Genomic DNA, 43,529 nt, shown 5'->3' with positions numbered 1-43,529 from the left:
GTTTTTGTCGTACACGCCGTTCTCGCCCAGGGGAAAGCTGAGCACGTCGGTGGGCATGTCCTTGCCCCGGTACTGGGCGTTCAGCTCCTTGATGGCTGCATTGTCCACAAAGGTGACGCTGATCTCAGCGGGGCCTTCGAACTTCTCGTATTCCAGCACCGCATTGCAGCTGCGGCGAATCAGGATACGCAGCCCGGAAGGGATCTTTACGGCTTTTTGATGATTGGTGATGTAAACTTTGTTCGACATAGCTTCTCTCCTCGCTGTTCTATGGGGTAAACTTACCCGTTCCTGCGGGACCGCGCGGCGGCGGCCCGGTCATATGCTTTTACGATCTGCTGCACCAGACGGTGGCGGACCACATCCTTCTCACTGAAATACACCCGTCCGATGCCTTCCACGTTTTTCAACACGCTCAGCGCATCCACCAGACCGCTGCGGGCCTTGTCCGGCAGGTCAATCTGGGTCACGTCGCCGGTGACCACCACCTTGCTGCCCACGCCCATGCGGGTGAGGAACATCTTCATCTGCTCAGGGCTGGTGTTCTGGGCCTCGTCCAGAATGATGAAGGCATCGTCCAGCGTGCGGCCGCGCATGTAGGCCAGCGGGGCCACCTCGATGCTCTGCTTTTCCTGCAGCTTCTGGAAGGTCTCGGGGCCCAGCATGTCATACAAGCCATCGTACAGCGGGCGCAGGTAGGGGTCCACCTTGTTCTGCAGGTCGCCGGGCAGAAAGCCCAGCTTCTCGCCCGCTTCCACCGCCGGGCGGGTGAGAATGATGCGGGTGACCTCCTTGCTCTTGAAGGCCTTCACCGCCATGGCCACCGCCAGATAGGTCTTGCCGGTACCGGCGGGCCCCACACCGAAGGTGATGGCGTTCTTGCGGATGGAATTCAGGTATTCCTTCTGGCCCAGGGTCTTGGGGCGCACCGGACGGCCCTTGGCCGTGATGGCCACAAAGTCCTCGGTGAGCTCCTGCACCCGGCTCTCCTCCCCTGCACCGGCCAGGCTGATGCAGTAGCGCACCGTCTGTTCCTCCAGGGGGGTATGATTTTCCAGCAGCGTGAGCATCGCGTCCACCGCACGGCCTGCGGCGGCCACACCCTCCGGCTCGCCGGTGAACTTGATCTGGGTGCCGCGGCACACCGCGGTGATCCCGAATTCGCCCTCCAGCAAACGGATGTTTTCGTCGCAGCTGCCAAAGATGGCAAGCGCTGTGTCCACACTGTTCAGTTCAATCAGTTTTTCGGCCATTGTACACCTGCTCTTTTGTTTGTTTTTTGCTGTATTTTTGCCCAAATTCTGCGATTTAACAGATTTGTGCATAGTATTTCATCAGTAATTATATCACAAAATTTTTACAATGGAACTGTTAAAAACCAACAAAATTTTTCGTATGTCCTTTCACATCTGCTCTGCCGCCGCGATGTTGGCCTCCACCTGCAAAATCACCGTGACCGTAACGCTGTTTTCATCGGCCGAAACCTCCTCGGTCTGGCGCAGGATGCGTGCGTCCGGGAAGTCCCGGAACAGCTGGCGCAGGCAGGCAAGGCGGGCTTTGTCCCGGGCCTGGTCCTCGCTCAGCCGCACCGTCTCGCTCTGCTGCTCCATCACCAGCTGCTCCTCCACCGTAACCGGCAGCGCAAAGCCCAATAGGGTGAGCGGCCGGTGGGTGGTGATGCAGCGGTCCAGCTCACCGGCCTGCCGGGCGGGCAGAACGAGGCTTTGATCCGCCGCCCGCAGACTGAAGCAGCTCCACACCCGGCCGGTGGGCAGCCGGCTCTGGTATTCCATCGGCTGGGTGCACTGGTAGCTGCGGGCAAAGCGGGCCTGCACCGTTCCCTTGGCATGCACCGGAATCAGAACGCCGTCATAATCCTTTTTCCCTGCGGTGACCAGCACCTCCCCCGCTGCCACCGTCTGGCCCGGCTGCTTTGCCGCAAAGCCCTCCTGCACATTCATTTCCAGAATCAGCCCGTCGGTAAGAGCGGTCAGATTGGTATAGGCATTATCCTCCACCGCGGGCTGGGGCTGGGCAGCGGCGGCCTCCACCACCAGCCGCCCGCCGGAAAAGTTCAGCGAGACCCAGGCCAGGCCGTCGTTCTGGTTCAGCAGCTGTTTTTCCGCCTGGCGCAGCCGGGTCTGGTTTAAAAAGGCCCCCTCGTAAATATCCATGGAGTAGAGCGCCTGCCGGACGCCGGAGCGCTGTGCCGGGGTGAGTGCCGCATCGTATCGGATGGACCAGACCATCTGCTGCATCAGCACAAACACCGCCGCAAAGGCCAGCGGCCCCAGCAAAAGCCCCCAGCGGCCCTGGTAGCGCCGCAGCCGGAACCAGAGCCCCTGACGGTGCCTGACCCGAAGCCGAGTGCGGCAGGGACGTGCCTGCGCCGCCGCCTGTTTATAATAGCGGGCCGGCATCACACCGCACACTCCGCCCGGCACCGGCCGCAGCCGGGACAGCGGAATGCCCGCCTGTGCACACCGGCTCACAAAACGCTCGTAGCGCCCGCCCAGCGCCACAAACCGCACCCGGGCAAACAGCCCGCTCCACAGCTTTGCCATCTCATTGCCCCTCCTTGTAGGAAAATTCCGTGCGCAGCACCCGGCCCCGCAACAGCAGCTGACCCCGGCTGGCGGCGCAGAGCTCCAGCCCGTCGCCATACAGGGTCACCTCCCAACGGCCCATGTCCAGCCGGATCTGGCTGCTGTCGTACAGCAGGATCTCCCGACAGTTCTCCACCTGCACCTGTCCGTAGCAGTTGATGTGCAGCATCGGCTGCGCGTAAAAATCCGCCGCCGGCTGACGGAACAGATCCCGCAGAATCCGGCCCGCCGGTTCTTTTATCTGTTTTGGTTTGCGCTTCACCGCAGCCCGCCCCCTTTTCAGCCCGTTACACGCATATATACGACGAGGGAGGAACATGTTATGAAGAAATTTGACGGCAAGGGCCTTGCCCTGGCTGCGGCGGCATTGGGCATTCTCTGCCTGCTGGCCTGCCTGCCGGGCCCCAGCGCACAGGGCGTGCTGGAGGGGCTGAAAAGCTGCGCCTTTCAGGTGATTCCGGCTCTGTTTCCCTTTTTTGTGGTCACCGGTCTGATTCTGGAAAGCCCCCTGGCCGAATGGCTGGGCCTTGCCCTCTGCCCGGTGACCCGGCTGGGCCTGGGCATCCGGCAACGGCGGGCCGCCACGGTTCTGCTGCTGTGCTGGCTGGGCGGCTTTGCGGTGGCCGCGTCAGCCATTTCCCGGGCCTTTCGTCAGGGCGTGCTGGACCGCAGACAGGCCATGCTGCTGCTGGTGGGCGGAGTGGGCTCCGGCCCGGCTTTTGTGGTGAACACCGTGGGGCTTCTGATGCTGGACAGCGCGCCGCTGGGCATCTGCCTGCTGGGGGCCATGCTGACGGCCAACGTGTGCACCGCGCTGGTGTTCCGGCTTGTGCTGGCGCTGTTTTCCCGGAAGACTTCGCGTTCTTCGTCCTGCACAATTGAACCCGCTCCGGTTGGTGAACCCGCCGGGCTGGTGGGGGCGATTCAAAGCGCGGTGCATTCCATGCTGGTCGTGTGCGGCTTTGTGGTGTTTTTCCGCTTTCTGTGCGAAGCCGCCGCACAGGCCCTTTCGCTGGATGCGGCGGGCTTTTATGCCCTCTGCGCCGGGCTGGAGGTGACCAGCGGCTGTGCGGCAGGGGCAGCGCTGTCCAGCTGTGCTGCCATGGCCTGCTGCGCCGCACTGAGCGTGCAGAGCCTTTCGGTGTTTTTGCAGGTGCGGGCGCTGCTCTGCCCGGAGCTGCCCCTCTGGCCGCTTGCCGCGGCACGCCCGCTGCATCTGGGGCTTTCGCTTTGCTTTTTCCGGCTGCTTCTTCGCTGGCTTCCCGGCGTGGCCGACGTGGTCAGCACCCTCGCGCCCCGGGTAATCTGCCGCACCCGCACCGCGCCGGACGCCGCACTGGTACTGTTTGCCTTCTGCTGCCTGGTGCTGTTCCGGCTGGAACGGAGCACCCGCCGGATAGGGCGGGGTATGAGGCACGGAACCCGTCGGGACTGATCCGATTCTATTCGAAACTGAGAGGGAGAAAAAAGCCTCCCCCGACCGCATAAGGGTCGAGGGAGGCTTTCTGCGGCGCAGCGGCTGCGGACATCTTGTCCCATTCGCCTGCTCTGCCGATACGATTATTCTTTTTTCTCCACCGGAATCCAGACCTCGCAGTAGTATTCCTGGTCCTGCGTGCCCTGTTCAAACTTGCTGGCATCGCTGTACATCTCCACGTTGATGCCGGCGGCAATCTTGTAGTCGGGGTTCTCGGGCAGCCACTGGGAGAAAATCTGCTGGTTCAGCCCCTGCAGCGCCTGAGTCATCCGTCCGGTGCAGGGGAACACCGCCCAGGTGTAGGCCGGAATGGTGCGGGTGGTGAAGCCATCGGGAACTTCCCCGGTGGGGTCGTAGTTGTCGGCAATGAGATATTCAAACTCGTTTTCGCCCATGCTCTCATCCAGATTGATGCCGTACATGCCGCATACCACCTGGCCACCGCCCGCAGCAAAATGCTCGGCCCAGAACCGGGGCACCGCATCAGCAGCATCCTCATATTTAAATGTTTTCGCCCGGCAGAGAACAGTGAACGCCTCTTTTTTCATAATCTTGCAATCCATGCTTTGACCACCTTCCAATGTCACTTTGATCCGAAGCGGAGCAAAGGAGCGAACCGCGCCTCCGCTTTTTCGCAGTGCGGCGGGCGTGAGGCCATGGAAGCGGGCAAAGGCCTTGGTAAAGCTGTCCGGCGAATCGTAGCCGAATTCCAGTGCAATATCGATGATCTTCCGGTCCGTCGTGAGGCCTCCAGCCCGGCGGCGGAAAGCCGGCGCTGGCGGATATAGTCGCCCACCGTCATGCCGCACAGCATGGCAAAGCCCTTTTGAAAATAAAAGGGGGACAATGCCGCCCGCTGCGCGATATCCCGAATGGTCAACTCCTCCCGGAGATGCTGCTCAATATAGCGGATTGCCTGATGAATGCCTGTTACCCAATCCATTGGTCACACCTTCCTTCTGGATTCAGCATACCGGAAAGCGATCTTCTCTGCCCGATTTTTCATGCTCATCTTTGTCCGGCAGCAGGGCGCTTCAAAACAAATTCCTGCACCGGGCAGCCGAATTCTTCGCCCAGCCTGCCCTCGGAAAAGCCCAGATGTTTATAAAATGCGCGGGCGGCGGCTCCATTGGGATCGCCCTCCCGGTAGGTGGTAACGGTAATGTCTTTCTCCTCTTCCATTTGCGTCAGCATAAAAGACACCAGCTTTTGCGCAATATGCTGCCTTCGGCAGGCCGGGTCCACCGCCAGAAAACAGAGCATGCTGTTTTCTTTTGAAAATAGCAGCGCCCCCAGAATGCGCTCTCCGTCTGCCGCACAGACCGCGGCAGAGTTTCTCATAAAATCCAGAACGGTGGCTCGGTGCTCCGCCATCGCCTCGCTGGTTTCCAGACCGGGAAACGCATCCCGCACCTGTTCCACCAGCGCCATCCAGGTGTCGATATCCTGTGCGCTTGCAAGGCTGAGTTCCATAACGGGATCAACCTTTCTTCGATTTTTTGTTCAGCTTCAGGCTGATGCCCTGGCGATCTGCTGCCTCCCGGAGCAGCTCAGCGGCAGCGACTGCCCGCTCCTTGATGGGCTGGCCGGCCAATTCCGGCTGACTGTTCAGGGCAGTCATCACGGCACGCAAATCCTCCATCGGCAGCAGATACACTGCCGTGGTGAAAAGAGTTTTGCGGCGGCCGTCATTGTAATCCGCCAGCAGCGCGTCTAAAATAGTTCGCTTTTCCTCCAGTTGTGCAAGATATACTTCCAGTCCCAAATCCCGGGCGCTGGCAATGTCCTGCTTGCGGCTGCGATGCGGAACAAAGGAATCGCCATCATCAAAGCCTTCATAGCGGGAGCAGGGATATTCCGGGCACTCCCAACAGAATTGGATGCCACCATGCTCCAGTGAACATTTCGCGATTGCGCAGCTCTGGTTCCCTGCCCCACCGCCGCAGCCGGGGCAATACCCGCCCAGCTGCATGGAACACAGGGCGCAGTTGAGACCGCACAGGGAGAAACGGGTTTCCGCACGGGTAAAGCCTTTCATGTTACTGCCTCCCAAGTAATCAAACAAAACGTTTCGGCCGCTCCGGCCTTTTCTTTGTGTGTATTATAGCACAAGGACCCGACGGTTGTCCGTCGGGGTCCTGATTCTTGTGATTTCAGCATGGCTTGGGTACAATAAGCAAAAAGGAGCGTGTACAGATGGGAAAGATCGTTTTATATCTTGCTGTGAGCGTGGATGGTTATATTGCCGACGAACAGGGTGGCGTGGATTGGCTGGGCGGTGATGGCAGCCAGCCGGATGCCCCCGGCAGTTATCCGGATTTTTATAAAACCGTGGATGCTATTGTTATGGGCTGGTCCACGTATCACCAAATCGTTACTCAGCTTTCTCCAGGCAGCTGGCCCTACGAGGGGCGACCCTGCTATGTGGTGACCCATCGGCAGCAAGCAAATCAGGAAGGCATCTGCTTTTGGAACGGTGAACTCACCGCACTGATGGACAAACTGAAAGCGGAATATACGGGCAACATCTGGATCTGCGGCGGCGCGTCGGTGGCCGGGCAGCTGCTGAAGGAAAACCGCATTCATCGGCTTTGGCTCTCCGTCATTCCTGTGGTACTGGGGAAAGGCGTCCGGCTATTTCCCGACGAGCTACCCCAGTCGCTGCCGCTGAAGCTGGTGGATACACAGCAATCCAACGGCATCGTGGATCTTATCTATGAAAAGCGGTAACTGCAAATATATTTATAGCTCTCCGGAAACTTAAAAACTCTTAAGGTTACCTTCATTTTCAATACACTTTTATTTGTTATACAAAAGAAGACATCTTATTGGAGGGTAAACGAAAATGAAAACCTATTGCAAAGCCGCAATTCTGAGCTGCCTGGCAGCCGGAGCCGGTATTGCTGCTTACAGGCGCTGGACGATTCGAATGCCTTTTAAAGAGTTCACCAGATATGCATTGTATATGGCCGTCATGGACGATGAAATTTGCCGACATGAATTGGAAGGCAACCGAATTGGCGAGGAGATCATCAAATTTCCACCCAAGCCGGAAACGCTGCAAGAGCGGTATCATTTCTATCTGCAAGTGAACCGAAAGAGGAGTCGCCGCCAAATCCAGGATGAAATCTCATCCTTGGAACAGCGGCTTCAAGAATCCCGGCAGTACATCGGCCAGTCAAAACAGCGGCTGGATGTTCAGTTCACATGATGGAATGAATGGTCCTCTGTACAAAAAAAGCCCAGCCAAACGGCTGGGCTTTTTCTGGAGCTGGAGATCGGACTTGAACCGACGACCTGCTGATTACGAATCAGCTGCTCTACCGACTGAGCCACTCCAGCAAATCGCTCAGTCATCGTGACTGAGCAACAATAAATATGATACCGAAATTTTAGTATTTCGTCAAGAGGAAATCATGCAAAACAATCGGGATGTGTTAAAATAAAGCTGTGCTGTTTTCGCGGAAACTTTATGTTCCGTTTTCTATTCTTTGCCGGAAAGGAGAGGCCCATGCTGCTGAGCGTCAGCCGTCGCACCGATATTCCCGCCTGGTATGCGGACTGGTTTTTCCGCCGCCTTGCAGAGGGGTTTGTGCTTGTTCCCTCTCCTCGCGCGCCGCACCGCCTGCACCAGATCCCCCTGAATCCGGATGTTGTGGATGGCATCGTTTTCTGGACAAAGAATCCCCTGCCCATGCTGCCCCGGTTAAGCGAGCTAAAAAATCATCTCACGGTGTTTCAGTTCACCCTCACCGGTTACGGAACGGAGGCCGAACCCGCTTTGCCGGATAAAGATGCGATCCTCATTCCGGCCTTTCAGCAGCTTGCCCGAAAGCTGGGACCCCGCCGGGTGATCTGGCGGTACGACCCTATCTTTTTCACCCAAAAATATACAGAGAAGTGGCATCTGGAGCAATTCGAACAAATCGCTCTCCGTCTGCAAGGCTACACCGATACCTGCGTAATCAGCTTTCTGGACGAATATCAGGGAACCCGGGCCCGGATGCGGCCGCTCGTTCCCGCCGCCTTTGATCCTCAGTCCGCCGCCCGCCTGGCCCGGGGCCTTTCCGAAATCGCCTCCGACTGCAGTATACGCGTGCAGAGCTGTGCCGAGGCGCTGGACCTTGGGGCGGCAGGCATTGCCCACGGAAGGTGCATCGATGGGGCGCTGTTCGAATCACTGCTGGGGCAGCCGCTGCACTGGACCCCCGCCAAAGGGCAGCGGCCGGAATGCGGCTGCGCGGCCAGTGTGGACATTGGCACCTATAACACCTGCCCGGGCGGCTGCCGATACTGCTACGCCAATTTTTCACCCGGTCAGATCACGGCCAACCGTGCCGCGCACGACCCCCGTTCTCCTCTTCTGATTGGCTGGCCCGGCTTGCAGGATCAGATCATCCATTCTTCCTTTTCCTCCCTGCGGGGCGGTCAGCTGCGCATGGACGGATTTTAGATCACGACGCAACTGAATTTCCCCAATAAAAAAGGCAGCTGCTTTTGCGCGTGACGCATGCAAACGCAGCTGCCTTTTTTCAAATTTTCGCCATGGAAGCGGTTCTCTTACAAAATCCCCAAGGTTTTACACCACCCGAACAGGCTTGGTACCAGCCACACGCAACCCCAGCACACCGCGAAAGTTCCATAGGCCCACAGCCACAGGGGCTGTGGATTCACGGGTCGGTGGTCCAGACGGTCGGCCAGGCAGCTGCCGCGCAGGGGCAGTTTGCCCACAAGCCCGGCCAGCAGCGGAGCCGCAAAGGCAACCGGTGCCAGCTGGGACAGATAGGGCACCAGATCAAAATAAATGGTGTTGATGCGCAGCTGCTCACTGCCGGATATCCGCAGCCCGGTAAGTTGGCCCAGCAGGCCGAAATCCAGCAGATTTCCCTCGATCTGGCCGGCAAAGGAATAAGCCGTCAGCAAAAAATAACCCCCAAAGCAGATGCCGGAAAGCAGCAGCCAGGGCATCTGTTTTTTTGTTTGCCAGGTGGTAAGCAGCAAAAAGGGCGACAGCAGAATGATCCATTGCGGGTGCCACTGCACCAGCAAAAACAGTAGGCTGAACACCGTGAGGCAGACATATACCGCCTTTTGCGCCAAGGACTCTTCGCTGCCCGGCTGCCACAGCCAGCACAGCAGATACAGCCCCGCCAGCAGCACCAGCAGCAGCGAAGGCTGCCCCACCGTGGGCAGTACCGTGGCAAACAGCCGCTGGGCAATCAGGCTGTTGAAAAATCCGGCGTCGCCATTGCGCCCCGCAAACAGCAGGCTGCCGGGCAGATAGAGCCACAGGCTCAGAGCCAGCCAGCCCGCGATCCGCAGGATTCGCTTTTCCCGCAACAGCAGCAGCGGGATCAGGATAAAGATGGCGAACATCTTGAACACCAGCGCCGTGCCCATGGTAAGCACAAAAGGCAGCATCCGGCCATCCAGATAAAAGAGCAGCCCCAGCAGCAAAAACAATAAGCACAGGCTGTCGTACTGACCCATGCAGAGCGCCGAGAAAAAGCCCACCGGGCAGAGCCAGAAGAACCAGGGTGTCCAGGCGATCTGTTCCCGGCCTGCTCCCAGCTTTTCTGCCAGCCGCCGCAGCACAAAACCGCAGGCCACAAAGGCAGTTGCTCCCAGTGCTTTGGTCCAAAGCGTGAAGGCCAGTTCTCCCACCGGAATCAGCTTGCCGATCAGGTAAAGCGGCAGGTCCCAAAGCCCGCAAAGCAGATAAAACCAGATGTGATAGTGGGCAGCATTCTCATACCCCAGGGTGGCCCTGGCATCCATGGTGTCCTGATAAAACGCGAAAAATCGCCCGCTGAACACATCATCCAGCAGGATGCGGGTGTGCTGGGCGGTTTCGATGATATCCGGATGATTCCACAGAAAAAAAGCCGCCAGCCCCAGCGCTGTCGCAAGAAATACATCCGACTTCTGTGGCATCCGGTTGAGCTGCAGGCGGTTGGATTGAATCGGTTGCATGTCGTTCCCCTTTCGCCGCACCGGGCGGCGTAATTTTCCCTTTTGGGTTATTATACCATGAAGCCGCACCGAGGGGCAGCCTTCACCGTCTTTTTCTTGTTCCGAAAACAAAAAGAATCTCTTGGCCCCGTGTTTGTGCATACAAAAGCCTGCCCCGGTTTAAGCCGGAGCAGGCTTTTCATGCTTTTGAAATTTTATCGCTGTTCCATGGCGGCCCGGTATTCCTGCGGGCCGGTCTGGTACAGGTTATTGCCCAGAGAATCGATCACCACCGTGAGGGGCATCTCCTCCACCTCCAGGCGGCGGATGGCTTCGCTGCCCAGATCCTCATAGCAGACCAGCTGGGCGGTTTTCACCCGGGAGGCCATAAGCGCACCCGCCCCGCCGATGGCGGCCAGGTAAACGGCACCGGTCTCCTTCATGGCATCCACCACCTGGTCGCTGCGCTTGCCCTTGCCGATCATGGCCTTCAGGCCCAGATACAGCAGCCGGGGAGCGTAGGCATCCATCCGGTAGCTGGTGGTGGGACCGCAGGCACCAATGGCCTGACCCGGCCGGGCGGGGGTGGGGCCCGCGTAATAGATGGCTGCGTCCTTCACGTCGATGGGCAGCTCCTCGCCCCGGTCCAGACATTCGCACAGCCGCTTGTGAGCCGCATCCCGGGCAGTGTAGATCACGCCGGACAGCAGCACTGTGTCCCCTGCCCGCAGCTTGCGGGTCACCTCTTCGGTGAGCGGCGTTGTGAGCTTGTATTCCATTACAGTACCGCCTCCTTGTGCCGGGTCACGTGGCAGTTGATGTTCACCGCCACCGGCATACCCGCAATGTGGGTGGGGTAGGTTTCGATCTGCACGCCCAGTGCGGTGGTCTCGCCGCCGAAGCCCTGGGGGCCGATGCCCAGCTGATTGATCTTTTCCAGCAGCTCCTGCTCCATCTCCGCGTAGTAGGGGTCGGGATGATGGCTGCCCACCGGGCGCAGCAGGGCCTGCTTGGCCAGCATGGCGGCCTTTTCAAAGGTGCCGCCCACGCCCACGCCCACCACGATGGGCGGGCAGGGATTGGGTCCCGCCAGCTTTACGGTTTCCAGCACGAAGTCCTTCACGCCCTGCTCCCCGTCCGAGGGCTTGAGCATCCCCAGACGGCTCATGTTCTCGCTGCCGAAGCCCTTGGGGGCCACGGTGATCTTCAGCTTGTCGCCGGGCACCAGGCGGGTATGGATGACCGCCGGGGTATTGTCGCCGGTGTTGCCACGGCGGATGGGGTCCTTCACCACGGATTTGCGCAGAAAGCCCTCGGTGTAGCCCTTGGCCACACCCGCATGGATGGCGGCTTCAAAATCCCCGTTAATGTGCACCTCCTGGCCGATCTCACAGAATACGCAGGCCATGCCGGTATCCTGACAGATGGGCAGACCGGTATCCCGGGCGGCGTCCAGATTGTCGCACAGGGTCTTTAAGGTGGTTTTGGCGATGGGCCATTGCTCCCGCTCAAAGGCGGAGCGCACCGCGTCTTCCATATCCGGAGAAAGACGGCTGTTAGCTTCAATGCAGAGGCGGGCCACCGTTTCGGTGATGGCCTGGGCGCTGATCTCTCTCACAGCCGGGCCACCCCCGTTTCCCGGGCGGCTTTGGCCACCGCATCCGCCACGGCCTGGGCCACGCGGGGATCGAACGCGCCGGGGATGATGTAGTCCTCATTGCGCTCCTCGTCGCTCACCAGGTCGGCAATGGCATGAGCCGCCGCCACCTTCATGGCGGTGTTGATGTCCCGCGCGCGCACGCTCAGCGCGCCCTTGAACACGCCGGGGAAGGCCAGCACGTTGTTGATCTGGTTGGCGAAGTCGCTGCGGCCGGTGCCGATGACCCGCACGCCGGCGGCCTTGGCCTCGCCCGGCAGAATTTCCGGGGTGGGATTGGCCATGGCGAACACGATGGCGTCCTTGGCCATGGTCTTTGCCATTTCCGGCTTCAGAGCGCCCGCCACCGATACACCGATGAACACATCCGCGCCCTTGATGGCATCCGACAGATCGCCCCGCAGATCCTCCTTGTTGGTGATCTCGCAGAGCATCTTCTTGTGGTCCTGGATGCCCACGCCCCGGTCCTTATAAAGGATGCCGTTTTCATCGCAGGCGATCACGTTCTTCACGCCGGCGGCCAGCAGCATCTTGATGATAGCGGTGCCTGCGGCGCCGGGGCCGTTCACCACCACCTTGATGGAACCGATATCCTTTTTCACCACCCGCAGTGCGCCCAGCAGCGCGGCGGTGACCACGATGGCGGTGCCGTGCTGGTCGTCGTGGAAGACGGGGATGTCCAGCTCCTTTTCCAGAACCTCTTCAATGTAGAAGCAGTTGGGGGAGGAGATATCCTCCAGATTGATGCCGCCGAAGACCGGGGCCATCAGGCGTACCGCCTCGATGACCTTCTCCGGGTCCTCGGCATCCAGGCAGATGGGGAAAGCATCCACACCGCCGAACTCCTTGAACAGGATGGCCTTGCCCTCCATCACCGGCTGGGAAGCTGCCGCACCGATGTTGCCCAGGCCCAGCACCGCTGTTCCGTTGCTCACCACTGCCACCAGGTTGCCCTTGGCGGTGTAGGTGTAGGCCGCCGCCGGGTCCTTTGCGATCTCGCGGCAGGGCTCGGCCACGCCGGGGGTATAGGCGGTGGACAGGTCCTCACGGGTCTTCACCGGGACCTTGCTCACCACTTCGATCTTGCCTTTGTGCTCCTCGTGCATTTCCAGCGCTTTTTTATAATAATCCATCAGGGTTTCGCCATCCTTTTCTTATGGCAATACCGCGTAATTCACGCCTCTCGGCTCAGGCGGCGTATCGCGCCAAAATTTTCCGGGCGCGCTCCGCCACCTGGAATTGTGCGGTATCGCTGTAGTTTTTTCCTGTTCCAGTATACAAAAGTTTCGCAGGCTTGTACAGTCTGCCGGGCATAAGTCGCACTACTGTTTCGCTGCCCCGGTGCATACCATTTTATCAAAAGCGCTCACAGATTTTACAAAAGCAGGCTATCGCCCCGGCCGTCCGGTCTGGTACACTGAAGCCAGGTTCACAAAAGCGGCACGCCTTATGGGCGGCTGCGTTGCCCTGAAAGGAGTTGCATCGTTATGATTCCCTGCCGTTCCTCCTGCCCTCACTATGCCGAGGGCTGCCACAAAACCTGCGCCTACTGGAAAAACTACAAGCGGGAGCTGCAGGACCAGCAGCGCAAAAAAATGCAGTGGCTCAAGGCCCAGAACGAGGTATGCACCACCGTTCTGCGGCAGTATCTGGCCATGAGTACGGTGCGCCCCACATATTTTTGATTGGTTTCCTCCTTTTGCAAAAGGGCCGGGCCCCAGACCGCTTGTATGCGGCTGAGAGCCCGGCCCTGATTCATTTTTCCTGCAAGATCCATCGGTCAATGGCATAGGCTACCCCGCTGTGCCGGTTGGTCCGGCTCACCTGGCTGGCCTGTGCCTTGAGCGGCTCCACTGCGTTGCCCATGGCAATGCGCAGCCCTGCTGCCTCGAACATGGGCAAATCGTTCTCGCCGTCACCGATGCAGGCGATCTGCTCCTTTGGAATGTTCAGCCGGGCAGCCAGTGCGGCCAGCGCGGCGCCCTTGGAGGCATTGCGGGAGAACACCTCCACATACTGGTCAGTAAAAGCCCAGCGGCAGTCCGGCGCATAACGCTCCAGCATGCAGCGCAGCCTTTGGCCGGTCCGCTTGGTAAAGAAATAAAACTGCAGCTCCTCCACATCGCTGGAACGCAGCCGCAACTGCCGGTTCATCTTGTTTACGCACAGGCTTGCGGCGGCATCCGGACCAAAGGCCAGCCGCCCCAGCAGCCAGAAGGCGCGGCCGCGCACCAGATATTCCTGCTCCACATGGGCGGTGATGCTCACCGGCAGGCTCTGGGCCAGCTGAACCAGGCGCATGGCCCGCTGCTTCGGGATAAGCGCCTGGAACAGACTTTCGCCCGTGTACAGATCGGTAACCTGCGCCCCGTTGGAGGAAATCACATAGCGGAAGAATTTTTCGCTGCGCAGCCGGTGAGGCAGGCAGGAAAGGCTGCGCCCGGTGGTGGGCACCACCAGAATGCCCGCCTCCGCAGCCCGACGCAGGGCCGCCAGATTTTCGGCGCTCATACGGCTGCGGCTGTCCAGGCAGGTGCCGTCCATATCCACAGCAAGCAATTTGATCACGGGATATTTCCTCCATTTCGCTGGGTATTTGAACTCACTTTACTCCCCTCGTACAGTTTTGTCAAGCATTTTTGTTTTTGCTGCAAATACACACAGATGGACCCACCACTTTCTATATGTTTTTCCTCTAAAATTTGTGCTATAATTTCATCAAAAACGACCAATACAGGGAGGGCACCATGCGCACATTGAAATATGCCATCCTGGGCATGCTCAGCCGCCGGGAGCTAACCGGTTACGATATGATGAAGGAATTCGACCGAGGGCTTGCCAATTTCTGGTACGCCAGCCACAGCCAGCTGTATCCGGAGCTGAACCGACTGGCGGGTGAGGGGCTGATCCAGTACGAGACCTCCATCAAGGGCGAAAGTCTGGAGCGGAAGGTTTACCGCATCACGCCGGAGGGCATGGCCGACCTGCGCCAGTGGCTGGAGCAGGATGAGCCCCTGTCCCCCACTCCGAAGGATGTCTTCCGGCTGCGGATGTATTTTGGCGATAACATCTCCCGTTCCCGCCTTCTGGAACTGACCCGGGCTCAGCTGGAGCGCCGACAGCAGAAGCTGGCCTTCCTGCAAACCTCACTGGAGCACGCCGCTCCGCCCAGCGGCCGCTTTGATGCCGCAATGGCCGACCGCCTGGTGCTGGAGGGTGCGGTGATGCGGGAAACCACCATGGTGCAGTGGCTGGAACACTGCATCGAGACTCTGGAACACTGCGAAAGCGAGGAGTGAACCCCCTCCATGGAAGCTTACTATTACAATCAGCTGGACAAATCCAGCCAGGCTGCCTACCATGCCATGCTCACCGGGCTGCGGGCGATTGCCCCCTCTTTTCCAGTGCCGCGGCTGGAGCCGGGGCAGCTTTCCGAAATCTTTTTGAAGCTGCGGCTGGATCATCCGGAGATTTTCTACGCCGTGCGCTTCACCTACCGGTACTATCCCCAGGCCTCCAGCGTGGAGATGGTGCCGGAATACCTGTTTGAAAAGAGCAAGATTCAGGAGCACCAGAAGGCCATGACCGCCCGCATCCAGAAGCTCACCCGCCCGGCCATGAGCCTGAGCGACCGGGAGAAGGAGCAGTTCGTGCACGACTTCATCTGCCGGAACGTGCGGTATGACAAGCTGAAAAAGCCCTATTCCCACGAGATCATCGGTCCGCTGGGCCAGGGTGTGGGGGTGTGTGAGGGCATTGCCAAGACCGTAAAAGTATTGTGCGACGCGCTGGGCGTCTGGTGCATGGTGGCCCTTTCCGAGGCAAACCCGGAACAGGGCGTGAAATACCGCCACGCCTGGAACATCGTGAAGCTGGATGGAGCGTATTACCATCTGGACGCCACCTTCGATAACACGCTGGGCAAGGCCGGCCCCATCCGCTATGATTACTTTAATCTGAACGACGAGAAGCTGCTGCGGGACCACGAGCCTCTGCTCTACCCCACTCCGGCCTGCACCACCGGCGACCGGTTTTATTACCGGGAGAAAAAGCTCTCGTTCACAAAGCTCGAAGACGTGGAAAAACGGGCAGCACAGGCCATCCGAAAAAATCAGCCGCTGATCTTCCACTGGCGGGGCGGACCGCTGACCCGCAATGCGATTGCCGAGCTGACCACCGCGCTGGAGACCGCCGCCCGGCGCAAGGAGCTGCACCCCCGCATCGGGCTCAACTGGCCCCAGGCAGTGTTTCAGGTGAGCTTTGTGAGCCAGACCCCCGAGCAGGAGCTCACCGAAGAGCAGGCCAACGAGGGCGAGACTCTGTGACCCTTTTCTCTGTTTCAACAAGCAAAACGCCCGCCCGGGCTTCCCTGAAAACAGGGCCCGGGCGGGCATTTGTTTTTGCTTTTAATCCAGGCTGAAATCCTCCGCCGAGAATTCCGGCAGCTTGGGCTGGCGGCGGGGCACCCGCCGCAGCGGATCGTAGCTGAATTTTTTGCAGTGATAATAGGGCGAAACCACGCCCTTCTTGGCACACAGGATCATCCGGGGGTCCGCCGGCCGGCTGGATGTTAGCCCCGAACATTGGCTTTTTGCGCAGCAGCATATGCTTGCAACACCTCGCTTTGCTGGTTTCTATTATACCCGCGCCGCGGCCCGGTGTAAAGCCGGTTCAGGAAAGGCGGTTCTTGAAGTCCTCGTAACCGAAAGCCTTCACCAGCTTCTCCTGTCCGTTTGCATCCCGCCAGACGATGGCGGGCAGCGGCATGCCATTGAAGGTGTTGGTCTTGACCATGGTGTAGAGGGCCATGTCCTCAAACACCAGCCGGTCGCCCTCGTTCAGGGGCGCGTCGAAGGAGTAATCGCCGATCACGTCCCCCGCCAGGCAGGTGGGGCCGCCCAGCCGGTAGGTGTAGGCCTTTTCCCCGCTCTCGCCGGAATTTTTCAGCGGCGGGCGGTAGGGCATCTCCAGCACGTCCGGCATGTGGCAGGCGGCGGAGGTGTCCAGAATGGCGATGTCCATCCCGTTGTGCAGGGTCTCCAGCACGCTGGTCACCAAAAAGCCCGCGTTCAGCACCACGGCCTCGCCCGGCTCCAGATAGACCTCCACCTGATAGGTGTCCTTCAGGTGCTTCACGATGCGCACCAGCCGCTCCCGGTCGTAGTCCTTGCGGGTGATGTGGTGACCGCCGCCCAGGTTGATCCATTTCAGCCCGTGCAGGTATCTGCCGAACTTCTCCTCAAAGGCAGCCACAGTGGTTTCCAGATCGTCCGAGTTCTGCTCACACAGAGTATGGAAGTGCAGACCGTCCAGCAAAGGCAGCAGGCTCTCGTCGAAGTTGGCCAGCGTGGTGCCCAACCGGGAGCCGGGGGCGCAGGGATCGTAGATGGCGTGGCCCTCCTGGGTGGAGCACTCCGGGTTCACCCGCAGGCCCACCGCCTTGCCCGCCGCCTTCGCCGCCGGGCCGAACTTTTGCAGCTGCCGGGGCGAATTGAACACGAAGTGATCGGCGTAGTTCAGCAACTCCTGGAACTCCTCCGGTTTGTAGGCCGGGGAGAACACATGGGTTTCGCCGCCAAAATGCTCCTTGCCCAGCCGGGCCTCGTAAAGGCCGCTGGCGGTGCTGCCCGCCAGATAGCGGCGCAGCAGCGGATAGCAGGAAAACATGGAAAAGGCCTTCTGGGCCAGCAGGATCTTGCAGCCCGCCTGGTCGGCCACCTGGCGCAGGATCTCCAGATTCTGCACCAGGCGAGTCTCATCCACCAGAAAATAGGGTGTGGAAATGGTGCTCTTCATCAGTCCACCAGCTCCGGGTTATCGTTGACCTGCCAGGGCAGACCCCACTTGTTCAGGGCGTCCATGTACGGGTCCGGATCAAACTCCTCCACGGTGTATACGCCAGGCTTGTTCCACTTGCCGGTGAGCAGCATCATGGCGCCGATCATGGCGGGCACGCCGGTGGTGTAGGAGATGGCCTGAGAGCCAACCTCCTTGTAGCACTCCTCGTGGTCGCACACATTATAGATATAGGCAGTCTTGTCCTGGCCGTCCTTCTTGCCGGTGAAAATGCAGCCGATGTTGGTCTTGCCCTTGGTGCGGGGGCCCAGGGTGGCGGGATCGGGCAGCAGAGCCTTCAGGAACTGGATGGGCACGATCTCGTGGCCCTCAAACTCAATGGGAGTGGTGGACAGCATGCCCACGTTCTCCAGACACTTCATGTGGGTCAGATAGCTCTGGCCGAAGGTCATGAAGAAGCGGATGCGCTTCACATTGGGGATGTTCTTGGCCAGAGACTCGATCTCCTCGTGGTGCAGCAGGTACATATCCTTCTGGCCCACCTGATCGAAGTTATACTCCCGCTTGATGCTCATGGCGGGAATCTCCACCCAGTGGCCGTTCTCCCAGTAGGAGCCGGGGGCGGACACCTCGCGCAGGTTGATCTCCGGGTTGAAGTTGGTGGCGAAGGGATAGCCGTGGTCGCCGCCGTTGCAGTCCAGAATGTCGATGGTGTCGATGGTGTCGAACAGGTGCTTCTGGGCCCATGCGCAGTAGGCCTGGGTCACGCCCGGGTCAAAGCCGGAGCCCAGCAGAGCGGTGAGGCCGGCCTTCTCGAACTTCTCCTTGTAAGCCCACTGCCAGGAGTAGTCGAAGTAGGCGGAGAAGCCCTCTTCCTTGCAGCGCTTCTCGTAGGCAGCCTTCCACTCGGGATCATCCAGGTTCTCGGGCTCATAGTTGGCGGTATCCATGTAGTTCACGCCGCAGGCCAGGCAGGCGTCCATGATGGTCAGGTCCTGATAGGGCAGGGCGATGTTCATGACCAGATCGGGCTGAACCTCCTTGATCAGGGCAATCAGCTGGTTCACATCGTCCGCGTCCACCTGGGCGGTGGTGATCTTGGTGGAGGTGGTGCCCTCCAGCTTGGCCTTCAGGTCATCGCACTTGGACTTGGTGCGGCTGGCGATGCAGATCTCGGTGAATACTTCGCTGTTCTGGCAGCACTTGTGGATGGCAACGCCGGCAACGCCGCCGCAGCCGATGATCAATACCTTGCTCATGGTTTCATCCTCTTTCTGTGTTTGATTCTCTATGTTATAAAAATGAGTTTACGCTTGTTTTCCTCAGGGCTGCAGAGCCAGCAGCATCTCCCGCACGATCTTGCAGGCCACGATGGTGGACACACCGCTCTGGTCGTAGTGGGGGCTCAGCTCGTTCACATCGCAGCCCACCACCTTGGCCCGGCTGCACACCAGGGTCACCGCCTGACGCAGAGCGTCGAAGGTCACGCCGCCGGGCTCGGGAGTACCGGTGCCCGGGAAGATGGAGGGGTCCATCACATCCAGGTCCACGGTGAAATAGACAGGCTTGCCCTCCAGCTCCTTCAGGGTCTCTTCCAGGCCCTCGAAGTCGAACCGGCGGGTGCTCACATGGCTGCGGCCCCAGCTGAATTCCTCCCGGTCGCCGGAACGGATGCCGAACTGGTGAATACGGCCGTCACCCACCAGCTCCCAGCAGCGGCGCAGCACACAGGCGTGGGAGAGCTTTGCGCCCAGGTAATCGTCCCGCAGATCGGCGTGAGCGTCAAAGTGGATGATGTGCACATCCGGGTACATGGCGGCCACTGCACGGAAGGCACCCAGAGTTACCAGGTGCTCGCCGCCCAGCATGAAGGGCCGCTTGCTGGCGTGCAGGATATGGCGGGTGCGCTCCTCAATGCGGTCCAGCGCCTTATTCACATCGCCGAAGCACAGCTCCAGGTCTCCCAGATCGATCACATTGGCGTCCTCCAGGTCCTTGTCCTGGTAGGGGCTGTAGCTCTCGATGCCGTAGGACTCATGGCGGATGGCCGCGCTGCCGAACCGGGTGCCCGGCCGGTAGGAGGTGGTGGAATCAAAGGGTGCGCCGAACAGCATGGTGGACGCGAAACGGGGGCCCTTGTCGCACCCCAGGAAAACCTCAACATTCTTGCTCAACATCTCTTAAAAGCTCCTCTACGTATGCGGGCAGGTAAAACGCGCCCTTGTGCAGTGTGGTGGTGTAATAACGGCAGGTCAGCCCGCGCATGTTCCAGCGGGTCTCGTCCAGATCCTTCAGCGGGTGATATTTCTTGGAGGCAAAGCCGAACAGCCAGTGCCCGGAGGGATAGGTGGGAATGTGCGCCTGATATACCCGGCTGATGGGGAAGGATTCCACGATCCGCTTGTGGGCGCGCTGGCAGGCCACCGCGTCCTCGGCGTAGAAGGGGCTCTCATGCTGGTTGACCATGATGCCGTCCTCCCGCAGGGCGTTGTAGCAGCTGCCGTAGAACTCCCGGGTGAACAGGCCCTCGCCGGGACCGAAGGGATCGGTGGAGTCCACGATGATCAGGTCGTACTGATCCTTGCAGGAGCGGATGAACCGCACGCCATCCTCGTAATGGATGGTCAGGCGGGGATCGTTCAGCCGGCAGGAGGTCTGGGGCAGATACTTCTTGCACACCTCCACCACCAGCGGGTCGATCTCCACCATGTCGATGTGCTCAATCTCCGGGTAGCGGGTCAGCTCGCGGATCACGCCGCCGTCGCCCGCGCCGATGACCAGCACATCCCGCACCTTGGGATGTACCGCCATGGGCACATGGGTGATCATCTCGTGGTAGATGAACTCATCCTTTTCGGTGAGCATCATATAACCGTCCAGCGTCAAAAAGCGGCCGAACTCCGGCGCTTCAAACACATCGATGCGCTGGAATTCGCTCTTGCCGCTGAACAGCTGCTTGTCCACCTTGATGGACAGCTTCACGTTCGGGGTCTGCGCCTCGGAAAACCAAAAATCCATCGCTTCCTCCTTCTTATTTGAGCACGTTCAGCCGCAGGATGTCCGCATCCTCGGGGCCGGTCATGGAGCAGCCCTTGGCCTTCGCGTACTGAATGTAGTCCAGAATTTCCTTGGTGATGCGCTCGCCGGGGGCCAGAATGGGAATTCCCGGAGGATAGCACATCACGAATTCGCTGCATATGCGGCCCGCGGTATCCTCAATGGGCAGCGACTCCTTCTCGGCGTAGAAGGCTTCCTGGGGGGAAGCCGCCACGATGGGGTCGATGTACTCCTGCTGCATCAGGCCCGCCTTGCTGCCGCCAAACCGGCGGCGCACCTCGGCCAGCGCGCTCACAAGCCGCTCCACCTCGCGGGGACGGTCACCGATGGACAGATAGGCCAGAATGTTGCCCAGGTCGCCGAATTCGATCTGAATGTCGTATTCGTCCCGCAGCAGGTCATAGACCTCGATGCCGGCCAGACCCACATCCAGCGTGTTCACCGACAGCTTGGTGGTATCGAAATCAAAGATGCTGTCGCCATTGCACAGCTCCTTGGAGAAGGCGTAATAGCCGCCGATAGCATTGATCTCCTTGCGGGCGTATTCCGCCAGCTCGCTCACCCGCTTGAACTCCTGCTTGCCCCGCAGCGCCAGATTGCGCCGGGAAATGTCCAGGCTGGACAGCAGCAGATAGGAGCCGCTGGTGGTCTGGGTCAGGTTGATGATCTGGCGCACATGGCCCTCCGGCATGGCCGGGCCGGTGAGCAGCAGCGAGCTCTGGGTCAGGCTGCCGCCGGATTTGTGCATGGAGACGGCGGCCATATCCGCCCCCGCCGCCATGGCGGACACGGGCAGGTTCTCGCCGAAATAGAAGTGGGTGCCGTGGGCCTCATCGGCCAGGCAGAGCATACCGTTGTCGTGCGCCAGCTTCACGATGCTGCGCAGATCCGAGCAGATGCCGTAGTAGGTGGGGTTGTTCACCAGCACGGCCTTGGCGTCCGGGTTTTCCCGGATGGCCTTTTCCACCGCCGAGACGCTCATGCCCAGCGGGATGCCCAGCCGGTGGTCGCATTCCGGGTTCACATACACCGGCACCGCGCCGCACAGCACCATGGCGCCCATTACGCTGCGGTGCACGTTGCGGGGCAGAATGATCTTTTCGCCCCGCTTGGCCACCGACAGGATCATGCTCTGCACCGCGCTGGTGGTGCCGCCCACCATCAGAAATGCGTGGGCCGCACCGAAGGCCTGCGCGGCCAGGATCTCCGCGTCACGGATCACCGAGATCGGGTGACACAAATTGTCCAGCGGCTTCATGGAGTTCACATCCATGCTCACGCACTGCTGGCCCAGCAGCTCCGCCAGCTCCGGGTTTCCTCGCCCGCGCTTGTGGCCGGGCACGTCAAAGGGCACCACCCGCATCTTGCCGAAGCGCTCCAGCGCCTCGTAGATGGGGGCCCTTTGCTGATCCAAACGTTCCATTGCTCTCTCCCCCTGCCTCTTTTGACAAACGTTAGTAGATATTGCGGCCGCTGAAGATCTCGATCATCTCGCGGCGCAGGTTGTTCATGATCTCCAGCCGGGTCTTGGGCGGGAGCTCATACACATCGGTCTTGAACAGATAGTTCTGCAGATCCACTTCCTTGAGCATCATCTTGGTATGGAAGATGTTCGCGTCGTAGACATTGATGTCCACCGCATCGTACCGGCGCAGCAGCTCCGGCTCGATGTAGTCCTGAATGCTGTTGACCTTGTGGTCCAGGAACAGCTTGCGGCCGTTCATGTCCCGGGTAAAGCCACGCACCCGGTAGTCCATGGTGATGATGTCTGAATCGAAGGAGCGGATCAGGTAATCCAGCGTGGACAGCGGCGTGATCTCGCCGCAGGTGGCTACATCGATGTCCACCCGGAAGGTGGCCAGACAGGTCTCCGGATGATACTCCGGGTAGGTGTGCACCGTCACATGGCTCTTATCCAGATGGGCCAGCTGGGTCTCACCCATGGGCAGCATGCTGCCCTCGGCGATCAGAATGGTCACCGATGCACCCTGCGGATCGTAGTCCTGCCGGGCGATGTTCAGCACCTTGGCGCCAATCATATCGGTGAGGGTGGTGAGGATATTGGTCAGACGCTCGGAATTGTACTGCTCATCGATATAGGCGATGTAGTCCTTCTGCTCCCGGGCGGTTTTTGCGTAGCATACGTCGTAGATGTTGAAGCTCAGCGCTTTGGTCAGGTTGTTAAACCCGTACAGTTTCAGCTTTTCTCCCATCGGTTTCCTCCTGAAATTGACATCGCCTTTTTGCCCGGCGGCAACAAAAAACAGGCAATGTGTATTTTTGCATACACATTGCCTGTAAACGAATCATATTCTGGTGATACAGCGCGGGCCCCTAAAACCGACAAGTTTCCGGACGGACACAGCAGGATACAGCGAATCAACGCCGTCTGGGCGCAGCCCGGCTTGCTTTCACACAGAGTCTATATAGCAAATACTTACTTTTACTACTCTTATTGACCGTTTTACAAGTTGATGTACGCAGAATACGCACTGGTTGTAAAGTAACCAACTTATAAAATTGAGCTTTTAACTCAATCAATAATGGCGGTATCGCACCGCCCATCGGCAGTTGACCCGGCTGTCCGTATGGCCTTTAACCCACGATTGGGTGGTCAGAAGAAATATTTGCATGGATACTCTGTATGAAAACTCATATCGCATGACGGAAAAAGTATACCCTGTTTTTTTGCCGTTTGTCAACGGCTTTTTTCAGTTTTTAGCAAAATTTTAACGTCCGTTTTTCCCTGCTTTTTTCATGGGATTTTCCAGCTTTTGGAATAATTATACATGAATCAACTGCAGGCCGTTGGCCTCCATCAACGCCTGCATTTCAGCGTCCGTCAGGCTGTATTCCACCTTTTTGGTCATGGCCTCGTCGGCAAAGGCCGCCACCCAGCCGCCCTCAGCCTGCTGGCAGAAGGCCACAGTGTCCGCCAGGTCCAGACCCTGCTGGGCCAGCTGCCCGCGCAGCGGCTCGGCCAGCTCCACATTCACAAAAAAGGTGGTCAGCCCGTGGCCTCCGTTGTACTGAAATGCCCCCTTCACACTGTTCTCTCCGGCAGCAGCCGTCCGGGGTTGAATGACCTGCAGCCAGGCCGGTTCCATTGCTTCCATCTCATTGCCTCCTGTTCTGAGCAGACAGGGCCTTATGCCCGCCGCCTTCTATTTTACGCTCTGCTTTCTGCAGAACGCAAGGCCCGCCCTGCTTTTGTGTTTGTTTATTCACAAAATGCAGATTTTCATACACTGATTTGTGCAAAAGAGCACTGCCCTTTTGCGTGCTGATGTGCTATGATAAAAAAGAATGTTTTGGAAAAAAGGAGAGCATTGCCATGAGGAATTACATCGCCCGCCGCTTCCAGACCGCGCAGGACAGCGTGATGGCCAGCGCAGCCGCCGAGAAGGGCGCATACAGCGACCTGATCGACCTGAGCATCGGCGACACCGATTTCACCACCGACGAGCGGATCATCCGCGCCGCCATGGAGGATGCCCTGGCCGGGCATACCCACTACACCTCGCCCCAGGGTGACCCGGAGCTGATCGACGAGATCCGTACTTATTATAAAACTGCCCACAATATGGACCTGGCGCGGGAACAGGTGTTCATCTCCGCCTCCAGCTGCTTCGGCATGGAGCTGGCGCTCATGAGCATTCTGGACCCGGGCGACGAGGTGATCCTCTTCGCGCCCTACTTTTCCCCTTACAAGGAACAGGTGGAGCTGACCGGCGGCGTTGCCGTGGAGGTGCCCTGCCTGGAAGAGGAGGGCTTTGCCATCAACGCCCAGCGGCTGCGTGCGGCCATTACCCCCCGCACCAAGGCCATGATCGTGAACAATCCCTGCAACCCCACCGGTGCGGCCTACGACCTGCAGACCTACCAGACCCTGGCCCAGGTGGCTGAGGAGTTCGACCTGGTGGTGATTCTGGACGAAATCTACACCGATTACATGTTCGAGGAGCCCTTCCGCCCCTTCCGTGGCCTGCCCGGCATGGCGCAGCGCAGCATCACCCTGAACAGCTTCTCCAAGAACTACATCATGACCGGCTGGCGCGTGGGTTCCATCATTGCCGAGCCTGCGGTGATCGACACCATCAAGCGCATCAACGAGAACATGGTCTACTCGGCGCCCTCGGTCTCCCAGCGGGCGGCCATCCACGCGCTGCGGCTGCGCAGCGAGATCGGCGACAAATACACCGGTGAATACCGCCGCCGGGTGTTCTACACCGCTGAGCGCATCAACGCCATCCCGAAGCTTTCGGTGCGCGAGCCCCAGGGCACCTTCTACCTGTTCATGAACATCAAACAGACCGGTCTGGACTCCATCGCCTTCTGCCAGAAGTGCGTGAAGGAAGCCCATGTGGCCATGGTGCCCGGCGTGGCCTTCGGCGCGGCGGGCGAGGGCTATGTGCGCATCGCCTGCACCACCAGCGAGGAAAAGCTGGGCGAAGCCTTCGACCGCATTGCGGCTCTGAAATTCTGAGTGTGGCGGTTCAATACAGCGGCAGGCCGCCGGTGAATTCGTCGGCCTTCTCCGCCGCCAGCGGCTCCAGCGCCAGGCAGGTATAGGTGGGCTCGCCGTGAAATTCAGTCATGCCCGCGTCCTGAATCAGGGCGCTGATGACCCCGGCGGCCTGTGCCTTTTCGTGCAGCCGCAACAGTTCCTCCTCGGAATCCACATACACACAGATCTTGGCCACTCCCTTGTCGAACCACTCGCTCAGGGGGGGTGGCCTGCTGTTCGCTTGCAGCCAGACCCACCCAGCCATCGGCCACCTGCACCTGGCCCAGGCGGCCCTCCTTCTGCAGGGCCATCAGGGTGGCGGTGACGCTGGCATGGCCCGCCTGAGCGGCGATCTTGCCCTTGCGCATCTTCAGATCCCGGCGCATTACAATCATCTGCTTGGATGAATACATTCTGTTTCCTCCTTACCACTAGCCGGAAAAATTTCCCCGGCGATTCTCTGCTATTATACCAGCGCCCGGTCATGGCTGCAACGCCGCTTTACCGCTCTGCTCCAATAGCACAGCACCATCTTGCGCATTCCCCCGTGCAGATGGTATGATAGAATTGAAAATATATTGTCACGCCTGTTTCGCGGTCCTTCCGGGTGCACTTTGTGCCCATGGGCCGTTTTTTGTGCGCGATGCGAAAGCGAAGTGTCTACATTATGACAAACGATCAAAATCTTCTGACAGTGGGCAGCGTTCCCAAAAAGATTCTGCTGTTCGCGGTGCCCATTTTCTTCAGCAATCTGTTCCAGCAGCTGTACAACGCGGTGGACTCACTGATCGTGGGCAACTTCATCGGCGAGCAGGCGCTGGCGGCGGTGGGCTCCTCCGCCAGCCTGATCATGCTGATGATCGGCTTCATCAACGGTGTTTCACTGGGCGCGGGCGTTCTTGTGGCCCGGCTTTACGGTGCGCAGGACCACAAGACCCTGAAGCAGGCGGTACATACCACCGTGGCGCTGGGCCTGGTTGCCGGTGTGCTGCTCTCGATTCTGGGTATCCTCTTCACACCCCAGATCCTGCGCTGGATGGGCACCCCCTCTGATGTGCTGCCTCAGTCCGTGCTGTATTTCCGGGTCTACTTCATGGGCTCGCTGTCGGTGGTCATGTACAACATGGGCGCCAGCATTCTGCAGTCGGTAGGCGACAGCCGCAGCCCCATGAAATATCTGATCATCGCCTCCATCACCAATGTGGTGCTGGACCTGGTGTTCGTGGCCGGCATGGGCCGCGGGGTGGAAAGTGCCGCCCTGGCCACCATCATCAGCCAGACCCTCTGCGCCTTCCTTGCCTTCCGCAAGCTGACGGTGGTGCAGGCACCCTACCGCATCACCTGGAAGGAGGTGGGCTTCCGGGCGGACATGCTGCGCCAGGTGCTCACTCTGGGCGTTCCCTCCGGCGTACAGAACTCGGTGATCTCGCTGGCCAATGTGATCGTGCAGTCCAACATCAATGCCTTCGGTTCCGCCGCCATGGCGGGCTGCGCCGCCTACAGCCGGGTGGAGGGCTTTGCCTTCCTGCCGGTAACCTGCTTTGCACTGGCACTTTCCACCTTCGTGAGCCAGAACATCGGTGCGGGCCGCTTTGACCGTGTCAAGCAGGGCATGCGCTTCGGCCTAATCTGCAGCCCGCTGCTGGCCGAATGCATCGGCCTGGTCATCTTCACCTTCTCGCCCCAGCTGATCGGTGCCTTCAACAATGAGCCTCAGGTGGTGGCCTACGGCGTGGCGGATGCGCACACCGTGGCGCTGTTCTACTTCCTGCTTGCCTTCTCTCACTGCTGCGCGGGTATTCTTCGGGGCATGGGCCGGCCCATTATTCCCATGACCATCATGCTGAGCATCTGGTGCGTGCTGCGCATCTGCTACATCACCATTGCGGTTCGCCTGATCCCGGACATTCATATGGTCTACTGGGCCTACCCCATCACCTGGACCATCAGCTCGATCCTGTTTGCCCTGTGTCTGACCAAGCTGCGATTCCCGCCCATGGCAGCTCAGCCGGAAAATTGAGACGAGCCGGGTATTGTAATTTGAACGAACATGCTTTACCATAAAGTGGGGCCGTAACGGCGGCTCTGCGATTCAGCTTCTTATTATTAAGGAGGGATCTTACTTTGGCAATTGAAGATTACAAAAAGGCCCAAAAAATGGGCCAGCGAAACTTCCGGGCCTGCGTTTCCAAGGGGCAGTACCCTTATCTGCAGGTGCTGGATGATATTCTGGAAAACAGCGAGCTGGACGGCACCCAGCCTCTGGGCGTGGTGAACATCCCCCTGGATTCCATCGTGGGCACCAAGACCGAGGGGCGCAAAACCGCCTTTGCCCGGAACTTCATGCCCCTTCTGGGCGAGCGCACCGAGTTTGCAACCAAGTGGAGCGCCCTGTGCGATTCCCAGATGGAGGAAGGCATCCGTGACCCCATCGAGGCAGTGGAGTTTCTGAACCGCTTCTACGTGGTGGAGGGCAACAAGCGGGTATCGGTGATGAAATACTTCGGCGCAGCCAGCATTCCCGGCACCGTGACCCGCTACATTCCCAAGCGCAACGGCTCCAAGGAAGTCAACATCTACTATGAGTTCCTGGATTTCTACAAGCTGACCCAGATCAATCTGCTCTGGTTCACTGAGGAGGGCCGCTTCGCCAAGTTCGTGGCCGCGGCGGGCAAAGCCCCCGGCGAGCGCTGGAGCGATGACGACAAGAGCATGCTCTCCTCGATGTATTACCGGTTCCGCTCGGTGTTCATGCAGCGCGGCGGCGACCGACTGCCCATTACCCCCGCCGACGGCCTGCTGGCCGTGATGGGGGTCTACCCCTACCGGCAGCTGTGCGGCATGAGCATGCCGGAGCTGCAGCAGGCAGTGGAACGGGCCTGGAGCGAAATCCTGGTGCTGACCCGCCCGGATGCGGTGGAGCTTTCCATGGAGCCTGCGCTGCCGCCCCAGAACACCGGCCTGTTCTCCCGGCTGCACAACCCCATCGCCTTCCAGGCTCCCAGCCTGAAGGTGGGCTTTGTGTACGAGAAGAGCGCCGACACCTCCCCCTGGACCTACGCCCACGATTTTGGCCGCGGCGAGCTGGAGGAACACTTCGGTGGCCGGGTGACCACCTTGTGCTACGATCATGTACAGCCGGAAACAAACGGTGACGAGGTGCTGGAGAAGGCTGTGGCCGATGGCTGCGATGTGATTTTCACCACCACACCCAAGCTGATCAACGCCAGCCTGAAGGCCTCGCTGGCTCACCCGGAAGTGAAGATCATCAACTGTTCACTGAATATGTCGCACCCGTCCATCCGCACCTATTACGGCCGCATCCACGAGGCCAAGTTCCTGCTGGGTGCCATCGCAGGCGCATTGGCGGATGACAACAAGATCGGCTATGTGGCCACCTACCCCACCTACGGCATGATTGCGGCTATCAACGCCTTTGCTCTGGGCGCACAGATGACCAATCCCCGGGCAAAGGTATATCTGGAGTGGACCTCGGAAAAGAACGTGGACATCGCCGCCCGTTTCGCAGAAAACGGCGTGACTCTGATCTCGGACCTGGATAACCGGGCTCCCCAGCAGCCCCCCTGGAAGTTCGGCCTCTACCGGCTGGAGGGGGACCACATCTGCAATTATGCAATGCCCTTCTGGAACTGGGGCGAATTTTATGTGCGCATCGTGCAGTCCATCATGAACGGCGGCTGGTCCGCCGGCAACAGCGGTGAGCGTGCGCTGAACTACTGGTGGGGTATGGATGCCGGCGTGATTGATGTGCTGTGCTCCCGCAGCCTGCCCGTCGAGACTCAGCGCCTGGTCAATCTGCTGCGCCAGGCGGTCTGCAGCCGGGATTTCGATCCCTTTGCGGGTGTGCTTTATGCCCAGGATGGCCATGTGGTGATGCCCGAAGACCACAGCCGCCTCACCGCGGAGCAGGTCATCACTATGGACTGGCTGGCCAGCAACGTGATCGGCCGCATCCCCCGCTTCGACGAACTGATCGATGAAGCCAAACCGTTGGTTTCTCTGATCGGCGTTCACAAGGACGAATCAACCACCAAGATCCTGTAATACAGGCTCGGCGAGGAGAAGTCAAACATGAAAATTTTGCTGCTGGCGGATGAAGAATCAAAGTATCTGTGGGATTTTTTCAGCCCGGACAAGATCCGCGGCTATGATCTTATCATCTCCTGCGGGGATCTGAACCCCCATTATCTGACCCTGCTGGCCACCTTTACCTCTGCCCCTCTGCTTTATGTACACGGCAACCACGATACTCGTTATCTGCACGATCCGCCGGAGGGCTGCATCTGCATTGAGGATGATATTTTTGAATACCGCGGAATCCGTGTTCTGGGGCTGGGCGGCTCCTTCCGTTATAAGGAGGGGCCCTTCCAGTACACCGAGCGGCAGATGGCCAATCGCATCCGGCGGCTTCGCCGCAAGCTGAAAAGCTACAAGGGCTTTGATATTCTGGTCACTCATGCACCCGCGCGGGATCTGAACGATGGGGAAGACCTGCCCCATCGGGGCTTCGAGTGCTTCAACCACCTGCTGGAGGAATATTCCCCCAGTTATTTCGTGCACGGCCATGTACACATGAGCTACAATTCCAATCTTCCCCGCTGCTGCCAGAAGGGCAGCACCACCGTGATAAATGCCTACGAAAAGCATGTGATCGAGTTTGAGCCGGACCCGAACCGGCCGGTCCGCCCCGACTGGTGGCAGGTTTGGAAGCGTCTTCCCATCGTCAGCCAGCTGTAAGCAGCAAAAAACTCCGCTCCCGCACCCTGGATTTCAGGGCTTGCGGAAGCGGAGCTTTTCTTTTGTCAGAATGTTTGACCGCTCAGCGGCGCGCACGGGCCCGAACCGGGCGCAGCCACTGGGGGATAAAAGGCAGTTGTTCCAGCCAGGCCAGCACCTGTACCGAGGGGCCGAGCCGAACCAGGGCCTGCTGCAAAAACGATTGGATCATTGTGGTGCTCTCCTTTGTCAGTTTCTTCTGGGAAAATCCATCGATCGAATTTCCTATCCACATGGTAGCAGATTCATCTGTCGGCTGCGGTAACTTTATCACCAAAGCCTTGACTGCTTTGACCATGGTTTTACTATACCAGTTGAATTTGAACAGAATGTGAGCACACTGCGAAAGATCCGCGAAATGCCCGGCTCAGCGGCCTTTGCGGGACAATGCAACCAGCACCAGCAGACAGAACAGCACCACACCGCCCAGGGCCCAGGGCAGCCAAGCATGCTTCTGCATGGTCTGTGCCAGCGAGCTTTGCCCCAGAACCGGGGCAGTGGACTGGGCGGGCTCCGGCTGGGTGGGCTGCTCGCCGCTCTCCGTCTGGCCGGCCTGCGATTCACTCGTCTGTGCCGGAGCTTCGGTCACCTTCGCGCCGCCCAACATATCAGCCAGTGTATCAGCGGTCAGGCTGCACACTGCATTCAGCGGTGCATCCATGGAATCCACCGCAACGATGTTCCGCTCCTCGTCCAGCGTCATCTGTTTCTGACTGAGCAGGAGCAGCTGAACACCGGAATCCGCGAAAAATTTATCCTTCACCTGCTGGCGGAAGGCCTCCCGGTCACCGGTATCCGCCTCCCCGAACTGAGCCAGCACAAACTGCTGGGCACGCTCCTCATCGGTAATGTCCTGATAATACTGCCCGATGGCTTCGGACAGATCGCTGCCGCTGCTCAGTGTGATTCCAATGTTCACTCCGTCCAGATCTGCCAGCCAGTCGCTCTGCGGCATCAGGCTTGCGTTCTCGTCCTCGCAGACAAAGTAGGGCTTCAGCTGCTGGATGCAGCCCTCCTCGTCCGCGCCGGTTCCCTGGATGCTGCCCGCCAGCTGGATGCAGTCGCCGCCCCAGGTACACACCACCGGCATCCGCTTGTAGGTGGCCCCGATGCCCGCCACCAGATGCACAAAGTCCACCGGCTCACTAGTGGCCGGTATCTGTACGTTTTCCAGCGTTTGCAGCTGCTCCAGTTCCGAGTCCTGCCCGGCCACAAATTGGGCAAACTCCTCACTGGGCGCGCCCAGAATCATATCCCAGCTGGCATCCGCGTAGCGCTGGGTGCGTATGTAGTTGATCGTGAGCATCAGCGGATCGCTTTCGCTCTGCTGGCCGGCGGCATATTCCTCCGCCAGCTGCTGCAGGCGGGCAGTCTGGTCCAGCGCCCCGGCCAGCGAAGTGATTTCGGCCGCATGGACCGGCACGAGCATACAGACTGCCAGCAGCACGGCACTCAGGGCGCTCAGGCCTCTTTTTATCATCTGTTTCATGGCTTCTCCTTTGCCCCTCATTTTCGTGTGGTTCGTGCCTTATTATACCGAATGCTGCCCGCAATGCAATGAAAATTTTGTAAAACACCCCTTCACAGGCACGAAAAAGCCGCGTGTGCAGCCCCTGAAAGGATCGCGCCCGCGGCTTTTTTACTTTTTGGAATTACTGACCGAACACCGCCAGGTAATCCTTTTTGAACTTCTCGATGCCCTGATCGGTGAGGGGATGCTTTGTCATCTGCTCAATCACCTTATAGGGCACGGTGGCAATGTCCGCCCCGGCCAGAGCGCAGTCGGTCACGTGGATGGGGTTGCGCACGCTGGCGGCAATGATCTGGCAGTTGATGTCCGGATAGTCGGCGAACATCCGGCAGATCATCCGGATCAGATCAATGCCGGGCTGGCTGATGTCGTCCAGACGGCCCAGGAAGGGCGACACATAGGTGGCACCTGCGCGGGCGGCCAGCAGCGCCTGGTTCGCGCTGAAGATCAGGGTGCAGTTGGTCTTGATGCCCTCGGCACTCAATGTCTTGATGGCCTTCAGGCCTTCGGTTGTCATGGGGATCTTCACCACCATGTTGGGATGCATGGCCGCAATAGCCCGGCCCTCGGCAATCATGCCCTCGGCATCCTCGGTGGTGGCCTTCACCTCACCGGAGATGGGCCCGTCCACAATGGCGGCAATCTCCTTCAGTGTTTCGGCGTAATCCCGGCCCTCCTTGGCGATCAGGCTGGGATTGGTGGTCACACCGGCGATCACGCCCATCTCGTTGGCTTTGCGGATTTCGTCCACGTTGGCAGTATCAATAAAGAATTTCATGGCTTGCATCTCCTTTCGGCTCTTGTTGCGCCATTTGCCATATATTCCAAACCTTGCCGAAGCATTTTTCGCAACCTGTCACGGAACCGTTCGGCAGCTTTTGCGGCTTTATCCTGCTTTAAGTGTACCGGTCCGAAAAGCCGCGCACAATATTCAGATTCCACAAAATCCGACTCTGTTTTTTTACCCTTTGCCCAAGCTCTCATTCCAGAGAAAACCCGATAAAATCCACCGCGTCCATACCACGGAACACAAAATACAGCGGTCGTACTCCGGCCTTTGGGCAGAGCCTTGCCGGATGCAGCAGGGATTTGTCCTCAGGGATCGGGATCACCGCCAGCGGCTGACCGCCATCCTCCCGGTGGGAAACCCGCATCACGCCCCGCCCCCGGCCACGCAGTTGCAGGGTAATCCTCCTCTCCTCGCCGGTGAAGGCAAAGGACAAAAAGCCCGCGCTGCTGCCGCTGCGCATGTTGGCGATGTACTGGTCCGGCCGCTCTTCCCGGTCCGCGCCGGTCTGAGTGAAATAGGGGTGCGCCGCCAGCCGGAGCCGGGGCAGGCGGATGTCATACCGGGCCGCACCTTTGGCACTGCGCAGATGGCAGGCAATTCGGGCCTCATAGCTGCCCCGATCCGGCAGGGGCTCTATCCGCAGGCCGGTGCTGCTGAGGGGCGCCTGGAAAAAGCCGCCGTCCGGCCTGCGGCGAAGCGGCTCGGCACAGGCCTGGCGGGAATAGGAATGCCGGTTGGTCTGCCGATGATAGAACACATACCACTGCCCACGGATGCAGACGATGCTGCCGTGGGTGTTGCCCAGATAGTTGACCGCCTGTTCCTCGCCGGGGCGACCTGGCAGGAATACATCGCCGATGTCCACCAGCGTTCCGCCGAAGGTAAACGGTCCGAAGGGATGGTCCGCCATGGCGTAGCAGAGCTCGTGATTGTGCTCGGAGGAATAGATAAAGCAATAGCGGCCGTCCACCTTGCGGATGGAACTGGCCTCAAAGAAGGCGTGGTTTTCAAAGGCACCGGGCAGCCCCTTACGGGGAAACAGCAGCCGCGGCCCCTGCCGGATGGTGCGCATGTCCGACTCCAGCTCCACCGCCACGCCGCCGGGATTTTCCAGCTGGCGAAAGCCGGTGACCGGCGCCGGGATGCGGGTGGCAAACCCGGAATACAGGTAGACCCGGCCGTCGTCATCCACCAGCACGCCCGGGTCAAAGGGGAAGGGCTCCCCGGACCGCTCGCCCCAGAGGTGCCCATCCGGAAAGGCCACATGGCCGTAAAATTGAAACGCGCCCGCCGGTTCGTCGCACACGGCTACCCCGATGCGGCCCATAAAGTCGAAGGCATAGTAAAGATAATACCGCCCGTCCGGCCCCTGCACCACGTCCGGCGCATAGAGGCAGCGCCGCCCGCCCGGGTTCATGGGGTCCTGGTCCTTGCGGTAGATCACGCCCTCAAACCGCCAGTCGCTCAGGTCCTCCTCCGGGGCGGACCAGCACACATAGTCGTTCATGCAGAACAGCGGCCCGCCGAAGCGGTCATGGGAGCCATACAGATACACCCGCCCGCCGAACACCCGAGGTTCGCCGTCCGGCACATATTCCCAGCTGGGCAGATACGGATTGAACACTTCTTTTTTCATAACTTTCCTCTCCCTTGCCCGGCTCAGAATTCCCGGGGCAGCTCCAGCAGTTCAAACTCCTTTTTGCGGCAGCGCAGAATCCCCTGGCGCTGAAGCTTGGACAGCTCGGTGCACATGGCGCTCCGGTCCACCGACAGATAGTCCGCCAGCTCCTGCCGGTCATAGGGGATGGAAAACCGGGCGCTGCCCGCCCGCTGCGCCTCGCCGGAAAGATAGGACAGCAGTTTTTCACGGGTGGTTTTCTGGGCCATGTGCTCCACCTTCTGGGTGAGCATCAGGTTGCGGCCTGCCAGCACCTGGGTAAGATTCTGGATCATCTGTGTGTGAAAGCCGCAGGCCGTGGAGCAGGTCTGAAACAGACGGCCCACATCCAGAAACATCACCCGGGTGGTGGCGGAGGCCACCACGCTCACCGTAAGGTTCTCACTGCCCAGGCAGGCGTAGGATTCCGCAAACAGCTGCCCTGGGCCGGATTGTCCCAGAATTACCCGGTTGCCCCAGAAGTCCTCCTTGATGATATGCGCGGTGCCCTCCAGCACAATGCCCATTCGCCGGGTAGGCTCACCCCGATGCAAGATGAACTCCCCTTTCTGATACGTATTCACCACCGCGCACAGGCAATGCAGCAGGCTCCGGATCTGGTCCGGCTGGATGTTCTGGAACAGCTGCGACGACTGCAGAACTTGAATGTCTTCCATAAGCGCTCCTTTTGTTGGATTTGCAACTCTCTTGCCTTCATTGTAGTGCTGCCTGATTTTTCTGTCAATGCTCCGGCCAAAGCACTGTTTCCCTTTCTCTTGCAAAGCCCCTTCCCCTTTTGTAGAATAAAAGCAGCAGTGGGGCTATTCCACCCCGCACAGAGAGGAGCGTTTGGCAATGCAGGCATTTGTTTATCATATCCCCACCCGCGTGATTTTCGGCCAGGGGACCGAGGCGCAGACCGCAGAGCAGATCAGGCTGGCGGGTGCAAAGCGGGTCTTTCTGGTATACGGCGGCGGCAGCGCAAAGCGCAGCGGCCTGATAGACCGGATTCTGGCGGATCTTGCCCGGGAGGGCATCGCCTGCATGACGCTGGGCGGCGTTCAGGCCAATCCCCGACTGGGATTGGCCCGACAGGGTGTGCAGCAGGCCGTGGAATTCGGGGCCGACCTGATCCTGGCGGTGGGCGGCGGCAGCGTGATCGACACTGCCAAGGCCATCGCCCACGGTGCGGCCTGCCCCCGCACCGATATCTGGGAGTTCTGGCTGGGCCGCCAGAAGGTGACCGCCAGCCTTCCGGTGGGTGTGGTGCTGACCATTTCCGCCGCCGGAAGCGAGACCAGCGATTCCGCCGTACTCACCGATGAATCCACCGGCACAAAGCGGGGACTGAGCACACCGTTCAACCGGCCGCTTTTTGCCATTCTGGACCCGGAGCTCACCTACACGCTTCCCCGCTACCAGATCGCCTGCGGCATTGTGGACATTATGATGCACACCATGGACCGGTACTTCACCCCCGCCAAAGGCAACCAGCTCACCGACGCCTTTGCCGAGGCGCTGCTGCGCACGGTGATCGCCAACGGCCCCGCCGCGCTGGCAAACAGCAAGGATTACCAGGCCATGAGTGAGCTGATGTGGTGCGGCAGCGTTTCCCACAATGGGCTCACCGGGCTGGGTGCTGCAGTCGATTTTACCCCCCACAAGCTGGGCCACGAGCTGAGCGGTCGGTTTGATGTGGCGCACGGAGCCAGTCTTTCGGCAATATGGGGGCACTGGGCCCGGTACTGCCTGCATCAGGACCCCGCCCGCTTCGCCCGATTCGGCCGACAGGTCTGGAATGTGACTGAGCCAGACGACCAGAAAGCTGCGGAGCAAGCCATCCAGCGCACCGTGGATTTCTTCCGTTCGCTGGACATGCCCACCTGTTTTTCCGAATTGGGCATAGGCGTGCAGCCGGAAGAGGTGCTCTATCAAATGGCAGACAAGGCCACCCGGGGCGATACCTTCCTGCTGGGTAGTTTTTTGCCTCTGAACCGGGAAAAGGCCCTGGAAATCTACCGGCGTGCCAATTGCTGAGCTGTTTTAAAAATCAATCCCCCGCGCGGCCGATGTGGTCTGCGCGGGGGATTTTTGTTATGTATCGTTTTTCTTTGTTTCCGGCAGGGCTTCCTCCGGGTATTCCCGGGCACGCTGGCAGCACTGGCGGTAATATTCCGCCGGGGTCACACCAAACTCCTGCTTAAAGCTGCGCAGCATGGCACTGTAGCCGGAAAAGCCGCACTGCATCCAGATGGCCGACAGCGGCACTCCGTTGCACAGCAGCTCCCGGCAGCGGCTCAGCCGGGCTTTTATGATGTATTGATGCAGGGTCTGACCGGTGCGCTGCTTGAACTGGCGGGCCAGATGCTCCGGGCTCACATAAAAATGAGCGGCCAGGTCCTTCAGCTGCAGCGGCTCAGCCAGATGAGCGTTGATATAAGCGAACACCTCATCCACCACCAGCCGCTTGCGTCCCACCAGGGCGGTCTTGCGCTCCTCGTTCACACAGCAGCGCAGCACTCCGGCCACCAGAAGCTCCACCAGCCCCCGGCGATAGACCCCACCGGCCAGTGCCCCCGGCTGTTCGGTCTCCTTTTGCAGCATGGAATACAGACGTCGCAGCAGGGTGGCATTCTGGGTATTCAGCCGGACCACTGCGCACCGGAAAGGTACCACCGAAAAGCAGGCTTCCAGATCGCAGCCCGGGCAGGAGATCTCCTCCAAAAGGCCCTGCTGCAGCCGAAGCTGCCAGAGCTCCAGCCCCCGCTCACCCGCACGGGCCCGGGCTGTGGCACCCGGCCGCAGCAGGGCGATGCTGTCCGGCTCCAGGACCGCTTTTCGGCCGGACCATTGCAGCTGACCACTGCCGCTGTTCACCAGAACGATCAGCTGGCCGCTTTGTGCATCCAGCTCTTTTTCGTCGCCTTTCTCCAGCGGCCACTGCTTCAGCCGATACCTCTCCTCCATGGAAATTCCCTCCAGTTTTTCTCCCAATCCTTTTGTTTATTTTATCAAAAGCGCGCTTTTTCATCAAGTTTTGCCTAATTCACATCAAGAAACGAGATATATTTTTAACAATCCCCGGGCTTATAATGGCCTTAGAAAGCGGGATGAAGTCCCGCGCCGCTGCTTTTTGAGATCGGAAAGGAGATCGCATCATGGAACTGCTCACCCCCATCAAGGTTGGCAATATCACCCTGAAAAACCGCATCATGTTCCCCCCGCTGACCACCGGCTACGAAGGCCGTGACGGCAGCATCACCGAACAGAGCAAAGCCTTCTACACCCGCCTGGCCAAGGGCGGCGTTTCCTACATCGTACTGGGTGACGTGAGCCCCGTGGCTTCCTTCTCCCCCACTCCCCGCCTGTTCCACGACGGCCAGATCGCCGGCTTCAAGGACCTGGCGGACAGTGTGCACGCCTACGGCGCCAAGATCGGCGTGCAGATCTTCCACCCGGAGTACGACGTAAACGCCCTGATCGAGCTGTTCCAGAAGAAGGACATGATGGGCGTGCGCCAGAAGATGCACCATGACATGGAGCATTACGTGACCGACGTGACCGAAGAGCAGCTGATGGACATCATTCAGAAGATGTGCGACTGCGCTGTTCGCGCCGAAAAGGCCGGCATCGACTTCGTACAGGTCCATGGCGACCGGCTGGTGGGCTGTCTGTGCAGCCCCCTGATGAACCGCCGCACCGACAAGTTCGGCGGCAGCTTTGAGAACCGCACCCGCTTTGCCGTAATGCTGGTAAAGGCTCTGCGTCAGGCAGTTCCGGGCATGGGCATTGACTACAAGTTCTCTGTCATCACTCCCGAGCGCGGCAAGGGCGGTATCCCCCTGGCCGAGGCCGTGGACTTTGCCAAGCTGCTGGAGGAGGCCGGCGTGGACATGCTGCACGTGGCCCAGGCCAACCATACCGGCAACATGGCCGACACCATTCCTCCCATGGGCGTGCAGCCCTACGGCTTCTTTGTGGATATCGCCGGTCAGGTAAAGCAGGCCGTGAACGTTCCCGTGAGCTGCGTGGGCCGCATCATTGATCCCGAGATGGCCGAACGCGCACTGGACAGCGGCAAGGCCGACATCGTTGCGCTGGGCCGTCCTCTGCTGTGCGACCCCGACTGGGTGGTCAAGCTGGAGGCCGGTAAGGGCTGCGACATCCGCCGCTGCATCTCCTGCAACAAGGGCTGCACCGACAACATCCAGAACCGCAGCTTCCTGTCCTGCGTGCTGAACGCCGAAAACGGCTACGAGCTGACCCGCTCCATCACCCCCGCCCAGACCAAGAAGAAGGTTGCCGTGATCGGCGGCGGCGTGGCCGGCATGGAGGCTGCCCGTGTGGCCGCTGCCAAGGGCCACGATGTGGTTCTGTTTGAGAAGAGCGCTCAGCTGGGCGGCCAGCTGAACATCGCCTGTGTGCCTCCCCGCAAGGAGGAGATGCGCCGCGCCACCGCCAACCTGGTTCACCAGGTCACCAGCGCCGGTGTGACCCTGCGCATGGGCAAGACCGTCACCGCCGAGGACGTGCTGGCCGAAAAGCCGGACGCTGTAATTCTGGCTGTGGGTGCCTCCAGCTTTGCCCCTGCCATTCCCGGCAAGGAGAACACCAACGTATGCGATGCCTGGCAGGTTCTGGCCGGCGCCCAGCAGGTTTACGGCAAGGTGGCCGTGATCGGCGGCGGCATGGTAGGCTGTGAGACCGCCGAGTACCTGGCCGATCGTGGCTGCAAGGTAAGCGTTGTGGAGATGATGGACAAGATCGCCAGCGGCGAGAGCAACACCATTCTGCCCACTCTGATGGAGAACTACGCCCGCTACGGCGTGGAGCAGTATGTAAACCACAAGGTCAGCCAGATCGCCCTTGACCACGTCCTGTGCGAGGATAAGGACGGCAACACCGTGACCATCCCCTGCGACTATGTGGTTCTGGCCGTGGGCGCCCGCCCGGTGGCCTTTGACGCCGAGCCCCTGAAGGCTGCCGGTATCCCGGTGATCGCCGTGGGCGACTGCGGCGAGCGCGCGGCGGATATCTCCAACGCCATCCGCACTGCCTACGACGCTGCCAACAGCCTGTAATCCATTTAACGGATTTAACAAAAAAGGAGAATTCTGTATCACCATGAAAAAACTTGCCATTGCACTGCTCACCCTGACCCTGGTCTTCAACCTCTGCGCCTGCGGCCAGAGCAGCAGCTCCACCGCGACCACTTCTTCCACCACCTCCACCAGCACTTCCACCAGTGAGGCTGCCAGCGAGACCACTTCTTCCGAGGGCGCTTCCAGTGAGACCGTTGCCAGCGAGACCTCGGTTTCCGCCGATGCCGCCGCTACCACCAGCGCCACCACCGGCCTGTACACCAACCTGGGTCAGGCCGCTCTGCTGGAGGCCATTGGTCAGTTCAAAGGCCTGTGCAATGTGTCCACCGTGAACGCAGACGGCACCCCCAACATCGCCATCTTTGTGCCCGGCGTGGCCGATGACAGCCACATCTTCTTCAACTGGGCCGACAACGCCACCAAGGCCAACGTGCTGCGGGAGAAGACCGCCATTATGAGCTACGACATTGCCGACCCCACCGCTGAGGAAAAGGCCGGCCGTCACTCCGGCGCCGTGGTCAAGCTGGAGCTGGAGGAGGACGCCGAGGTCCTGGCGCAGCTGCAGGAAGCCAACGAATCCGTAAGCGAAGCCAGCGTGGTACTCAAGATCGTTGAGGTCCTGCCGGTGGGCTGATCCCCCTGTTTTTTGCACCAATCTTTCATGCCGTGCCCCTGTTTTTCAGGGGTGCGGCATTTTTTATGGACTTTTGTTGAATTTTCTGTTATACTGGGTATCAATGCGGAAGCCCGCCGGAAAAGCATCCGTCTGAACCGGCTTATCGGCCGCGCCTTTCCCCGCGTGTCCCCCCGGCTGCCGCCTTTTTCTTTTTGATACCTTGCGGAGGTGCCCTCGTTATGGCGGAAACCTATAAACAATCCTTCAAACAGCACTACACAGACAATGTGGAGCTGTCCATCTTCAACTGCGGGCTGCAGTCCTGTGCGCCCTCACACACCTGGGGTCCCGGCGTGCGGGACCATTATCTGATCCATCTGGTGGTGAGCGGCCACGGCCAGTACACCGTGAACGGCCGCAGCTTTACCCTTGGCTCCGGCGACCTGTTTCTGGTCAAACCCAACCAGCTGGTGAGCTACTGTGCCGATGCCAACGATCCCTGGGAATACTACTGGGTGGGCTTCAACGGTGCGTTTGCCAACAAGCTGGTACAGCAGACCCCCTTCACCGATCAGTCCCCGGTGTATCATTGCGGGGAATCGGAATCTCTGAAGCAGGCTTTGCGCTCCATCTACGACTGCCGCGGCCCGGAATCCCACCACGAGGCCGCCATGGTGGGCCATCTGTATCTGTTTTTGTCCTGCCTGATGAAGCAGGCCCACGAATGCGACCCCCGGGTGAGCAACACCAGCTCCCAGTATGTGCACGGGGCCATCAAGTTCATCCAGTTCAATTATTCCCACGACATCAGCATCGACGACATTGCCAAGGCGGTGGGCGTGAGCCGCAGCCACCTGTACCGGGTGTTCATGAGCAATGTGGGCCAGAGCCCCATCGATTACTTAACCAACTACCGCATCGGCGAGGCCTGCAATCTTCTTCGGGATTCCAAGCTTTCCATCGCCGAGATCGCCGTTTCCGTGGGCTTTTTCGACCAGTTCTATTTTTCCCGGGTCTTTAAAAAGACCAAGGGTGTGCCGCCCAGCCGCTATCTGAGCAGCATCGAAAAGTCTTGACCTTTTCAGGAGACCTGCCAATGAAACGAATCGCGCTTATCCTTGCCAAGCTGTTTGCCGTCTGCGCCGCCCTGGGGCTGTGCGTTCTTCTGTACCTGTTCAGCGTGGGTTATTTTGACCCCCAGCCCGCCATCGGTTATCTGCACTCGCCCAAGGAGCTGCCCTACGTGGACCTGGACGCGCTGGAGGATCGCTTTACGGAAAACGGAGTTCGTTTTCTTCTGGGGGATGAATCCGCCGGCTATGAGCCCGCCGCCCGGGAGCTGATCGAGCAGGGCGCGCAGGTGCTGATCGTAAGCGAGGACGAGGACATTCTGGACCCGGCGCTGCTGCGCCTTGCCCGCCGCCACAGTGTACCACTGGTGGTGGTCGGCCGCAGCCCTCAGCTGCAGGAGATGGAGGACTACGACAAGCTGTGGTATGTGGGCAGCAATCCCGCGCTGGGCGGCGAGCTGCTGGGCGAGGAGATGGCCATGGGCTTCCGTGATGGTACCATTGCGGATGCAAACGGCGACCTGCTGCTGCAGTACAGCCTTTATCTCAGCGACATCGGCCCCTATCACCAGGCGCTGAGCTACTATGCTTTGCAGGAATGCGAGCATTATGGGGTCTATTCCAACCTGCTGAAATACCTGGACGAGAACGACGACCCCCTGCCCTTCACCGCTGAGGCGCTGGCCGGGCAGCAAAAACCCGAGCTGCTTTTGTGCACCACCGCCGGGGATGCCCGGTTCCTGTATGACCTGGCTGAGCAGCTGGGCTGGCTGGAGGGCGATGCGCCGGTGCGCATTGCCGCCGTGGCCGAGAATCCCGAACTGGCCCAGGCTCTGGTGAACGACGGCGTTGCCGTGGCCGCCTCCTACTACGACATTGACCAGATTACCCAGGTGGCGGGACAGCTTGCTCTGAACGCCCTGGACAAACAGTTTGCAGGCCAGGGCCTGGAGCTGCAGCCCGACGAAACCGGCCGCTTCTTCATCCCCTTCGGCCTGGTCACCACCATTGAAGACGAATAAAAAGGAGCGTTTTTGTGCCCATTCACAAGAATTCCATCATCCCATTGACCATCGAGAGCCTTTCCAGCGACGGCAGCGGCGTGGCCCATTACGAGGGCAAGGCGGTGTTTGTGCCTGCCACCGCCCCCGGTGATGTGCTGAACGCCCGCATCGTGAAGGACCTGGGCCGCTATTCCTTCGCCATTGTGGAGGAGATGTTGCAACCCTCTCCCGCTCACATCGAGCCGGATTGCCCGGTATGCAAGCCCTGCGGCGGCTGCTGCTTCCGCCATCTGAACTATGAGACCGAGGCCCGGGCAAAGCAGAGCTTTGTGGAGGATGCCTTCCGGCGCATCGGCGGGCTGGATACCCCGGTGCTGCCCATCTTGTCCTCTCCGCTGGAGGAGCGCTACCGCAACAAAGTCCAGTTCCCGGTGGGGCTGGATGCGGAGGGCCATGTGATCGCAGGCTTCTACGCGGGCCGCACCCATCGCATCGTGCCCTGCGCCGACTGCAAGCTGCAGCCCGCTGAGCTGAATCAGATCGCCGCCTTTGTGTGCGAGTTTATGGAAGCCCACGGCATTGCCCCCTATCGGGAAGAAAAGCACACCGGCCTTGTACGCCATATTTTCCTGCGCAAGGGCTGGCACAGCGGCGAGATTCTGGTCTGTCTGGTGGTGAACGGCCGCAAGCTGCCCCACGCGCAGGAGCTGTGCACGGCGCTCACCGAACAGTTCCCCGCCATCCGCAGCATCGTGCTGAACGTGAACCGCCAGAAAACCAACGTGATCACCGGTCTGGAGAACATTCCTCTGTGCGGACCGGGTTATATTGAAGACACCCTGTGCGGTGTGCCGGTGCGGCTGGGTCCGCTCTCCTTCTATCAGGTGAACACCCCCGCCGCCGAGCAGCTGTACGGCGTGGCTCGCCAGTTCGCCCAGCTTCAGCCCGGCGACACCCTGCTGGACCTTTACTGCGGCATGGGCACCATCGGGCTTTCCATGGCGGCGGACTGCAAAGAGCTGATCGGCGTGGAGATCATTCCCGAGGCAGTGGAGAGTGCCAAGCTCAACGCAGCCGCCATGGGCGTGGAGAATGCCCGCTTCTTCTGCGCCGACGCAGGCAAGGCCGCCGCAAAGCTGGCGGACGAGGGCCTGCGGCCGGATGTGGTCTGTCTGGACCCGCCCCGCAAGGGCTGCGACGAGGCGACCCTGAACGCGGTGATTGCCATGGGTCCCCGGCGCATCGTGATGGTAAGCTGCAACCCGGCCACCGCCGCCCGGGACTGCCGGTATCTGGCCGACCGGGGCTACCGCCCGCTGCGGGCCCAGCCCGCGGACCTGTTCCCCCGCACCAGGCATTGCGAGTGCGTGATCGAGCTGGTCCGGGAAGACTGATCCACTAATCTTACTATGAGCAAACAAAAAGGCACGCAGCCGGTTGAAGGGCTGCGTGCCTTTTTCTGTTCGTTGCGGGGCTTATTCGATGCCGGTCACTTCGTAGCCTGCCTCGGTCACGGCGGCGGCCAGGGTCTCGTTGGACACATCGGCGCTCAGGGTCACCCGGGCGCACTTGCCCTCCAGATCAGCCACGGCCTGAACGCCCTCGATGGCATTCAGGGCTTTCTCCACGTGGGCAGTGCAGTGGTGGCACATCATGCCCTCAATGTGAATCGTCTTTTCCATGTGTAAAACTCCTTTCGGCGGCTGTGCCGCGGGAATGTGAGGGGTTGCCTCCTCACTGGGCAGGGCGGCGGATTCCGCCCGGCTTGCTTTGAAGAAATTGAGCCGCAGCGCGTTGGATACCACGCACACGCTGGAAAGGCTCATGGCGGCGGCCCCGATCATGGGGTTCAGCACCAGACCAAGGCCATAGAACACACCGGCCGCCACCGGAATGCCGATGCTGTTGTA

Annotated in this window: 44 protein-coding genes, 1 tRNA gene and 2 pseudogenes; 17 read left to right on the top strand and 30 right to left on the bottom strand. The window is 59.9% G+C overall.

Annotation, left to right across the window (positions count from 1 at the left end; translation table 11 throughout):
- From ybeY to J7G73_RS04285, 4 genes are all read right to left on the bottom strand, one after another.
- Positions 1-249: rRNA maturation RNase YbeY (gene ybeY / locus J7G73_RS04300; protein ID WP_291245365.1), on the bottom strand; the 249-nt coding region annotated here is incomplete at its 3' end.
- Between the two features lie 32 nt (positions 250-281).
- Positions 282-1,253, bottom strand: a complete 972-nt coding sequence (locus J7G73_RS04295; protein WP_058966360.1) for a PhoH family protein — start codon at positions 1,251-1,253, stop codon at positions 282-284.
- A gap of 150 nt (positions 1,254-1,403) precedes the next feature.
- A complete protein-coding gene (locus J7G73_RS04290) occupies positions 1,404-2,564 on the bottom strand; it encodes a sporulation protein YqfD (protein ID WP_291245364.1) in 1,161 nt (386 codons plus the stop codon).
- A gap of 1 nt (position 2,565) precedes the next feature.
- Positions 2,566-2,868 carry a YabP/YqfC family sporulation protein gene (locus J7G73_RS04285; protein ID WP_291245363.1) on the bottom strand — a complete coding sequence of 101 codons (303 nt, stop codon included), beginning with the start codon at positions 2,866-2,868 and terminating at the stop codon, positions 2,566-2,568.
- A gap of 60 nt (positions 2,869-2,928) precedes the next feature.
- On the opposite strand from J7G73_RS04285, the gene J7G73_RS04280 reads away from it, so the two are divergent.
- Positions 2,929-4,041 (top strand): hypothetical protein, encoded by a 1,113-nt coding sequence (locus J7G73_RS04280; RefSeq protein ID WP_291245362.1) that lies wholly within the window; start codon positions 2,929-2,931, stop codon positions 4,039-4,041.
- A 125-nt stretch (positions 4,042-4,166) separates the two neighbouring features.
- On the opposite strand, the pseudogene J7G73_RS04275 reads toward J7G73_RS04280, so the two are convergent.
- The 3 genes and pseudogenes from J7G73_RS04275 to J7G73_RS04265 all read right to left on the bottom strand — a co-directional run bounded on the left by J7G73_RS04275 (position 4,167) and on the right by J7G73_RS04265 (position 6,121).
- Positions 4,167-5,026: pseudogene (locus tag J7G73_RS04275) on the bottom strand (AraC family transcriptional regulator).
- A gap of 65 nt (positions 5,027-5,091) precedes the next feature.
- A complete protein-coding gene (locus J7G73_RS04270; RefSeq protein WP_291245361.1) occupies positions 5,092-5,556 on the bottom strand; it encodes a GNAT family N-acetyltransferase in 465 nt (154 codons plus the stop codon).
- 7 nt (positions 5,557-5,563) lie between these two features.
- Positions 5,564-6,121 (bottom strand): DUF3795 domain-containing protein, encoded by a 558-nt coding sequence (locus J7G73_RS04265; protein WP_291245360.1) that lies wholly within the window; start codon positions 6,119-6,121, stop codon positions 5,564-5,566.
- A gap of 158 nt (positions 6,122-6,279) precedes the next feature.
- Here J7G73_RS04265 and J7G73_RS04260 point away from each other — a divergent pair, with 158 nt between their 5' ends.
- Together J7G73_RS04260 and J7G73_RS04255 are read left to right on the top strand one after the other, a co-directional pair.
- On the top strand, positions 6,280-6,813 hold the full coding sequence (locus J7G73_RS04260; RefSeq protein ID WP_291245359.1) for a dihydrofolate reductase family protein: 534 nt from the start codon (positions 6,280-6,282) through the stop codon (positions 6,811-6,813).
- A 115-nt stretch (positions 6,814-6,928) separates the two neighbouring features.
- The gene (locus J7G73_RS04255; RefSeq protein WP_291245358.1) at positions 6,929-7,294 is read left to right on the top strand and encodes a hypothetical protein; all 366 of its coding nucleotides are present in this window, start codon (positions 6,929-6,931) and stop codon (positions 7,292-7,294) included.
- Positions 7,295-7,349: 55 nt separating this feature from the next.
- Here the strand turns inward: J7G73_RS04255 and J7G73_RS04250 are convergent.
- A tRNA-Thr gene (locus J7G73_RS04250) sits at positions 7,350-7,425 on the bottom strand.
- A gap of 169 nt (positions 7,426-7,594) precedes the next feature.
- On the opposite strand from J7G73_RS04250, the gene J7G73_RS04245 reads away from it, so the two are divergent.
- Positions 7,595-8,536 (top strand): DUF1848 domain-containing protein, encoded by a 942-nt coding sequence (locus J7G73_RS04245; RefSeq protein WP_291245357.1) that lies wholly within the window; start codon positions 7,595-7,597, stop codon positions 8,534-8,536.
- 107 nt (positions 8,537-8,643) lie between these two features.
- Here J7G73_RS04245 and J7G73_RS04240 read toward each other — a convergent pair whose 3' ends face one another.
- The 4 genes from J7G73_RS04240 to J7G73_RS04225 form a co-directional block, all read right to left on the bottom strand.
- Positions 8,644-10,056 (bottom strand): hypothetical protein, encoded by a 1,413-nt coding sequence (locus J7G73_RS04240; RefSeq protein WP_291245356.1) that lies wholly within the window; start codon positions 10,054-10,056, stop codon positions 8,644-8,646.
- A gap of 194 nt (positions 10,057-10,250) precedes the next feature.
- A complete protein-coding gene (locus tag J7G73_RS04235; RefSeq protein ID WP_291245355.1) occupies positions 10,251-10,814 on the bottom strand; it encodes a Fe-S-containing hydro-lyase in 564 nt (187 codons plus the stop codon).
- Positions 10,814-11,653 (bottom strand): fumarate hydratase, encoded by an 840-nt coding sequence (locus tag J7G73_RS04230; RefSeq protein WP_291245354.1) that lies wholly within the window; start codon positions 11,651-11,653, stop codon positions 10,814-10,816. Before J7G73_RS04230 ends, J7G73_RS04235 begins: the two co-directional genes overlap by 1 nt.
- Entirely contained in the window at positions 11,650-12,825 is a 1,176-nt protein-coding gene (locus tag J7G73_RS04225; RefSeq protein WP_291245353.1) for a malic enzyme-like NAD(P)-binding protein, read from the bottom strand. Before J7G73_RS04225 ends, J7G73_RS04230 begins: the two co-directional genes overlap by 4 nt.
- 354 nt (positions 12,826-13,179) lie before the next feature.
- Here J7G73_RS04225 and J7G73_RS04220 point away from each other — a divergent pair, with 354 nt between their 5' ends.
- Positions 13,180-13,377 (top strand): hypothetical protein, encoded by a 198-nt coding sequence (locus tag J7G73_RS04220; protein WP_291245352.1) that lies wholly within the window; start codon positions 13,180-13,182, stop codon positions 13,375-13,377.
- 70 nt (positions 13,378-13,447) lie between these two features.
- On the opposite strand, the gene J7G73_RS04215 is transcribed toward J7G73_RS04220, so the two are convergent.
- Positions 13,448-14,260 carry an HAD family hydrolase gene (locus J7G73_RS04215; protein WP_291245351.1) on the bottom strand — a complete coding sequence of 271 codons (813 nt, stop codon included), beginning with the start codon at positions 14,258-14,260 and terminating at the stop codon, positions 13,448-13,450.
- Between the two features lie 179 nt (positions 14,261-14,439).
- On the opposite strand from J7G73_RS04215, the gene J7G73_RS04210 reads away from it, so the two are divergent.
- Complete coding sequence (locus J7G73_RS04210) at positions 14,440-14,991, top strand: PadR family transcriptional regulator (RefSeq protein WP_291245350.1); 552 nt, start codon at positions 14,440-14,442, stop codon at positions 14,989-14,991.
- Between the two features lie 9 nt (positions 14,992-15,000).
- On the top strand, positions 15,001-16,017 hold the full coding sequence (locus tag J7G73_RS04205) for a transglutaminase domain-containing protein (RefSeq protein WP_291245349.1): 1,017 nt from the start codon (positions 15,001-15,003) through the stop codon (positions 16,015-16,017).
- Positions 16,018-16,098: 81 nt separating this feature from the next.
- Here the strand turns inward: J7G73_RS04205 and J7G73_RS04200 are convergent, their stop codons facing one another.
- The 8 genes from J7G73_RS04200 to J7G73_RS04165 all read right to left on the bottom strand — a co-directional run bounded on the left by J7G73_RS04200 (position 16,099) and on the right by J7G73_RS04165 (position 23,661).
- Positions 16,099-16,236: a hypothetical protein gene (locus J7G73_RS04200; RefSeq protein WP_291245348.1), complete on the bottom strand. Its 138-nt coding sequence runs from the start codon at positions 16,234-16,236 to the stop codon at positions 16,099-16,101.
- A 127-nt stretch (positions 16,237-16,363) separates the two neighbouring features.
- The gene (gene nspC / locus J7G73_RS04195) at positions 16,364-17,488 is read right to left on the bottom strand and encodes a carboxynorspermidine decarboxylase (RefSeq protein WP_291245347.1); all 1,125 of its coding nucleotides are present in this window, start codon (positions 17,486-17,488) and stop codon (positions 16,364-16,366) included.
- Entirely contained in the window at positions 17,488-18,747 is a 1,260-nt protein-coding gene (locus J7G73_RS04190; protein WP_087181082.1) for a saccharopine dehydrogenase family protein, read from the bottom strand. Before J7G73_RS04190 ends, nspC begins: the two co-directional genes overlap by 1 nt.
- Positions 18,748-18,810: 63 nt before the next feature.
- Positions 18,811-19,665, bottom strand: coding sequence for an agmatinase (gene speB, locus J7G73_RS04185; RefSeq protein WP_291245346.1), 855 nt, complete (start codon positions 19,663-19,665; stop codon positions 18,811-18,813).
- Positions 19,646-20,506 (bottom strand): polyamine aminopropyltransferase, encoded by an 861-nt coding sequence (gene speE, locus J7G73_RS04180; RefSeq protein WP_087294730.1) that lies wholly within the window; start codon positions 20,504-20,506, stop codon positions 19,646-19,648. Before speE ends, speB begins: the two co-directional genes overlap by 20 nt.
- A 13-nt stretch (positions 20,507-20,519) precedes the next feature.
- Positions 20,520-21,968 carry an aminotransferase class I/II-fold pyridoxal phosphate-dependent enzyme gene (locus tag J7G73_RS04175; RefSeq protein ID WP_291245345.1) on the bottom strand — a complete coding sequence of 483 codons (1,449 nt, stop codon included), beginning with the start codon at positions 21,966-21,968 and terminating at the stop codon, positions 20,520-20,522.
- A gap of 31 nt (positions 21,969-21,999) precedes the next feature.
- Entirely contained in the window at positions 22,000-22,758 is a 759-nt protein-coding gene (speD, locus tag J7G73_RS04170; protein WP_087181086.1) for an adenosylmethionine decarboxylase, read from the bottom strand.
- 570 nt (positions 22,759-23,328) lie between these two features.
- Positions 23,329-23,661 (bottom strand): hypothetical protein, encoded by a 333-nt coding sequence (locus J7G73_RS04165; RefSeq protein ID WP_291245344.1) that lies wholly within the window; start codon positions 23,659-23,661, stop codon positions 23,329-23,331.
- Between the two features lie 218 nt (positions 23,662-23,879).
- Here J7G73_RS04165 and J7G73_RS04160 point away from each other — a divergent pair, with 218 nt between their 5' ends.
- Positions 23,880-25,031, top strand: a complete 1,152-nt coding sequence (locus J7G73_RS04160; RefSeq protein WP_158097544.1) for an aminotransferase class I/II-fold pyridoxal phosphate-dependent enzyme — start codon at positions 23,880-23,882, stop codon at positions 25,029-25,031.
- Positions 25,032-25,041: 10 nt separating this feature from the next.
- Here the strand turns inward: J7G73_RS04160 and J7G73_RS04155 are convergent, their stop codons facing one another.
- Both J7G73_RS04155 and J7G73_RS13665 read right to left on the bottom strand, forming a co-directional pair.
- Positions 25,042-25,317: an aminoacyl-tRNA hydrolase gene (locus tag J7G73_RS04155; protein ID WP_291245343.1), complete on the bottom strand. Its 276-nt coding sequence runs from the start codon at positions 25,315-25,317 to the stop codon at positions 25,042-25,044.
- 58 nt (positions 25,318-25,375) lie between these two features.
- Positions 25,376-25,447, bottom strand: a pseudogene (locus tag J7G73_RS13665) (peptidyl-tRNA hydrolase); the annotation flags it as partial.
- Between the two features lie 272 nt (positions 25,448-25,719).
- Here J7G73_RS13665 and J7G73_RS04150 point away from each other — a divergent pair.
- From J7G73_RS04150 to J7G73_RS04140, 3 genes are all read left to right on the top strand, one after another.
- Positions 25,720-27,072, top strand: coding sequence for an MATE family efflux transporter (locus J7G73_RS04150; protein WP_367113943.1), 1,353 nt, complete (start codon positions 25,720-25,722; stop codon positions 27,070-27,072).
- Between the two features lie 104 nt (positions 27,073-27,176).
- Complete coding sequence (locus tag J7G73_RS04145; protein ID WP_291245342.1) at positions 27,177-29,117, top strand: BMP family ABC transporter substrate-binding protein; 1,941 nt, start codon at positions 27,177-27,179, stop codon at positions 29,115-29,117.
- Positions 29,118-29,144: 27 nt separating this feature from the next.
- A complete protein-coding gene (locus J7G73_RS04140; protein WP_291245341.1) occupies positions 29,145-29,810 on the top strand; it encodes a metallophosphoesterase family protein in 666 nt (221 codons plus the stop codon).
- Positions 29,811-29,892: 82 nt separating this feature from the next.
- Here the strand turns inward: J7G73_RS04140 and J7G73_RS04135 are convergent, their stop codons facing one another.
- From J7G73_RS04135 to J7G73_RS04115, 5 genes are all read right to left on the bottom strand, one after another.
- Positions 29,893-30,021, bottom strand: a complete 129-nt coding sequence (locus J7G73_RS04135; protein ID WP_275532611.1) for a hypothetical protein — start codon at positions 30,019-30,021, stop codon at positions 29,893-29,895.
- Positions 30,022-30,216: 195 nt separating this feature from the next.
- On the bottom strand, positions 30,217-31,338 hold the full coding sequence (locus J7G73_RS04130) for a hypothetical protein (protein WP_291245340.1): 1,122 nt from the start codon (positions 31,336-31,338) through the stop codon (positions 30,217-30,219).
- 163 nt (positions 31,339-31,501) lie between these two features.
- Complete coding sequence (gene fsa, locus J7G73_RS04125; protein WP_291245339.1) at positions 31,502-32,158, bottom strand: fructose-6-phosphate aldolase; 657 nt, start codon at positions 32,156-32,158, stop codon at positions 31,502-31,504.
- Positions 32,159-32,360: 202 nt separating this feature from the next.
- Positions 32,361-33,806 (bottom strand): family 43 glycosylhydrolase, encoded by a 1,446-nt coding sequence (locus tag J7G73_RS04120; protein WP_291245338.1) that lies wholly within the window; start codon positions 33,804-33,806, stop codon positions 32,361-32,363.
- A gap of 23 nt (positions 33,807-33,829) precedes the next feature.
- Positions 33,830-34,504, bottom strand: coding sequence for a Crp/Fnr family transcriptional regulator (locus J7G73_RS04115; RefSeq protein WP_291245337.1), 675 nt, complete (start codon positions 34,502-34,504; stop codon positions 33,830-33,832).
- A gap of 178 nt (positions 34,505-34,682) precedes the next feature.
- Between J7G73_RS04115 and J7G73_RS04110 the strand changes: the two genes are divergently transcribed.
- Positions 34,683-35,864, top strand: coding sequence for an iron-containing alcohol dehydrogenase (locus tag J7G73_RS04110; protein ID WP_291245336.1), 1,182 nt, complete (start codon positions 34,683-34,685; stop codon positions 35,862-35,864).
- Positions 35,865-35,921: 57 nt separating this feature from the next.
- On the opposite strand, the gene J7G73_RS04105 is transcribed toward J7G73_RS04110, so the two are convergent.
- Positions 35,922-36,794: an AraC family transcriptional regulator gene (locus tag J7G73_RS04105; protein WP_087294705.1), complete on the bottom strand. Its 873-nt coding sequence runs from the start codon at positions 36,792-36,794 to the stop codon at positions 35,922-35,924.
- Between the two features lie 191 nt (positions 36,795-36,985).
- Here J7G73_RS04105 and bilR point away from each other — a divergent pair, with 191 nt between their 5' ends.
- The 5 genes from bilR to rlmD all read left to right on the top strand — a co-directional run bounded on the left by bilR (position 36,986) and on the right by rlmD (position 43,013).
- Complete coding sequence (bilR, locus tag J7G73_RS04100; protein ID WP_291245335.1) at positions 36,986-38,908, top strand: bilirubin reductase, long form; 1,923 nt, start codon at positions 36,986-36,988, stop codon at positions 38,906-38,908.
- Positions 38,909-38,951: 43 nt separating this feature from the next.
- On the top strand, positions 38,952-39,563 hold the full coding sequence (locus J7G73_RS04095; protein WP_291245334.1) for a hypothetical protein: 612 nt from the start codon (positions 38,952-38,954) through the stop codon (positions 39,561-39,563).
- Between the two features lie 221 nt (positions 39,564-39,784).
- Entirely contained in the window at positions 39,785-40,621 is an 837-nt protein-coding gene (locus J7G73_RS04090; RefSeq protein WP_291245333.1) for an AraC family transcriptional regulator, read from the top strand.
- Positions 40,622-40,641: 20 nt separating this feature from the next.
- Positions 40,642-41,637: a hypothetical protein gene (locus tag J7G73_RS04085; protein ID WP_291245332.1), complete on the top strand. Its 996-nt coding sequence runs from the start codon at positions 40,642-40,644 to the stop codon at positions 41,635-41,637.
- 14 nt (positions 41,638-41,651) lie between these two features.
- Positions 41,652-43,013 (top strand): 23S rRNA (uracil(1939)-C(5))-methyltransferase RlmD, encoded by a 1,362-nt coding sequence (rlmD, locus tag J7G73_RS04080; protein WP_291245331.1) that lies wholly within the window; start codon positions 41,652-41,654, stop codon positions 43,011-43,013.
- An 81-nt stretch (positions 43,014-43,094) separates the two neighbouring features.
- Here the strand turns inward: rlmD and J7G73_RS04075 are convergent.
- A partial coding sequence (locus J7G73_RS04075) for a heavy-metal-associated domain-containing protein (RefSeq protein ID WP_291245330.1) occupies positions 43,095-43,529 on the bottom strand: 435 nt, incomplete at its 5' end.

Source organism: Allofournierella sp., assembly GCF_017889395.1.
Taxonomy (GTDB): Bacteria; Bacillota; Clostridia; order Oscillospirales; family Ruminococcaceae; genus Allofournierella.
This window is presented reverse-complemented; position numbering and strand designations above follow the sequence as displayed.

Coding starts and splice junctions, on each gene's coding strand:
- J7G73_RS04295 (WP_058966360.1), bottom strand. CDS start 1,253: ATGGCCGAAAAACTGATTGAACTGAACAGTGTGGACACAGCGCTTGCC.
- J7G73_RS04290 (WP_291245364.1), bottom strand. CDS start 2,564: ATGGCAAAGCTGTGGAGCGGGCTGTTTGCCCGGGTGCGGTTTGTGGCG.
- J7G73_RS04280 (WP_291245362.1), top strand. CDS start 2,929: ATGAAGAAATTTGACGGCAAGGGCCTTGCCCTGGCTGCGGCGGCATTG.
- J7G73_RS04270 (WP_291245361.1), bottom strand. CDS start 5,556: ATGGAACTCAGCCTTGCAAGCGCACAGGATATCGACACCTGGATGGCG.
- J7G73_RS04265 (WP_291245360.1), bottom strand. CDS start 6,121: ATGAAAGGCTTTACCCGTGCGGAAACCCGTTTCTCCCTGTGCGGTCTC.
- J7G73_RS04260 (WP_291245359.1), top strand. CDS start 6,280: ATGGGAAAGATCGTTTTATATCTTGCTGTGAGCGTGGATGGTTATATT.
- J7G73_RS04255 (WP_291245358.1), top strand. CDS start 6,929: ATGAAAACCTATTGCAAAGCCGCAATTCTGAGCTGCCTGGCAGCCGGA.
- J7G73_RS04245 (WP_291245357.1), top strand. CDS start 7,595: ATGCTGCTGAGCGTCAGCCGTCGCACCGATATTCCCGCCTGGTATGCG.
- J7G73_RS04240 (WP_291245356.1), bottom strand. CDS start 10,056: ATGCAACCGATTCAATCCAACCGCCTGCAGCTCAACCGGATGCCACAG.
- J7G73_RS04235 (WP_291245355.1), bottom strand. CDS start 10,814: ATGGAATACAAGCTCACAACGCCGCTCACCGAAGAGGTGACCCGCAAG.
- J7G73_RS04225 (WP_291245353.1), bottom strand. CDS start 12,825: ATGGATTATTATAAAAAAGCGCTGGAAATGCACGAGGAGCACAAAGGC.
- J7G73_RS04220 (WP_291245352.1), top strand. CDS start 13,180: ATGATTCCCTGCCGTTCCTCCTGCCCTCACTATGCCGAGGGCTGCCAC.
- J7G73_RS04210 (WP_291245350.1), top strand. CDS start 14,440: ATGCGCACATTGAAATATGCCATCCTGGGCATGCTCAGCCGCCGGGAG.
- J7G73_RS04205 (WP_291245349.1), top strand. CDS start 15,001: ATGGAAGCTTACTATTACAATCAGCTGGACAAATCCAGCCAGGCTGCC.
- J7G73_RS04200 (WP_291245348.1), bottom strand. CDS start 16,236: ATGATCCTGTGTGCCAAGAAGGGCGTGGTTTCGCCCTATTATCACTGC.
- nspC (WP_291245347.1), bottom strand. CDS start 17,488: ATGAAGAGCACCATTTCCACACCCTATTTTCTGGTGGATGAGACTCGC.
- J7G73_RS04190 (WP_087181082.1), bottom strand. CDS start 18,747: ATGAGCAAGGTATTGATCATCGGCTGCGGCGGCGTTGCCGGCGTTGCC.
- speB (WP_291245346.1), bottom strand. CDS start 19,665: ATGTTGAGCAAGAATGTTGAGGTTTTCCTGGGGTGCGACAAGGGCCCC.
- speE (WP_087294730.1), bottom strand. CDS start 20,506: ATGGATTTTTGGTTTTCCGAGGCGCAGACCCCGAACGTGAAGCTGTCC.
- J7G73_RS04175 (WP_291245345.1), bottom strand. CDS start 21,968: ATGGAACGTTTGGATCAGCAAAGGGCCCCCATCTACGAGGCGCTGGAG.
- speD (WP_087181086.1), bottom strand. CDS start 22,758: ATGGGAGAAAAGCTGAAACTGTACGGGTTTAACAACCTGACCAAAGCG.
- J7G73_RS04165 (WP_291245344.1), bottom strand. CDS start 23,661: ATGGAAGCAATGGAACCGGCCTGGCTGCAGGTCATTCAACCCCGGACG.
- J7G73_RS04160 (WP_158097544.1), top strand. CDS start 23,880: ATGAGGAATTACATCGCCCGCCGCTTCCAGACCGCGCAGGACAGCGTG.
- J7G73_RS04155 (WP_291245343.1), bottom strand. CDS start 25,317: ATGGCTGGGTGGGTCTGGCTGCAAGCGAACAGCAGGCCACCCCCCCTG.
- J7G73_RS04150 (WP_367113943.1), top strand. CDS start 25,720: ATGACAAACGATCAAAATCTTCTGACAGTGGGCAGCGTTCCCAAAAAG.
- J7G73_RS04140 (WP_291245341.1), top strand. CDS start 29,145: ATGAAAATTTTGCTGCTGGCGGATGAAGAATCAAAGTATCTGTGGGAT.
- J7G73_RS04135 (WP_275532611.1), bottom strand. CDS start 30,021: ATGATCCAATCGTTTTTGCAGCAGGCCCTGGTTCGGCTCGGCCCCTCG.
- J7G73_RS04130 (WP_291245340.1), bottom strand. CDS start 31,338: ATGAAACAGATGATAAAAAGAGGCCTGAGCGCCCTGAGTGCCGTGCTG.
- fsa (WP_291245339.1), bottom strand. CDS start 32,158: ATGAAATTCTTTATTGATACTGCCAACGTGGACGAAATCCGCAAAGCC.
- J7G73_RS04120 (WP_291245338.1), bottom strand. CDS start 33,806: ATGAAAAAAGAAGTGTTCAATCCGTATCTGCCCAGCTGGGAATATGTG.
- J7G73_RS04115 (WP_291245337.1), bottom strand. CDS start 34,504: ATGGAAGACATTCAAGTTCTGCAGTCGTCGCAGCTGTTCCAGAACATC.
- J7G73_RS04110 (WP_291245336.1), top strand. CDS start 34,683: ATGCAGGCATTTGTTTATCATATCCCCACCCGCGTGATTTTCGGCCAG.
- J7G73_RS04105 (WP_087294705.1), bottom strand. CDS start 36,794: ATGGAGGAGAGGTATCGGCTGAAGCAGTGGCCGCTGGAGAAAGGCGAC.
- bilR (WP_291245335.1), top strand. CDS start 36,986: ATGGAACTGCTCACCCCCATCAAGGTTGGCAATATCACCCTGAAAAAC.
- J7G73_RS04095 (WP_291245334.1), top strand. CDS start 38,952: ATGAAAAAACTTGCCATTGCACTGCTCACCCTGACCCTGGTCTTCAAC.
- J7G73_RS04090 (WP_291245333.1), top strand. CDS start 39,785: ATGGCGGAAACCTATAAACAATCCTTCAAACAGCACTACACAGACAAT.
- J7G73_RS04085 (WP_291245332.1), top strand. CDS start 40,642: ATGAAACGAATCGCGCTTATCCTTGCCAAGCTGTTTGCCGTCTGCGCC.